Source organism: Variovorax sp. UC122_21, assembly GCF_044056785.1.
GTDB lineage: Bacteria > Pseudomonadota > Gammaproteobacteria > Burkholderiales > Burkholderiaceae_C > Variovorax.
The window spans coordinates 775,081-832,751 of record NZ_CP172003.1; the positions used below are offsets into that span (position 1 = coordinate 775,081).

The following is a 57,671-nucleotide window of genomic DNA, read 5'->3' on the forward strand; positions in this document are numbered from 1 at the left end:
GCGGCGTGCGGCCGATCGGCTTCTGGTCGACCCGCACCAGCCGCCGGATCCGGGTCCAGGCCCTCGACGATGCGGCCCTGCGTCTCCTGGGCGAGCGAGGGCTCGCCCTCGCCCGGCTCGTCGTCGGCCGGAGCCTCGTGGCCCAGGTGGGCCGCCACCAGCTGCACCAGCGCCTGGCTCACGAGGCTGGACTTGCCCGACCCCGAGACGCCGGTGACCGCGGTCATCGCGCCGATCGGGAATGCGGCGTCGACCGCCTCGAGGTTGTTGCGCGTGACGCCTTCGAGCCGCAGCCAGCCCTGCGCCGAACGCGGCGGCCGGCCCGCATCGCCGGCGGCCTCGGGCGCGAACAGGTAGGCAGCCGTGCGGGAAGCCGCCACGTCGCGCAACCCGGCCGGCGGCCCGCTGTAGAGCACCTCGCCGCCCTTCTCGCCCGCGCCGGGCCCGACATCGACCAGCCAGTCGGCGCGGCGCATCAGGTCCAGGTCGGTGCTCGACCACGAACAGCGAGTTGCCCGCGCGCTTGAGCGCATCGAGCGCGTCGACCAGTGCCTCGGCGTCGGCCGGATGCAGGCCGGCCGAAGGCTCGTCGAGCACGTAGACCACGCCGAACAGCTTGGAACGGATCTGCGTCGCGAGCCGCAGCCGCTGCAGTTCGCCCGGCGACAGCGTGGGTGTTGCGCGATCGAGCGAGAGATAGCCCAGCCCCAGGCCGAGCAGCGTGTCGAGCCGCGCCAGCGCGTCCTGCGCGATGCGCTGCGCCACGATGCGCTTCTCGGCCGACGGCGCCACCTTGCCATGCGCCTCGCCGCGCGCCGCCGGCCGCAGCACCTGCGCCAGCGCGCCCAGCGTGAGGTGCGAGATCTGCCCGATGTCGAGCCCCGCGAAACGCACAGACAACGCCTCCGCCTTGAGTCGCTTGCCCTGGCAGGCCGGGCACGACGCGCCCGACATGAAGCGCGAGACGCGGTTCTTCATCAATGCGCTCTGCGTGGTGGCGAAGGTGTGGAGCACGTACTTGCGCGCGCCCATGAAGGTGCCCTGGTAGCTGGGCTCGAGCTTGCGGCGCAGCGCCGCGCGTGTCTCGGCCGGCGTGAAGCCCGCATAGACCGGTACCGTCGGCTGCTCCTCGGTGAACAGTATCCAGTCGCGCGTCTTCCTCGGCAGCGCGCGCCACGGCGTGTCGACATCGATGCCCAGCGTGACGAGGATGTCGCGCAGGTTCTGCCCCTGCCAGGCCGAAGGCCACGCGGCCACCGCGCGCTCGCGGATCGTGAGGCTGTCGTCGGGCACCATCGCGCGCTCGGTCACCTCGAACACCCGGCCCAGACCGTGGCAGACGGGACAGGCACCCTGCGGCGTGTTGGGCGAGAAGTCCTCCGCATGCAGCATGGCCTGGCGCGCCGGATAGTCGCCCGCGCGCGAATAGAGCATGCGCAGCAGGTTCGACAGCGTGGTCACGCTGCCCACCGAGGAGCGCGCACCCGGCGTGCCGCGCTGCTGCTGCAGCGCCACGGCCGGCGGCAGCCCGTCGATCGAATCGACCGCCGGCACGCCGACCTGATCGATCAGCCGCCGCGCATAGGGCGCCACCGATTCGAGGTAGCGCCGCTGCGCCTCGGCATACAGCGTGCCGAAGGCCAGCGAGGACTTGCCGGAACCCGAGATGCCGCTGAAGACCACGAGGGCATCGCGCGGGATGTCGACGTCGACGTTGCGCAGGTTGTGCTCGCGCGCGCCGCGCACGCTGACGAAGCGGTGGGAGGCCGGATCGGCCGGAGGTCTGGGTTGTTGGGGCATGGTGTTCGCAGTGGCTGGCGCCGCAGGCCGATATTGATGGCAGACATCGCAGCGGCGCCTTGCAGGACAAGGGCGCGAACTCGATTCGGCGCGGGCAAAGGCCGGCACGATAAGGCATGCCCGTACCCGCCCCCCGCAAGCCCTGGAAAGCCATCGCCTGGACCTTCGTCCTGACGCTGGCCGCCACCCTGCTCGTGCTCAACCTCACGAGCGGCGAGAAGAAGCTCGACGAACAGGTGCGCCGCGAATACGCGCTGCACGATCCCCAGTACCAGCGCGCGCTCGGCGCCCTGCTCGGCCCGCCGATCACCGACGGCAACCGCTTCGAGGCCTTCCAGAACGGCGACAAGATCTTTCCGCCGATGCTCGCGGCGATCCGCTCGGCGAAGCAAAGCATCACCTTCGAGACCTACATCTACTGGTCGGGCGACATCGGCCGCGCCTTCGCCGATGCGCTGTCGGAGCGCGCGCGCGCCGGCGTCAAGGTGCATGTGCTGCTCGACTGGGTCGGCAGCGCGAAGGTCGATGCGGACTTCATCCGCGAGATGGAGACATCGGGCGTGGAGATCCGCAAGTTCCACAAGCCGAGCTGGTACGACATCGCGCGCATGAACAACCGCACCCACCGCAAGCTGCTGGTGGTCGACGGGCGCATCGGCTTCACGGGCGGCGTCGGCATCGCACCCGAATGGACCGGCAATGCGCAGGACCCAACGCACTGGCGCGACTCGCACTACAAGGTCGAGGGCCCGGTGGTGGCGCAGATGCAGGCGGTCTTCATGGACAACTGGATCAAGGTCTCGGGCGACGTGTTCCATGGCGAGCGCTACTTCCCGCCGCTGCCGCCCGTGGGCAACGGCCGCGCGCAGATATTCAGCAGCTCGCCTTCGGGCGGCAGCGAGAGCATGCACCTGATGTACCTGCTCTCGATCGCCGCGGCCACGAAGACCATCGACCTCTCGAGCGCCTACTTCGTGCCCGACGATCTCACCGTGGGCGCGCTGGTCGCGGCCCTGCATCGCGGCGTGCGGGTGCGCATCGTCACGCCGGGGCCGATCATCGATTCGCAGACCGTGCGCCGCGCCTCGCGCGCCGCCTGGGGGCCGCTGCTCGAGGCCGGCGCCCAGATCAGCGAGTACCAGCCGACCATGTACCACTGCAAGGTCTTCCTGGTCGACGGCCTGCTGGTGTCGGTGGGTTCGACCAACTTCGACAACCGCTCGTTCCGGCTCAACGACGAGGCCAACCTCAACATCTACGACGAGGCCTTCGCCGCGGCGCAGACCGTGCAGTTCGAGGCCGACCTCGCGCAGTCGAAGCGGTTGAGCTACGAGGCCTGGAAGGAGCGGCCGCTGCTCGAGAAGGCGTGGGAGCATCTGGCGGCGGTGCTGTCGCCGCAGCTTTGAGCGGCCGGCTCCCCGTCAACCGCGCAGCGACCTGAACGCCGCGCGCAACTCCGCGCTGAACAGCGCCGGCTGCTCCCAGGCGGCGAAGTGCCCGCCCTTGTCGACCTCGTTGAAGTAGATGAGGTTGTGGTACGCCGCCTCGACCCATTGGCGCGGCGCGCGGTAGATCTCGCCCGGGAACACGGTCACCGCGGCCGGGATCGAGATGTCGACGGCGTTGAAGTTGTTGGCGTTGTTCTCCCAGTAGAGCTGCGCGCTCGAGGTGGCGGTCTTGGTGACCCAATAGAGCGTGATGTCGTCGAGCATCTCGTCGCGCGTGAGCGACTTCTCGGCGTCGCCGCCGCTGTAGGTCCACTCGGTGAACTTGTCGTAGAAGAAGGCGGCCAGGCCCGCGGGCGAGTCCTCGAGCGCATAGCCCAGGGTCTGGGGCCGAGTCACCATCAGCGCGGCATAGCCGCCGCCCTTCCTGTAGAGGAAGTTCAGCGCATCGAAGGCCGCCTTCTCCTTGTCGTCGAGGCCGGCGGGCGCGGGGTCGCCGTTGTTGAGCGCCCGCGCCACCTGCGGCGGCACGCTGGCCGGCATGTTGACGTGGATGCCGAGCAGGCCCGGCAGCTTCTGGCGCGCCATGCTGTCCGAGATGACCGAGCCCCAGTCGCCGCCCTGCGACACGTAGCGCGGGTAGCCCAGCCGCTTCATCAGCACGTCCCAGGCGCGGCCGATGCGGTCGGGGCCCCAGCCAGTGCTGCGCGGCTTGGCCGAGAAGCCGTAGCCGGGCATCGAGGGCAGCACGAGGTGGAAGGCATCCTCGGCGCGGCCGCCATGGGCGGTGGGGTTGACGAGCGGGTCGATGGTCTTGAGCAGCTCCATCACCGAGCCAGGCCAACCATGGGTCATGACCAGCGGCAGCGCATCGGGATGGCGCGATTTCACGTGGATGAAATGGATGTCGAGGCCGTCGATCTCGGTGATGAACTGCGGCAGGGCATTGAGCCGCGCCTCGGCCTTGCGCCAGTCGTAGCCGCTGCCCCAGTACTGCACCAGCGGCTGCAGTTTTTCGAGCCGCACGCCTTGCGACAGGTCCGTCACGGTCTCGCGGTCGGGCCAGCGCGTGGCCTTCACGCGGCGGCGCAGGTCGGCCAGCACGGCCTCGGGCACGTGGACGCGGAACGGGCGTACGGCCGTGTCGCCCGTGGGCGCGCGCGGCGTCGGCGGATAGGCCGCGGCCGCTTGCGCATCGGCCCCGGGACTGCCGGCCGCCCGTGCCAGCTCGGTGCCCGAGAGCAGGCTGAAGCCTGCGGCGCCGGCCACGGCGGAGGTGGCGAAGAAGCCGCGGCGGGTGGCCCGGCTCGCGGTCTTGTCGGTGGTCTTGTGCATGGGATGTTCCTCTGGATTGGATGAAGTCGCGTGGCCCCTGTCCCGGGGCTAGAGCGCATTCTTCGAGCGCCACGCCGCGGCGCCGCGGATCGCGTATGCCCGTGTATCCGCGCGAAAAACCCACACACTACGTTGCATGCGCAGCCCAATACACGACTGGCGCGCGGGCACACCGCGTCTTCGCTAGAGTGGGCGCACACGGGGCCCACGCCCCCTTTTTCTTTTCTCGACAGGAGCGACGGATGACTTTGGCAATGAGCTGGCAGGCATGGAGCGAACAGGACGGCGTGGGGCTCGCCGCGCTGGTGCGCAGCGGGCAGGTCACGCCGGCCGAGCTCGCGGCCCAGGCCAGCGCCGCCATCGCGCTCACCAACCCTGCGCTGAGCGCGGTGGTCGAGGTCTTCGACGACGTGGTGGCCGATCCGCTGGCCGACGGCATGAACCCCGCGGGCGCGTTCGCGGGCGTGCCCTACCTGATGAAGGACCTGGGCCCGACCATGAAGGGCCGGCTGCAGGAGATGGGCTCGCTGCTGATGAAGGGCCAGCGCGCCGCCGCCGACACCCACCTGACGCAGCAGATCCGCAAGGCCGGGCTCAACATCATCGGGCGCACCACCACGCCCGAATTCGGCGTCTGCAGCTCGGCCGAGAACCCGGCCGTCTACGTCACGCGCAATCCCTGGAACCTCGACTACACGACCTGCGGCTCCTCGGCCGGCACGGGCGCGGCGGTGGCTGCCGGCGTGCTGCCGCTGTCGCACGCCACCGACGGCGGCGGCTCGATCCGCATTCCCGCGGGCGTGAACGGCAACATCGGCCTCAAGCCCTCGCGCGGCGTGTTCTCGATCGCGCCGGCGCTGTCGGACCTCACGGGCCTGGTGTCGATCCAGGGCTGCCACAGCCGCACGGTGCGCGACACCGCGGCCTTCGTCGACCACTGCCGCGGCGGCGCGCCCGGCGAGTTCATGCCCTACTGGAAGGCCGACGAGCCCTACACGCAGCTGATCGAGCGCGACCCGAAGCCGCTGCGCATCGCGATGTCGCACGAGTGGGGCGACTTCCGCGCCACGCCGCACATCGCGGCCGAGCTCGAGCGCGTGGGGCGTTTCCTCGAGGGCCTGGGCCACCACGTCGAATGGGCGCTGCCCGCGGTCGACATCCGCGCCGCCTTCGCGGCCCAGACCACCTGCTACATCAGCAACTTCGCGCAGACCATCGAGGGCTTTCTCGCGCGCTTCGGCCTCGAGCAGCCGCCGGCCGACCTGATCGAGCCGATCAACATCAAGATCTGGGAGGCCGGGCGCGACATCTCCTATGCCGAGCGCTTCAGGATGCAGACGGTGTTCAACACCACCGCGCGCGGCTTCGGCGCCTTCTTCGAGGAGTGGGACATCATCCTCACCCCGATCACCGCGCTGCCCACGCCGCGCGTGGGCACCACCGAATACCTCACGCTCAGCGACAACCCCTCGGTGCTCGACTGGTTCGACAACCTCTGGCAGAACTTCGCCTACACGCCGCTGGCCAACCTGTGCGGCATTCCGGGCATCTCGCTGCCGCTGGCCTTCAACGAACATGGCCTGCCGCTGGGCATGCAGCTGCAGGCGAAGCAGGCCGACGACGGCCTGCTGCTGCAGCTCAGCGCGCAGATCGAGCGCGCGATCGGCGGCCGCTGGAACGATGGCCGCCGGCCCGGCGTGCACGTGGCCACGGCGAGCTAGAAAACCAGCTCAGTGCCGGCAGCCCGGCACGCCGCAGGCGCCGTCGTTCCACGACGAGCCGAGGATCATTCCGCAGAAGTTGAGCCGCTTGTACGTGGGGTCCTTGAGCGCGAGCACGTCGGCCTTGACGTTGCCGAAGGTGGTCTCGGGCTTGAAGCGCGTGCCCTTGGCGAAGGCGTCGATGATGCCTTCCTTGAAGTCGGCCTCGCGGGGATGCGCGCGCACCACCGCCTCGCGCTGCTCCGTCGGGAAGGCGTCGTAGGCCAGGCCCAGCACGTCCATCTCGACGCCCGCCGTGACCAGCGCCACCACCGGCTTCTTGTGCTGCGGAATGCCCGGCGTGGTGTGCAGCGCGATCGCATCCCACACCTGCTCGACCTCGGGCTCGGCGATGCCGTGGCGCACCAGGAAATCGCGCGCGGCATTGGCGCCGTCGACCTCGAAGCGCTCGGTCCTGCTGCTGTAGGGCGCCACCAGGCCCATGTCGTGGAACATCGCGCCGATGTAGAGCAGCTCGGGGTCGTAGGCCAGGCCGCGGCGCTCGCCCGTCAGCGCGCCGAACAGGAACACGCGCCGCGAGTGGTTGAACAGCAGCGCGGTCTCGGTGTCGCGCACCAGCTCGGTGGCCTCGCGCGCCATCTGGCTGTCGGGGATGCGGATGCCGGCAATGGATTCGTTCATGGGTTCTCCGGGGATGAGGGTTGGCGAAAGTGCGAACCCAGTGTCCGGCGCGCCGGCGCCCCGTGCGCATGCCCGAGGGGGCAGGGACTGCCAGATCGGGTGCGCTTCCTGCCAACGCGCGTCGGCGCCCACCGCCAGGCCCAAAACGCAAGCCCGCTTGCGTTTCTTGCAAACTGACAGAAGGGCCTCGCGAACCTAATCTCCGTCCGCCACTTCAGCCCCTGCGACGCAGGGACCAGGCGATTCAGCCACATCCACAGGACGGAGACCCCCATGAGCCCATCAACGCTCGAGACCATTCGACAGATCTTCGTGTTCGAGAGGAACACGCTCGCCGAGGGCGGCCGCGCCGCCGCCGCGCCTTCGCGCCACGTGGTCGCCGCCGCGATCTTCAAGAACCCCTGCGCCGGTCGCGGCGCCGCGACCGATGCCGAGCTGGCCGACCTGGCACAGCGCTCGGTCGAGATCGGCACGCTGCTGACCGAACGCGCGCTCTCGCACTTCGCGGGCGAGGAGAAGCCGCGCGCCTACGGCAAGGCCGCGCTGGTCGGCACGGCCGGCGAGTCGGAACACGGCGCGGCGCTGATCCATCCGCGCCTGGGCCTGGCCATGCGCACCGGCCTGGGCGCGGGCCCCGCGCTGATTCCGGGCAATGCCAAGGTGTCGACGGCCGGCGGCTCGGTCGACCTGCTGTTCGGCGGCGCCGACGACGCCTGGGACTACGACGCCATGGACGGCATCACCCTCGCGATTCCCGGCGCGCCCGGCCCCGACGAGCTGGTGCTGTTCGTCGGCTTCGGCACCGTGCGCATCAATGCGCGCGTGAAGGGCGCCAGCGCCGAGCAGGTCGCCAAGGTGGTGGCCGACATCCGGGCACGCCGCCAGGCCTGAAGCGCCTACCACCGGCCACGCCACGTGGCCGGCCAGGGAGGAGCCCCACCGGGCGGCCTCCTCCCTCCAGAACCACAAGACAGGAGACAAGCATGGACATCCCCGCAACCCTGACGGGTGCGACGCATCGCGCGGAAGGCAGGAAGGTCATCGTGGCCTCTTCCGTGGGCGCCGTCATCGAGTACTACGACTTCTTCCTCTACGGCTCGCTTGCGACCATCATCGCGAAGCAGTTCTTCTCGGCGCTCGACCCCTCGGCCGCCTTCATCTTCGCGCTGCTCGCCTTCGCGGCGGGCTTCATCGTGCGGCCGCTCGGCGCCGTGCTGTTCGGGCGCCTGGGCGACATGATCGGGCGCAAGTACACCTTCATGATCACGCTGCTGCTGATCGGCATCTCGACCTTCTCGGTCGGCTTCCTGCCGAACTACGCGACCATCGGCGTGGCCGCGCCGATCATCCTGATCGTGCTGCGGCTGTGCCAGGGCCTGGCGCTCGGCGGCGAGTACGGCGGCGCCGCCACCTACGTGGCCGAGCACTCGCCACCGCACAAGCGCGGCGCCAGCACGGCATGGATCCAGACCACCGCGACGCTCGGCTTCCTGCTGTCGCTGGTCGTCATCCTCGGCGTGCGCAGCACCATGTCGCCCGAGCAGTTCGATGCCTGGGGCTGGCGCATCCCCTTCATCATCTCGCTGGGCCTGCTCGTGCTCTCGGTCTACATCCGGGTCTCGATGAAGGAGTCGCCGGTGTTCCTCAAGCTCAAGGCCGGCAACGGCATCAGCAAGGCGCCGGTGCGCGAGGCCTTCGGCGAATGGAAGAACCTGCGCATCGTGCTGATCTGCCTGTTCGGCCTGTGCGCCGGGCAGTCGATCGTCTGGTACACCTCGCAGTTCTACGCGCTGTTCTTCCTCACGCAGATCCTCAAGGTGGATCCGATCTACGCGAACACGCTGTTCGCGACCTCGCTGGTGCTGAGCATGCCGCTGTTCATCTTCTTCGGCGCGCTGTCGGACCGCATCGGCCGCAAGTGGCTGATCATGATCGGCATCCTGGTGGCCGCGCTGTCCTACGGCCCGCTGTTCAAGGCGCTCACGCACTATGCGAACCCGGCGCTGGAGCGCGCCCAGCAAAGCGCCTCGATCGTGCTGACGGCCGACCCGCGCGAATGCTCGTTCCAGGGCAACCCGATCGCGCGCGATGTCGACTTCCGGACCTCCTGCGACATCGCCAAGCGCGTGCTGGCGCAGAGCGCGGCCAGCTACGAGGTCAAGGACGCGGCCGCCGGCGAACTGGCGACCGTGACCATCGGCGACCGCGCCATCGCCTCGGTGCAGGGACGGCTGGTCGCGAACGGCAACGCCTTCGAGCCCGCCAGCAAGGCCGAGATCGACGGCTTCCGCGCGCGGATCGGCGCCGCGCTCCAGGGTGCGGGCTATCCCACGACGGCCGACCGCGCGGGCATCGACTCGCCGATGGTGGTGCTGATCCTGCTGGTCTTCATGGGCTTCGTGGCCATCACCTACGGGCCGCTCGCGGCGCTGCTGGTGGAGATGTTCCCCGCGCGCATCCGCTACACCTCGATGTCGCTGCCCTATCACATCGGCGCCGGCTGGTTCGGCGGATTGCTGCCGACCATCTCGTTCGCGCTCGTGGCCGAGCACGGGAACATCTATGCCGGCCTCGCCTATCCGGTCGCGGGTGCGCTCATGACCTTCGTGATCGGCGCGATCTGGCTGCGCGACACCAAGGAGACCCGGGCCGCGGCCTGAACCGCAAGCTTGCACCGATGGCGCCCGGGCCCACGCTGGACTAATGTCTTCGCTCCTTCGCTCAGCCTTCAATGCCATGGCCACCAAGCACCTGCCCCTGGATCAACTCGGATGGGACCACCTGCGCGCATTGCTCGAAGTCGCGCGCGGCGGTGCGCTCGCGCCCGCCGCGCGCAAGCTCGGCGTCGACCAGTCGACCATCAGCCGCCGCCTCGCGCAGGTGGAGTACAGCTCGGGCGGCACGCTGTTCCGGCGCGACCGCAAGGGCATCGTCCTGACCCCGTTCGGGCGGGAAGTGTTCACGAGGGTGGAGAAGATGGAAACGGCCTTGCACGAAATCCAGGGACTGACCGCCGACCGCTTCGGGCAGAACGCCGGCACCGTCTCCATCGCAACGATGGAAGGCGTGGGCGCGATGCTGATCTCGCGCGCGGTCAGGAAGCTGCACGAGCGCTTCGCGGCGATCGAGATCCAGCTCGCCACCACCTCGAACTACGTGGACATCGCGCGCCGCGAGTCCGACATCTTCGTGAGCTTCTTCGAGCCGCCGCCGAAGTCGCTGCACACGCAGAAGGTGGCCGACGTGCATTTCCATCTCTATGCCAGCGCCTCCTATCTGGCGGGCCGCGAGATCGCGCGGCCCGAGGACCTGGCGCAGGACTTCTTCATCGGCTACATCGACGACCCCATCTACCTGCCCTCGGCGCGCTGGCTCGAGGAGTTCGTCGATGCGCCGCGCATCGGCTTCCGCGCGACCAGCATGTTCTCGCAGCTGTTCGCGGCGCAGGAGGGCCTGGGCGTGGTGCTGCTGCCTTCCTATGCCGAGGCCGAGTCCTTCGGGCTGATCCGGTTGCTGCCCGATCGCTCCGCGCGCGTGCCGCTGTTCATCAGCGTGCAGTACGACCTGCAGTACCTGCCCCACATCCGGGCGGTCTTCGACCTGCTCGCGCAACTCATGGCCGAGAAGCTCGCGGCACAGCAGCCGGCGGCTTCGGCCTGACACCTATCGCTTTCTTTCATCCACCCTTTGCTCATTCACTCTCATGAACAAGAAAATCCTCGGCATCGTCTCTTATCCCATCACCGCCTTCGACGAGCGCAGCGGCGCCGTCGACATCGAGGCCAGCCGCCGCGTGGTCGAGCGGCTGGTGCTCTCGGGCTCCCATGCCATCGCACCGCTCGGCAGCACCGGCGAAAGCGCCTACCTGTCCGACGAGGAGTGGGATGCCGTGGCCGAGGCGTCGATCGCGCAGGTGGCGAAGCGCCTGCCGGTGATCGTCGGCATCTCGGACCTCACGACCCGCAACGCGGTGCGCAAGGCCAGGTTCGCCGAAGCAGCGGGCGCCGACGCGGTCATGGTGCTGCCCGTGTCCTACTGGAAGCTCGGCGAGGCCGAGATCTTTCGCCACTACCAGAGCATCGCCGACGCGATCGGCCTGCCGGTCATGCTCTACAACAACCCCGCGACCAGCGGCGTCGACATGCAGCCCGAGCTGATCGTGCGGATCGTGCGGGACATCGCGAACGTCACGATGGTCAAGGAGAGCACGGGCGACATCCAGCGCATGCACCGCATCCGGCAACTGTCGAACGGCGAGATCCCGTTCTTCAACGGCAGCAATCCACTGGCGCTCGAAGCCTTCGCGGCCGGTGCCGTGGGCTGGTGCACGGCGGCGCCCAACATCATTCCGAGCTGGCCCGTCGCGCTCCACGACGCCTGCCTGTCGGGCGACATGGAGGCGGCACGCACGATCTTCTACGGGCAGCTCGAGGTGCTGCAGTTCATCCTCAAGGGCGGGCTGCCGACGACCGTGAAGGCGGGGCTGCGGCTGCGGGGATTCGAGGCGGGGGTGCCGCGGCTGCCGCTGCAAGGGCTCGACGAGGCTTCGGTTGCGCAGCTGCAGCGTTTGCTCAGGGAACTGGATTCGCGAACGATCGCCTGACAAGGTGTGAAGAAACCGTAGCGAGCGGCCGGTCGCCGTCACGCGTAGGCGACCCCACCCCCTGAACGTGAACCCCACGTAGAAGAGCTGCACCCCGCTGAACCCCGCCTCGCGCAGGATCGCCTCGTCCTGCGCCGGCGACAAAATCGCCAGTTCCTTCTGCACCTTCTCGCTCGTGGCCGCCGCCTGCTTCGGATCGGACCCCGATGACACGAGGAAAGCCGCGTAGCGTTTCATCCACGTCTCGCGCTGGCCCTCGCCGTCCTCCACGCTGAGGTGCGCGACCACGAAGGGCGCGCCCGGCTTCAGGCGGCGATGGATCTCGCGCGCCGTCGGCAGGCGCTGGTCGGGCGGCACGAAATGGAAGGTCAGCAGGCAGGTCGCGCCATCGAAGAGGCCTTCGGGCGCGTCCTGCACATAGCCTTCGTGCAGGGCCACGCGCGACTTCAAAGGGCCGAGCCGCTGGGCCGCGAGATCGAGCATCGGCGCGCTCGGGTCGACGCCGTCGATGCGCCAACCGGGGTTGGCGAGCGCGAGGTCCTCGAGCTCGAGGCCGCCACCGGCGCCGACGACCAGCACGCGGCCTTCCGCAGGCACGCGCTCGGCCAGCAGGATGCGCGTCATCGGCAGCAGGCCGCTGTGGCCGGGCACGTTGCGCTTCGGGCCCTCCGCGTATTTGGCCACCGCGTCGGAGCTGTTGAATGCACTGTGAGAGTTCATCCAACGATGATGGCATGGCGCCCTGGCGCGCGCTTCAGCAGGGGTTCAGCGACGCGAAGACGGCCTCGTAGCGGCCATCGCGCTCGGCCCAGCGGCGCGCATGGTCGCGCTCGAGCATCAGCTCGCCGTTCGGATGGTCGCCGCGCTCCAGCTGTCGCATCACCTCCGCCACGTAAGCGCCCACGGGCATGGCGCGCGGGTCCGAGGCCTGCGCGCTGCCCGTGAGTTCGGTCTGCACATAGGGCGGCGCGAGTTCGAGCACCTCGACCGGGACCGCGCGAAGCTGGTGGCGCAGCGACTGCAGCCACGAGTGCAGGAAGGCCTTGCTCGCGCAGTAGACCGGGAAGTCCGCGCGCGGCACGAAGGCCAGCGCCGAGCCGGTCGCGATGAAGCTCGCGTCGGGCCGGCCCTTGAGCAGCGGCAGGAACGCCGCCGCGGTGCGCAGCACGCCGAGGATGTTGGTCTGCACCATCGCTTCGGCATCGGTGGCGGTCCAGGCGTCGGTGCGCATGTCTTCCGCGCGCGAGATGCCGGCATTGGCGATCAGCACGTTGAGCTCGGGAAAGCGTTCGCGCACCTCCTGCGCGACGCGTGACAGCGAAGCGGGATCGTCGAGGTCGAGCCGCAGGCCGAACAGGCCGGGACGGCCGGCCGTGACCTCGTCGAGCAGGGCCTGGCGCCTGCCGGTGACGATGACGCGGTTGCCGCGCCGGTGCAGGGCCTCGGCGAGCGCGCGGCCGATGCCGCTGGTGCCGCCCGTCACGAGGATGGTGTTGCCGGTGGTTTTCATGATGGCTGTCTTTCGATGGGTTGGGGTCATGGAGAAAGCCATGGCAACCCTCGCAACGCTCTTCGCGAACGGGCGCGAAAAGACCCTGTGCCGGCCGCGCGATGCAATGCAGCGCAGGAAGGCGAACAGGACGAACGAAAGGAAGAGGGAGGGCATACCGTGGCGTCTTTGCATCGAGATCTCCCTGCTGGGAACCACTCGACAAAGGACGCGTTGGATGACGGTAACGCCTACGGCAGCGCGCCGCTAAGGCGACTGCGGGCCGGATTGTCGACGCGCCGGCGCGCCGCCGTCAACCCCCGGGCGACGACGCGAGCCGCGTGGTGCCGAAGTTCGCGCGGTACTGCTGCGGCGTGACGCCCAGGCGGCGCAGGAACACCGCGCGCATGCGGTGCGCGTCGTGGAAGCCGCAGGCGAAGGCCACGGTCTTCATCGGTGCCTGGCCGCTCTCGAGCATCACGCGCGCCGCGTCGAGCCTCGCGCTCTCGACGAATTCGGCCGGCGTGAGCTTCGCGTCGCGCGCGAAGGTGCGCGCGAAGCTGCGCTCGCTCATGTGCGCGACCCGCGCCAGCACCGCCACCGTGAGTTCGTCGCCGAGGTGCGCCATCACGTACTGCTGCACCTGCGCGACCGGCGAGGCCGGCTCGAGCTGCGGCGTGAGGAAGGGACTGAACTGCGACTGCCCGCCCGCGCGCTGCGTGAACACCACGAGCCGCCGGGCCACGTGCAGCGCCACCTCGCTGCCGTGGTGCTGCGCGAGCAGATGCAGCGACAGGTCGATGCCCGCCGTGACGCCGGCCGAGGTGTAGAGCTTGCCGTCCTGGTTGAAGAGCCGGTTCGATTCGACGCGCGCGCTCGGGCACAGGCTGGCCAGCGCCGCCGCGTCGTTCCAGTGCGTGGTGACGGTGCGGCCATTGAGCAGGCCGGCACGCGCGAGGATGAAGGCGCCGCTGCAGATCGAACCGAAGCTCGCGGCCCGCGCGCTCGCGGCCTCGAGCCAGCGGTACAGCGCCGGATCGAAATGCTGCCGCACCAGCGCCGGGCCGCCGGCCACCAGCAGCAGGTCGAAGGCATCGTCGACCTCGGCATAGTGGCGGTGCGCCTGCAGCGAGAGGCCGTTCGAGCAGGGCATGGTGCCGTGCTCCACGCCGATGGTCTCGAGCCGGTAGTGGTCCTCGCTCGGCAGGAAGCGGTTGGCTTCCGAGAACACGTCCATCGGGCCGCTGACGTCGAGCGACTGGACGCCGGAGAAAACGAGCAGGGCGACGGTGCGGTGCATGGCAGCGGAGGAATCGGACGGGATCGGTCCGGGATTCTGGCGCACCCCGGGATCCGCGGGTTGAAAAACGCCGGGCCTCGTTCGTCTTGAAGAACTTCGAGTCGAGGAACATCTTCCCTGGGGAAATTCCTCCTTGCCGCACGAGGAAACCCCATGGATCGGACCGATCGACAACGACTGCCCCACCGGGCGCGCATGCTCTGGCTGCACGCCATCCTGCTGTGGGCCGCGACCCTGCCCGCCTGGCCGCAGATTCCGCCAACGCCGCCCGCGACGTTGATCCCCTTCGCCGACGCGCACGTGCACCTCAACGACCTCGCGATGCAGCTCGCGCTGATGGACCGCTGGGGCGCGACGCATGCCGTGGTGTCCTGGGGCGCGCGCAGCAGCAACGAATCGGTGGCCGAGGCCGCGCGGCGCCATCCCGACCGGCTGATCCCCTTCGCCTCGATCTCGCCCGAGCGCAGCATCTATCGCCCGGCCTGGAACGTCGACGATCCGGTACTGCTCGCGCAGCTCGACGCGCTGCTGGCCACCGGGCTCTACAAGGGCATCGGCGAGATCTCGGTTGCGCATTTCCCGGCTTCGGGCTTTGCGGAAACCGACTACAGCCCGACCGGCGCGATCATGACCGGCATCATGGTGCTCGCGCGCAAGTACAGGCTGCCGGTGATGGTGCACGTGGAGATCACGCGCATGGCCGAGCTGCAGCAGATGCTCGAGCGCTTCCCCGACGTGCCGGTGATCTGGGCCCATGGCGGCTACACGCCGCTGTTTCTCGCGCGGCGGTTGCTCGAGCGACATCCGAACCTGCACTACGAACTCAGCGCGCGCACCTGGCCGCGCCATCCGCGCTCGCCCGACTACACCGTGCTGCGCGACGGCCAGAACGTCTGGCCCGAATGGCTCGCGCTGATCGAGGCGCAACCGCACCGCTTCCTGATCGGCACCGACGCAAGCCACCGCTCGGCCGACACCGACACGATGAAGTTCGCGAGCGTCCAGAACTTCCTGGTCCAGCTCAGTCCCGATGCACGCACGCTGGTGGCGCGCGGCAACCTGCTACGGCTGGTGGGCATGGGCCCCTGAAGCGAACGGCCGCGGAATTCGCGGCCATCGCAGGACGCACGGCCATCCATTCGAGTGGCGCGACCATCGCGCCACGCTCGCCGATTTCGAACAATGGATGTCCCATGCACACGCACGACATCCGCATCGACACCGACTCCCCGGTCGCCAACGACCTCATGTTCTGGAGCCTCATCGGTCACGAGGGCTTTTCGCGCGCCGCGGCCTACGAGCTCACGGTCCTGTCGAAGAACGGGCATGTGCAACCCAAGGACGTCCTCGGCCGCGCCTTCGACATCGGCATCGACTTCATCGACGCCCATGAACTCCCCCATACCCGCCACTGCCACGGGCATGCCGTGCGCTTCCTGCGCGAAGGCCGCACCGGGCGCTACCACCGCTATCGCATCACGCTGCGCTCCTGGTTCTGGCTGCTGACCAAGCGGCGCAACTCGCGCATCTTCCAGGACAAGCCGGTGCTCGATGTGCTCAACGCGGTGTTCGAGGACAGCCCGGCGCGGCGCATCCGCAAGACCACTGCCGACGGCGTGATCGGCGCGCACGAACCGCACCGCTACTGCGTGCAGTTCCAGGAGAGCGACCACGATTTTCTCTCGCGGCTGCTCGAGGCCGAGGGCATCTATTACTGGTTCGACGCGCACGACGAGCCGGGTCGGCTGCAGCTCGCCGACACCAGCTTCGTCGCGCACGAGCGCCTGCCGGCCACGCCGGTGCTGCACTACACCGGCGTCGCGGGCGAGGCGCGCTTCAACGAGATCACGCGCTGGATCTCCACGCAGCGGCTGGACACCGGCAAGCATGCGGCGCGCGACAGCGACTTCAAGGCGATCCGCAAGAACATCGGTGCCACCATCGACACCGCCGACGAGCACGAGCTCGCGGACTTCGAGGACTTCGAATACCCGGGCGACTACTTCGACGTGGAGAAGGCCGAGGCCACGGCCAGGATCCGCGGCGAGGAACTGATCGCGCGCCGCGACCGCCACTGGGCCGTGACGTCCTGGCCCGACGTGGGCGTGGGCCGCAGCTTCGTGCTCGAGGGCGATGCGCCCGAACTGGCGCGCGGCGAACACCTGATCGGCGCCTGCAGCTTCGTCGTCACCCATCCGGGCTACGAAGGCGCCGACGACGAGCGCACGCGCAAATGGCATGCCGAGCGGCTGTGCGGCCTGATCGCGGACGACCCGGTCAACGACGGCATGGACGGGGTGCTCGACGAACTGATCCGCACCGAACGCACGCTGCACGATGCCCAGCGCGGCGTCTGCGTGTTCTTCCTCACCGTGCTGCCGATGCAGCTGCCGTTCCGCCCGCCGCGCCTCACGCCGCGCGTGACCATGCCCGGCCCGCAGACCGCGATCGTGGTCGGCCCCGAAGGCGACGAGCTGCACGTGGACGAGCATGGCCGCGTGAAGGTGCACTTCCACTGGGACCGCTACGACGAGCGCAACGAGAAGTCGACCTGCTGGGTGCGCGTGTCGCAGCCCTGGGCCGGCAAGGGCTGGGGCGGCTACTTCGCGCCGCGCATCGGTCAGGAGGTGATCGTCGACTTCCTCAACGGCGACCCCGACCGGCCCGTGATCGTGGGGCGGGTCTACAACGACGACCAGCCCATTCCCTACAAGTCGCCCACGCAGAGCGGCTTCCGCACGCGCTCCACGCCCGGCGGCGATGCGAGCAACTACAACGAGATCCAGTTCGAGGATCGCAAGGGGGAGGAGCTGTTGTCGGTGCATGCGGAGCGGGACATGCGGCGCAGCGTGGAGCGCGACGACACGACCGGCATCGGCCGCGATCAGTGGCTGCGCGTGGATCGCGACCAGCACACGCACGTGCACCGCGACCAGACCTTGCTGGTGGACCATGAGCGCAAGCTGCACATTCGCAAAAATGAATCGCATCAGGTCGACCTGACGCAGCGCACGAAGATCGGTGAAGAGCAGCATACGCACGTGGTGTCGAACCAGGTGACGCAAGTCGATGGCGAGCAATCGACGACGGTCAAGGGAAATCTCTTCACCCACACGCAGGCTTCGCGACAAGACCTGACCGATGGCGACGAGAAGCGACAGGTCAAGGGCAACCAGACGATCGTGGTCGACGGCAACCTCGGCTACAAGGCCACCAACATGACCTTCGAGGCGAAGCACATCGACTTCAAGGTGACGGGATCGAACTCGATGGTGCTGGAGTCGCCGAAAGGGCCCTACACGATCATGGCCAACAAGTTCACGCTGATGAGCAACACGGACGCCTCGATCATCGCAGTGGGCAAGATCAACCAGACTTCGATCGAGAGCAACACCACCGTGTACGGCTCGAACAGCAGTGGCTACATCGGGAGTGCGAGCGATACCACGATCGGATTGGCGCGCAGCACGACCATGGGCGCGGTCATGGAAGCGACGGCAGGCATCGTATTGAGCAATACCGCCGGCGCCGTCATCGAAGGATTTCTCGGCGTGAAGATGTCTTCGACGGTCGGGGCGAACTTCGAAAAAAATGCCATCAAGATGTTCCTTCCCGTCGGCAGCGCCGACGCCGGACCGAAGGACGTCGTTCTGGGCCAGGTCGGTACTGCCGCCGCGGTGGTGGGAGTCATGAGCAGCGGCATCTGGGGAGGCCTCATATCCGGTGGTTCCGGCGTTGGGGAACTCGAGCGGCAGATGTTCGACGCACGCGTGGAACTCCGGGAGGCAGCGATCGAAGCCGCGAAGGCAGGTCACCCCGGGCTGGCGGCGCGGCTTCGGCGAATGGCGAAACCCTGGGCCAGCGTCGATCCGCTCACGGAAGGCGACGCGCCCACCAGCACGCTGTCGACGCGAGGCGACGCGTTCACCGATGACTACGAGCGTTTCAGGGTCACGCCTCGCGCGACCGGCGAAGAACCCAGGCGGAAAGACATCAATTTCGACGAGGGCTTGTCGCTCGAAGACATGGACATGCTCGACGCCCAGGAGGCGCGTGAAGCCGATCAGCGCGCTGCAGAGGCGGCGGATCCATTGCAGAGTTTTCCCGAGGACCCGACGACCTCTCAACCGCCCGACGATTGTTCCAGCGGACCCGACGATCAATCCTCATCGCGGTAGATCACAACCGATTCGTACCGGCTCATCGGACCATGCACATCATCAAGCCCCAATCCCTGGGCCTGTCCTTCCGCCCCATGGAGTTCCGCCACCGCTTCGGCCTCAGCGTCTCCGGCTACCTCCATGTCCCCTTCGCCCAGGCCGAGCGCGGTACGCTCTGGGCCGAGCAATCGATGTGGGACTTCCTGGCCAAGGAGATGGCGTCGCCCGTCATCGACGAAGGCATCGCGAAGCTGCATCCCGAATTCCTGGTCCATGGCCATGCCTACGCGCCCGCGGTGGACACGCGCGCCGTCGCGGTGCGCGCACGCATCGGCCAGCGGGAGAAGACCGTGCTGGTCTTCGGCGAGCGTCGATGGGAAGGGCGCGACCCCACGGCGCCGTTGCCGTTCTCGAAGATTCCGCTCGACTGGGCCCATGCCTATGGCGGCCCCGATCACCCGGCGAATCCGCGGGGCAAGGGCCGCGCGGTGCTCGAAGGCATTCGCGCCCTGCCGCACCTCGAACTGCCGCACGATCGCCTGCTCGAGATCGACCAGGCCATCGCGCCGGCGGCCTTCGGTCCGCTCGATCTGACGCATCCGCAGCGCACGGCCTGGCGCGGCACCTACGACGAGGACTGGCTCACACGGCATGCGCCCGGGTTCGCGCCCGATACCGATTGGCGCTTCTTCAATCTCGCGAGCCAGGATCAATGGTTCGATGCACCGCTGAAGGGCGACGAGGACTTCGCCTTCGATCACATGCATCCCGACCGGCCCTACGTCGCGGGTCGCCTGCCGGGCCTGCGCGTGCGTGTGTTCGCGGGCCGCGCGCCGGACCAGGGAAGCGGCGAGCCCGCGACGCTCGACGAGATCCCGATGCAGCTCACCACCGTCTGGTGCTTTCCGCATGCCGAACGGCTGGTGCTGGTCTTTCACGGGCTGGCGCAGACCACGCGCGACGATGCCTGCGACATCACGCGCCTGCTCGGCGCGGTCGAGCGCATCGACGAGCCGCGCGATCCGCAGCACTACCTCGACACGCTGAACAAGCGCGCCACCGGCAGGCATGCCGCGCTCCATGCGCTCGACGACAGCGCGCTGCTGCCGCCGGGCATCGACACCGCCGACCCTGCCACCGAAGCCGCGCAGGCCGCGCTGCGCCCCGACGGGCTTCAGGAGGACGCGCAGTACCGCCGCGCCGCGATCGACGTCGAGATGGCACGGGACCAGGTGCGCACCCAGGGCAAGGATCCCGATGCGCTGGGACTTCGGCTGCCGCCGCGCCAGCAGCCGCCCAAACCCGAGGAGATGCCCGCCTTCATCGAACGCACGATCAAGGACATGGAGGCCCAGGAGTGGGCCGCCCTGGAGGACACGGTCACGTTGCTCGAGAACGCCAGGGAATTCGCGCAGAAACACCGGGTCGACCTGAAGCAGGCGCAGCACCGCGGGCCGCCGCGGTTCAGCGCGCGTGACGAACTCGCGCGCCTCGAATCGGCCCATGCCGGCGCCGGCAAGGCCTTCGACCGCAATGCCTTCGTGCCCCGGCTGCAGCAGGCGGAAGCCGTTGCGCGTTCGAACTACCTGCAATCGGCGCATCACCAGCCGCCAATGGATCCGCTGCCGGCGGAGCAGGCGGCCGAACGCCGGCGCGAGCTGCAATGGATGCTGGCGCACGGCTTCCGGCGCTGGCTGGGCTTCGACCTGACCGGCGTCGACCTGTCGAACCTCGACCTGCGCGGCGTCGACATGACGGGTTCCTGGCTCGAGAGCGCGAACCTCACGAACGCCAACCTGACGGGCGCGGTGCTGCGCCTGTGCGTCCTCTCGCACGCCTGCCTCGAAGGTGCGGTGGCCATCGAGGCGCAGCTCCAGGGCAGCAACCTCGGCGGCGCGCGGCTCGCGAACGCGGTGTTCGACCGCGCCGACCTCACGGGCGCGCAGCTCGGCGGCACGGCGCTTGCCGCCACGCAGTTGCGCGAGGCCGTCATCGACAACCTGCAATCGATGGACACCAGCTGGGGACCGGCCGACTGGAGCGGCGCGCGCGGTGCCGGCCTGCTGTTCCACAAGCTCGACCTGCGGGGCCTGGTGCTCGATGGCGCGCGGCTGGCCGGCTGCCAGTTTCTCGAATGCCGCCTCGAGGGCCTGAGCGCGCGCGATGCGGTCTTCACGGGCAGCACCTTCGTCGGATGCCGCCTCGACGACGCCCGCCTCGCGGGTGCGAACCTGTCCGGTGCCACCTTCGTGCAGTCCTGCGTGCTGCGCGGCGCGGACCTGTCGGACGCCCGGCTCGACGGCGCCAATCTGGCGGACTGCGATCTGGGCGCGGCCCGGCTCACGAGCGCCGTGCTCGACGGCGCCCACCTCGCGGGCGCCTGCTTCGAGCACTGCGATGCCGAACTCCTCAGCGCGCGCGGCGCGATGCTCTCGCGTTCGCGCTGGGCCGGTGCCAGGCTCTCGGGCGCGAACCTGCGCGAGGCGATCCTGCAGCATGCCGACCTGCGCGGCTGCGACCTGCGCAACGCCAACCTGTTCGGGGCCGACCTGTCGCGCATTCAGCTCGACGCCGACGCCCGCTTCGACGGGGCCTTGTTGACGCGCGCACGAACCTATCCGCGACTGACGCCCGAGCAGCAGGCGGCGGCCGCGCGTCAGGCGCACGCACGCGCACAGGCCCTGGAGCAGCCCGCATGAACGCCACGCTGCTGGGCATCGCGATCCTGTTCGGCGAGACCCTGGAGGGCAAGGACTTCCGCAAGGGCGCCTATGCGGGCGCCCGCGTGGCGGGCGGTGTCTTCTCGCGCAGCCAGCTGAACGAGGCGGACCTGCGTGGCGCCGATGCGCGCGAATGCGTGTTCGATCGCTGCGACCTGCGCGGCGTGCTGTTCGGCGGCGCCAACCTGCGCCGCACGGTCTTCAACCAGTGCGAGATCGACCATGCGGACTTTCGCGACGCCAACCTGCAGGGCGCCGTGTTCTCCGAATGCCGCGCGACGCATGCCCAGCTCTCGGGTGCCGCGCTCGCGATGGCCACCTTCACGCGCTGCACGCTCGACCATGCGGGCATGGCGGGCGCGGGACTGCAGTCGAGCAGCTTCAGCAGCTGCAGCCTGGTCGACGTGAACGCCGACGACACGCACTGGGAGCATGCGGCGATGATCGAATGCGATGCGTCGCGGCTGACCTGGGAGCGCGCGACGCTGCGGCGGGTCACCTTCCACAGGACCGGCCTGGAGCGCAAGTCGTTCCGCGGGCTCGCGCTCGAGGCCTGCCAGTTCAACGAGGCGCGCCTCTCGGGTGCCGACTTCCGCGAGGTCGCGCTCGCGCAGTGCAACTTCATGCACGCTCGACTCGACGACGCCGACTTCACGCGCGTCCGCGCGCCCCAGGCGATCTTCTGCGGCGCGTCCGGCAGCGGCGTCCTTTTCGCCGGGGCCCATCTGTCGCAGGCCCTGTTCACCGGCGCCACGCTGCCGGGCGCGCGCTTCGATGCCGCCAACCTGCACCAGTGCCATTTCGCCGACGCGCGACTGCAGCGCGCGTCGCTGCGCGATGCCGACCTGAGCCATGCAGACTTCAGCGGCGCCGACCTCTGCGGCGTGGATGCACGCGGCGCGACGCTCTTGCGCGCGATGCTGCATGGCGCCCGCACAGACGATGCGCAACTGTCCGACCGGGCGCGCGCCATCGAGATCGACGAAGACCGCGCGCGGGCCGATGCCTGGCGGCCGGTCGCGGCCTGAACGCACCCTCCCCACCGCCAAGAAGAAGACGAAAGCACGGACACCATGTCGAACCTGCCGGCGCTCGAGCGCCTCGCCCCTTCCACCCGCGCCGAGGCCTTCGTGGCGATCGTCACCGCCGCGCTGCCCGACGGCTGGACCGTGGCCGATGCCGGTGCGAGCCATCGGGCGCGACGCGCCGCCAGCTGCCTGCTGCGCCCCGAGGTCGGCGACAGCGTCGCCTGCATGCGCGTGGCGATCGGCGAATGGTGGATCACCGCGGTGCTCGACCGCGCGGAGGGCACGCCGCAGACCTGGCATTGCGACGGGCCGGCGCGGCTCGAAGTCGGCGGCGGACTCGCGATCGCGGGCGCGGATGTGCGCATCGACAGCCCGCGCCTCGCGGTCCGCTCGCGCAGCGTCGAGTTCACGGCCGACGAGACGCTGTTCGTCGGCGAGCGCATGAGCCTCATGAGCCGACAGGTGCGGTTCGTCGGCGCCATGCTCCACAGCGTGTTCGACCGGGTCAGCCATTTCAGCCGCAGCTACCTGCGGCGCACCGAGGGACTGGACCGCGTCCATGCGGAACACCTCGAGCAGGAGGCCGACACCTTGCTGCGCATCAGCTCGGAACACACGCTGATCGACGGCGAGAAGCTGGTCAAGGCGCGCGGCGGCCAGATCCACTTCGGGTGAGGCCGCGATGTTCTCGAACTGCCAGCTCATGGGCACCGACATGGCCTTTCCCGACGTCTGCATGACGCCGGCCGCGCCGTCGCCGATCCCGGTGCCCTACCCCAACATCGCGATGGGACCGATGGCCATACCGAACTGCCCGACCGTGCTGATCATGGGCGGCCCGGTCCACAACATGGCCACCACCATCCCCATGACCAACGGCGACAACGCGGGCGTGCTGCTCGGCGTGGCCTCGGGCACGGTGATGGGGCCGAGCCGCCATACGACCGGGTCCACCACCGTTCTCTACCACGGCATGCCCGCCACCCGCCTCACCAGCACTACCATGCAGAACAGCACCAACGCCATGGGCGCGCGCATCGCTCCGAGCCAGACGCTGGTGCTGATCCTCGCACCCTAAGGCCTATCGCCAATGGCCAACGCGGCAAGGGGCGCCTTAGGACCTCCGGCGGAGTGTCAAAGCGGCGTGCGATCACTAGCATGCGCTGTTTTCCGATCTCTCCCCGGCATGTCGAAGACCTTCAAGCGCGGGCACCGCCACGCGAACCCGCACGAGACCGCGCCCGACACCGAACGGCTCATCGCACGCCTGTGGTTCGAGCCGATGCTGAGCTTCCAGTACCGCTGCGCGAAGAACGACGCGGTCGAGGTCCGCAGCCGCTCGCATGCGCCGCTGTACGTGTTCTGCGACGACGGCTGGCGCGTGCGGACGGCCGACGGGGTTCATCTCGCGAACAAGGGCGACATCCTGTTCCTGCCGCGCGGCGGCGCGCACCTCGTGTTTCGCGACGAACAGGTCGTGCCGCGCGGCATCGAGGACCTGGTTCGCGCGGGCTTTCGCAACCGCCACGGTGTCTATGCGGTGGGCTCCGAGCACGACGCGCTCGTTGCGGGCAGCTTCTTCGAGACCAGTGCCCTGATGGAACACCCGCTGATGGCGCTGCTGCCCGAGGTGGTGCGTTGCAAGGCCGGCGAAGGCGCCGGGGATGCGCGCGTGGTCGACTGGGTGCGCTGGATCTCCGACCTCGACGCCGGCAATGCGATGGCGATGGGGCCTTCGATCAACGGCATCCTGCGCATGCTGCTGTCGCGCCACTTCGCCGATCCGGCCCATGCGGTGGGACTGGAGGCTGCGCCCGGACGCCGCGATCGCCAGCTCTCGACGGCCGTGCTTGCGATGCACGAACATCCGGCGCGCAACTGGACCGTCGATGCGCTGGCGGCGCTGTGCCACCTGAGCCGCAGCGCCTTCGCTTCGCGCTTCAGCCAGCAGTTCGGACTGCCGCCGCTGCGCTATCTCTTCCGCACGCGCATGCGCATCGCCGCGCGGCTGCTGAAGGAACAGCGGCTCACGCTCGACCAGGTGGCGCAGCAGGTGGGCTACTCGAACGGGCTTGCGCTCTCGCGCTCGTTCAAGCGCGCCACCGGCATGCGGCCGCGCGGCCAGGCGCAGTCCTGACGAGGGCTTCGCGGTCTCAGGGCGCGGGTGCCGACCCGCTCTTGCCCACGCGCAGCCGGTAGACCTTGCCCACGCCCACCGTCGCCACGTACAGCATGTTCGCCTCGGCGCCGCGTCCGAAGCCCACGTTCACCGGGCTCTCGCGATTCGGCAGCACCAGCCGCGCCACGAGCTGGCCCGCGGGCGTGAGCACGTAGAGGCCCGGCCCGCCGGGCGAGGACGGCAGCGCGAGGTAGACGTTGCCCTCGGTGTCGGTGGCCATGCCGTCGACGCAGCCGGCCTTCTCGAGATCGAGCAGCACGCGCGGCGCACCGGGCTGGCCCGCGGCATCGAGCGTATAGGCCAGCAGGCCGCCCGAGCCGGTGCGGTCGAGCGGGGCCGGGCCCTGCTCGCCGAGCGCGTTGGTACCGGGGTCGCACAGGCCCGCGTAGAGCGTGCGCCCGTCGGGCGAGAGCTCGACGCCGTTGACCTTGGCGTTGTCGCCGAGGATGCGGGCGATGGGCCACAGGCCCTTGGCGCCACTGCCCGCGGCCGGCGGATCGAGCCGGTAGACGGCATGGATGCGCTGCTCGATGGTCTCGGGGCCGAACAGCCGCAGGTCGGAGAAATAGATGCGGCCCGCGCTGTCGATGGCCACGTCGTTGGGCGCATTGAGCTGCCGGTTGTCGTGGAAGTAGGCGACCACGCGGTAGTCGCCGCTGCGCAGGTCGGTCACCGACACGCGGCGACCGCCGAAGTCGGCGCCCTCGGCCACCACCAGGCGGTCCTGCGCATCGATGGCCAGGCCCGCCGCCATGTTGCTGGGCTCACGGAACACGCGCGGCCGCCCGCCCGGTGGAATCACCCAGATGCGGCCGCCCTGCACGCCCCTGGCGTCGCTGCAGCCGACCGAGCGTGTGATCTCGGTGAAATAGACGCTGCCGTCCGATGCGGTGGCGATGCCCTCCATCACGCCGCAGCCGCCCGCATGCACGGTCTCGAACGCGGTCGATGGAAAGAACTCCTGCTGGCGCGCGAGCGCCGCGTCCTGCAGGCCGCTCAGGCGCACGGGTGGCTGGGACTGGGCGTGCGCCACGGTGGATTGCAACAGCGCCAGCGCGATGCACAGGGGCGCCAGCAGGCGCGAACGCAAGGTCTTGTCTCTCATGGTCGGCTTCTCCTTCGTGAATCCGGGTGCGCCATTCAGGCGTGGCGCCGCAGGAACGGCAGCACGTGTGCCAGCACCTCGTCGGGCGCCTCCTCGGCCATCAGGTGGCCGCAGTCGACGGTACCGCCCTCCACGGTATGGGCCCAGGTCTTCCAGACGTCGGCCGGGTCGGGCCGCGCGGTGTTCGACGCGCTCCACAGCACCTGCACCGGGCAGGCCAGGCGACGGCCGGCCGCGAGGTCCTCGCGGTCGTGTTGCAGGTCGATCGACGCGGCGGCGCGGTAGTCCTCGAGCATCGCGTGGCGCACCGATTCCTTCGCGAAGGCGCGGTGGTACTCGGCCAGCGCCTCGGGCGTGACGGCGTCGACCTTCTGCACCATGTTGCGCAGGGTCCAGTCGAGGTAGTGGGCGGGATCGGCGCGCAGCATGCGCTCGGGCAGGTCGAAGGGCTGCGCGAACAGGTACCAGTGGAAGGCCTTGAGCCCGAAGGCCATGCCGGCGCGCTTCCACATCTCCTCGGTGGGAATCACGGTGAGCGAGACGAAGCAGCGCACGGCTTCGGGCGTGTCGAGCGCGAGCCGGTAGCCCACGCGCGCGCCGCGGTCGTGGGCCATGACGGCGAAGCGCTCGAAGCCCAGCGCGCGCATCAGCGCAAGGTTGTCGGCGGCCAGCGTGCGCTTGCAGTGGTTGAGGTGCAGCGGATCGCCGGCGGGCCCGGTGCTGTCGCCATAGCCGCGCAGGTCGGGCGCGACCACGGTGAAATGCCGCGCGAGCACGGGCGCGACGCGGTGCCAGGCCACATGCGTCTGCGGGTAGCCATGCAAGAGCAGTAGCGGTGGTCCGCTGCCGCCGACTTCGACGTGGATTTGCGCATCGCCGAGTTCGATGGAGCGCGCCTCGAAACCGGGGAAGAAAGGCGCGCTCATCGCAGCACCTCGGCGAAGAAGTCGGCCATGGCCTCGAGCTGCTCGTCCATCATGTGGCGGCCATGCACGATGCGCGCACCCATGGATTCGGCGAGCGCGAGCAGCGCGGTGGTGGGCGGCTCCATGATCACGTCGGCCACCGTCTGGCCCGCGCGGATCGCCGAGGGCGCGATCGGCAAGGGGTCGTCCGCGCGCATGCCGGCGGGCGTGGCGTTGACGAGCAGGTCGCGCGGGCTCTCGCCATCCCATGCGCCGGCGTTGCAGCCCGATGCACGCAACCGCGCGACGAGATCGGCGCGCTTCACATCGTCGGCATCGCGGATGTCGATGGATGCCGCACCCGCGGCGGCGAGCGCGAAGGCGATCGCATTGCCCGCGCCACCGGCGCCCGCGAGACCGACGCTGCGGCCCCGCACCTCGAAGCCGTTGCGCACCAGCCCCGCGAGAAAACCGGCGCCATCGAGCAGCTCGCCCTGCCAGCCCTGGCCATGGCGGCGCAGCACGTTCACGGCGCGGGCTTCGCGCGCCGCGCGCATCAGTTCGATCGGTAATGACGCCACCTGCTGCTTGTGCGGCACGGTGACGACGATGCCCGCGAGGTTGCGTACGGCATGCAGGCTGTGAAGCAGCGGCGCCACGTCGTCGGTGCGCACATGCAGCGGCACCAGCACGGCGTTGAGGCCGCGCCGCTGCAGGCGTTGCGTCAGCGGCAGCGGCGCCTTCACCTGCGCGATCGGGTCGCCGATGATGCCGAGCACGGCGGTGCTGCCGTCGAGCTTGAGGCCGTTCCAGTCGAGGGGGGTGTCAGGCATGGGCGAAGCCGTTTCGTTGCAGGAATGACGTGGTGGCGCGATGGGCGGCCGCGGCGCGCGCATGCGGATCCATCGTGGCCATGCGGATGGCGCTGGGCGCTTCGACCGACAGCAACGCGTCGCCGGCCAGGGAGGCGAGCAGCGCGGCCAGCGGCAGCGCGCCCTCGCCCGGAAACAGCCGGTGGGCGCGGCCTTCCTCGGCGGGCGAGAGGCCCGGGTGGCGCTGCGCGGGCGCGTCGTTGATCTGCATGAAGCCGCGGTCGATGCGCTCGCCCTGCATCTGCGCAGGCTCGCAGCCGGCGCGGCAGAAATGCAAGGCGTCGACCACGATGCGCGCATCGGACCCCGGCACCGCGGCCACCAGCCGCTGCGCATCGGCCAGGCTGCGCGCGGCGGTGTAGACCATGAACTCGACGCCGAGCGACAGCCCGTGCGGCCGCGCCCGTTCGGCCAGCGCGGCGATGCCGTCGGCGGCGCGCGCGAGGTCGGCATCGTCGACATTGACCATGAGGCAGCGCGCGCCCAATGCCTGCGCCGACTCGAGGACGCCGGCCAGTACCGTGGCATCGAAGTCCGGCTTGATGCGCGCGATCTCGATGTCGTGCACCGCCATGCCCAGGTCGCTCAGTCGCGCCAGCGTCTCGCGCAGCATCGCGCCGCCCACGGCCATCGGAAACGGTGCCTCGCCGAGGCGCGCGGGCAGCAAACGGATGCCGACGCCCGAGAAGCCCGCCGCATGCGCGGCCTCGACCAGCCGCGGCGGCGCCGCATCGAGCATGCCGAGATGGGCCAGTGCGAGCCGGAAGCTCATGCGGTCGCCTGCGCTTCCGATGCCACCGGCGCGGTCTGGCGCAGCGGCACGCCCTGTGCGATCAGCAACGACTGCAGCCGGCCCACGTCGACCTCGCGCGGCAGCACGCCCGCGTCGGCGGCGAGTGCGGCCGCGGTGCCTGCCGCCTGGCCCGTGAGCCAGCATTGCGGGATCTCGCGCATGAAGCCGTGCGAGTTGGTGTCGCACGAGATGTGCTTGCCCGCGGCGAGCACGCCGTCGAGCCGCTCGGGCACCAGCGCGCCATAGGGCACCGAGATGTTCGGAAACTTCGGCGAAGGACTGGGGCTGATGCCGATCTCGTCGGCCTCGACCGCGCCCGCGTCCCAGTCCGCGCGCCGCACGCTCTTGACGCCCGCGAGCCGCCGGCCATGCCGGGTGCCGATCTGCGGCGCCATCAGCATAGTCCAGGCCTGCTCGAAACCCGGCGCGTGCGCGCGGTAGAAGGCCAGGTGCTCGGCCATGCTGCGGCGCGACTCCCATTCGACCTGCGTCATCTCGTCGACGTCGAGCGCGCTGAAGCCCGACTTGCGCGGACCGAGGAAGGTGGCGACGTCGTCGCGCCAGGAGACGATGGGCTTCTCGAAGCTGCCCAGCGTCTCGCGCCCTCGAGCCAGCAGCGCCGAATAGGCCTGCGGCTGGTGCGCGCGGAAGTCGAGCCAGCGCCGCATGTCGACGCCCGCGAACAGCCACGAGGTGTTGATGCAGTGATGGATGTCGTGCGCGTCGATGTCGGACGAGAAGGCCGCGCCCGCGGCGGCATAGAGATCGCCCTCGCCCGTGGTGTCGACCACCACGCGCGCGAGGATGGCGCGCCGGCCCTGCTTGCTCTCGAACACGGCGCCGGTCACGCGCCCGGCCTCGGCGATCGGCGCGACCATCCAGCCATGCAGGATCAGGTCGACGCCGGCCTCGCGCACCATCTGGTGGTAGACGCCCTTGAGCATCTCGGGGTCGATGGTCGGCGAATGGGTCACCACGCCATGGAAGGCCGCGGTGCGCAGCGACCAGTGCTCGGCCTTGGCGACGTCGCGCGAACCCCAGTCCTCGCGCGGCGGGCCCGCGACCGCGTCGCGGCCCAGGCGGTCCATGAACTCGGCCGCCAGGCCCTGGATCACGTGCCGGCCCGACCAGTCGCTCATGCGGTCGATCCAGATCACGAGGCCGCCGGTCGACAGGCCGCCCAGGTGGTTGTAGCGCTCGAGCAGCACCGTGCGCGCACCGCTGCGCGCCGCGGCCACGGCCGCCGCCACGCCCGACGGACCGCCGCCGAGCACCAGCACGTCGCAGCGCTCGTGCACCGGCACCTGGCGCGCCGGCTCGGTGATGTGGCCATGCGACTGGCGCGTGCGGCGCTCGCCCTGGCGTGCGTGCACGTCGGAGCGGAAAAAATGGCGTTCTTCGGGGGTCAGGGTTCCCATCGCGAGGCTTTCATTCAGGAGGAAGAAGCGGCCGAGGCCGCGAGATCGGTCAGCAGTTCGGTCAGCGCGGCGGGCGCGGTGACCATGGCGTCGTGCCCGGTGGCCAGCGTGCGCAGCCGCCAGCCCGCATCGGCGCGCACGCGCGCCTTGGTGGGTTCGAGCGTGGCGATCGGGTCGCCCGTGCACTCGATGTAGGTCTTGGGCAGGCCGTTGCCCAGCGGAGCGTTCAGCAGCAGCGGCTGCAGGTAGGTGCCCACGGGCTGCGGCGTGAGGTGGCGCGTGACCCAGGCGGCATCGGCCGGGTCCTTCACGCCGAAGGCCGAGGGCGGCAGCGCGGCGGCCGCGCCCACGCCGCCGCCCGTCTCGCGGATGGCCTTCAGGCGTTGCTCGACCACGGCCGGCGGGAAGTCCGAGAACAGGCTCTTGCCGGGCTCGAGCAGCAAGGCATCGAGGTAGACGAGCTGGCGCAGCCGCTGCGGCACGCGGTCGGCCACGCCCGAGATCACGATGCCCGCGTAGCTGTGGCCCACCAGCACCACGCGCTCGAGTTCCTCGAACTGCAGCAGGTTGACGACGTCTTCCACATGCGTGTCGAGGTTGACCTGCGGCGAGATCAGGTGGCGTCGCTCGCCGAGGCCGGTGAGCGTGGGCGTGAACACCGCGTGGCCGCGTTCGCGCAGCCGCGCCGCCACGCGCGCCCAGCACCAGCCGCCATGCCAGGCGCCGTGCACGAGCACGAAGGTCGAGGGTTGTGCAGTGCGCGTCGGCTGCGCGATGGCGACGGATGCAAGGCTGGCACCGGCGATGCCGGCCGCGCCCGAGAGGAGGTGTCGGCGTTTCATGCGCGGCCCCTCATTCGCCGCGCACGCCGGTGCGCTGGATCACGCCGCCCCACATCGCCGTGTCCTGGGCGATGGTGCGCGTGAGCGCCTCGGGCGCGGTGCCCAGCGCCTGCCAGCCCTGGTCGAACAGCCGCTGCCGCACCTCGGGCGCCTTGAGGATGCGCGCGATCTCTTCCGACAGCCGCTGCGCCACCGGCGCCGGCAGGCTCGCGGGGCCGAAGATCGCGTTCCACGAGGCCACGTCGAAGGACTGGCCGGCCGCCAGCGCCGACTGCAGCGGCGGCAGGTCCGCGACGGCCGGGAACGGCGCCGCGGTGCTGACGCCATAGAGCCGCAGCCGCCCGTTGCGCGCCTGCGGCACGGCGATCGACGGGATCATGAACGACAGGTCGATCTGCTGGCCCATCAGCGCGGTCGCCACCTGCGGAAAGCCCGGAAACGGCACGTGCACCGCCTGGATGCCGCTCAGCGTCTTGAGCAGTTCCATCGCGAGGTGCGAGCCCGAGCCCGGCCCGACCGAGCCGTAGCTGAGCCGGTCGCCGCGCGAGCGCGCATGCGCCAGCAGGCCGCGCAGATCGGTGGCGGGCATGTCGGTGCTGCCGGCCAGCACGAAGGGGCTGCTGCCCACCAGCGAGATCGGCCGCAGGTCGCGCGCCACGTCGTAGGGCACGGCGGGGTTCAGCAGCTTCGCGGTGGTCAACGGGCCGTTGCCGGTCAGGCCGATGGTGTGGCCGTCGGTGGCCCGGGCCACCGCGGTCACGCCGATGGTGCCGGCGGCGCCGACCTTGTTCTCGACGATCACCGCCTGGCCCAGCGCCTGCGCCAGCGGATCGGCGACGGTGCGCGCCAGCGCGTCGGGCGAGGAGCCCGGCGGAAAGCCGACGACCAGCCGCACGGGCTTCTGCGGCCAGGGCGCCGCGGCCCGCGCCGGCCGCACCCAGGCGGGCACGACCGAGGCCGCGAGCGCGCCCTGCAGCAGGCGCCGCCGCGGCGGCGAGAAGAACGAGGGGTGATGCATGGATGCGGTCTCCTGTTCGGGCTCATGGGTCCCGTGAGGCTTCATTCTTGACCTGCGATCCAGCTCGGAACGTGATGTTTGATGATCGCTTCCATCACGTTCCGTGATTGAATCGGGGACCATGCCCCGCCCGAACACCCCCGCCCCGCGCAGCCACACAGCCGACATCGACCTGCTGCGCGTGTTCGACACGCTGGTGCGCATCGGCAGCTTCACCACCGCGGCCAAGGCGCTGTCGCGCACGCAGTCGGCGGTCAGCATGCAGATGCGCCGGCTCGAGGAGCAGCTCGGCGTGCAGCTGGTGGAGCGCGGCAGCCGCAAGCTGGTGCCCACGGCCGAGGGGCTGCAGCTGTTGCCGCTGGCGCGCCAGATGCTGCGGCTCAACGACCAGCTGTTTCGCGACGTCGATGCGCAAGAGGTCTCGGGCAGCGTGCGCCTGGGCTCGATCGAGCACTACGCCACGCGCGTGCTGCCGGCGCTGATCGCCGAGTTCTGCCGGCTGCACCCGCGCATCCACGTCGAGCTGCAGCACGGTGTGTCGTCGCTGATGCATGCGGAGCTGGGCGCGCGCTACGACCTGGTCATCGGCATCGGCCCGGTCGGTTCGGGCGAGGGGCTGCCGCTGTCGAAGTCGCGCATCGTCTGGGCCGCCGCGCCGGGCTCGTCGACGCATCTGCAGCGGCCGCTGCCGCTGGCGCTCAATCCCGAGGGCGCGATGCTGCGCGACTGGGCCACCCATGCGCTCGACCGTGCCGGCATCGCCTGGCGCATCGCCTACACCAGCACCACCGTCACCGGGCTCGAAGCGGCGGTGCGTGCCGGCATCGCGGTGGGCGTGTTCCGCGAGGCCACGATCTCCAAGCGGCTGCGCATCCTCGGGGCCAAGGAAGGCCTGCCCGCCTTGCCCGAGTCCGAGGCCTGGCTGGCCACCGCGCCGCTGCCGGGGCGCAAGGCGACCGAACTGCTCGAGGCCTTCCTGATCCATCGGCTGCGCAAGTCGCGGCGTTGAACGAGGCCCGGGCGGACAGCCCCGGTCCTTCCGCCCTGTCAGCGGCTGCCCCTCGGCACGGGCTGAACCCCGCTGACTTCCCGCTGGCACCGCGCCCCTCTATATTTGCCGGCATTTCCGCCCGGCGAGGCGACGGCGACGGCGACGGCGAGGCTGCGGCTCGCCCACGAAAGGCACAGGCAATGATGGACGGTTCCGGCAACACGCAGCGAACGGACGACGAAGGAGAACGCACGCACCTGGCCTTCCTGGAAGGCGGCGGCGAACTGGGCCGCCTGGTGCGCGACTTCCCCTGGGAGCGCACCTCGCTCGGCCCGATCGCCACCTGGCCGCAGAGCCTGCGGACCGCGACCAGCCTGCTGCTGCGCTCGCCCGTGCCGATCGTGATGCTGTGGGGCGAGCTTGGCTTCATGATCTACAACGACGCCTACTCGGTGTTCGCGGGCGGACGCCATCCGCAGTTGCTGGGCTCCGAGGTGCGCCAGGGCTGGCCCGAGGTGGCCGACTTCAACGACCACGTGATGAAGGTCGGCCTGGCCGGCGGCACCCTGGCCTTCAAGGACCAGGAGCTGGTGCTGCACCGCCACGGCAAACCCGAGCCGGTATGGATGAACCTCGACTACTCCCCGGTGCTCGACGAGAGCGGCCGCCCGGCCGGCGTGCTGGCGATCGTCATCGAGACCACCGAGCGCGTGCATGCCGAGGCCGCGCTGCGCGAGAGCGAGGCGCGCGCCAACGGCGTGCTCGAGGGCATGGCCGAGGGCTTCGTGCTGGTCGATGCCGAGTACCGCGTGCTGGCCATCAACGCCGAGGGCATGCGGCTGGAGACGCGCTCGCGCGAGGAGATCCTCGGCCGCACCCTGTGGGAGGCCTGGCCGGGCACGATCGACAGCGCCTTCGGCCGGCTCTACCGCCAGGCGATGAGCGAGCGCCGGCGCGTCGAGATCGAGCACTTCTACACCTGGCCCAGCGGGCGCAGCGCCTGGATCGAGATGCGCGCCTATCCCTCGGCCGACGGACTCGCGATCTTCTACCGCGACATCTCGGAGCGAAAGGCCGTGGAGGAGCGCGAGCGCTTCCTGCTCAAGCTCAGCGACACGGTGCGCGACCTGGCCGACCCGGTGGCCGTGACCCGCGCCGCCGCCGAACTGCTGGGCCGCCATCTCGCAGTGGGGCGCGCGGGCTATGGCGTGGTCGATGCCACGCAGAAGCACGTGATCGTGGCGCGCGACTGGAGTGCCGGCGACCTGCCCAGCCTCGCGGGCGAGTCGCGCGTGCTCGACGGCTTCGGCCCCGAGGTGGTCGCCGAGCTCAAGGCCGGCCGCACGCTCGTCATCGCGGATTTCCGCGCCGATGCGCGCGCGGGCGGCGCGTATGCCGACACCTGGGAGAGCATCGGCACGCGCGCGTTGGTCGTGGTGCCGCTGCTGCGCGCGGGCGCGCTGCGGGCCGTGTTCTACCTGCACGAAGCCGCGCCCAGGCCGTGGACGCCGCACGAGATCGAGCTGGCCGAGCTGACCGCCGAGCGCACCTGGGACGCGGCCGAGCGCGCGCGCGTCGAGGCGCGGCTGCGCGACAGCCGCGACCGGCTCGCGATGGAGACGCAGACGCTGGAGATCATCAACGGCACCGGCGCGCAGATCGCCGCCGAGCTCGACCTGCAGAAGCTGGTGCAGCACGTGGTCGACGCGGGCGTGGAGCTCACGGGCGCGAGCTTCGGCGCCTTCTTCTACAACGTGCTCGACGATGCCGGCGAGCGCTACATGCTCTATTCGCTCTCGGGCGCCGACCGCGCCGCCTTCGAGAACTTCGGCATGCCGCGCGCCACGCCCGTGTTCGCGCCCACCTTCCGCGGCGAGGGCGTGATCCGCTCGGACGACATCCTGCAGGACCCGCGCTACGCGCAGAACCCGCCCAACAAGGGCATGCCCAAGGGGCATCTGCCGGTGCGCAGCTACCTCGCCGTGCCCGTGGTCTCGCGCTCGGGCGAGGTCATCGGCGGGCTGTTCTTCGGCCATGTGCAGACCGGCATGTTCAGCGAGCGCTCGGAACGCGTGATGGTCGGCCTGGCCGCGCAGGCCGCGATCGCGATCGACAACGCGCGGCTGTTCGATGCCGTGCAGCATGCCAACACCCAGCTCGAGGAGCGCGTGAAGGCGCGCACCGCCGAGCTCGAGCTGGCGCACGAGCGGCTGCACCAGTCGCAGAAGATGGAGGCCGTGGGCCAGCTCACCGGCGGCATCGCGCACGACTTCAACAACATGCTGGCCGTGGTCATGGGCTCGCTCGAGCTGCTCAAGCGCCGCATGGGCGACAGCGACCCGCGCGCCCAGCGCTACACCGAATCGGCCATGGACGGCGCGCGCCGCGCCGCCGTGCTGACCCAGCGGCTGCTCGCCTTCTCGCGCCAGCAGCCGCTGCGGCCCGAGGCCATCGACGCCAACAAGCTGGTGGCCGGCATGTCCGACCTGCTGCGCCGCGCGCTCGGCGCCGAGGTGCAGCTCGAGACCGTGCTGGCCGGCGGCCTGTGGCGCGCGCACGCCGACCCGAACCAGCTCGAGAACGTCATCCTCAACCTCGCGGTGAACGCGCGCGACGCCATGCCCGAGGGCGGCCGCCTCACCATCGAGACCCAGAACGCCCACCTCGACGGCCATTACGCCAGCACCCACCTGGGCGTGCCCTCGGGGCAGTACGTGATGATCGCCGTGACCGACACCGGCATGGGCATGAGCGAGGAGGTCATCGCCAAGGCCTTCGATCCTTTCTTCACCACCAAGGGCGTCGGCAAGGGCACCGGCCTCGGCCTGAGCCAGGTCTACGGCTTCGTCAAGCAGACCGGCGGCCACGTGAAGATCTATTCGGAGGTCGGCCACGGCACCACCGTCAAGGTCTACCTGCCGCGCTTCGCCGGCACCGGTGCGGAAGATCCCGATGCCGAGCGCGCCGACGAGGTGCCGCTCGGCGAGATGCAGGAGGTGGTGCTGGTGGTGGAGGACGAGCCGGCCGTGCGCCAGTTCAGCGTCGACGCGCTGACCGAGCTCGGCTACCGCGTGCTGGAGGCCGACGGCGCCGCCGCCGCCCTGCGCCAGCTCGAGGCCCATCCCGAGATCGCGCTGCTGTTCACCGACGTCGTCATGCCCGAGGTCAACGGCGCCAGGCTCGCCGAGGAAGTGCGCCGCCGCTGGCCCGCGGTGAAGATCCTGTTCACCACCGGCTACACGCGCAATGCGGTGGTGCACAACGGGGTGCTCGATGCGGGGGTGGAACTGATCGGGAAGCCCTATACGCTGGAGGCGCTGGCGGTGAAGGTGCGGGAGGTATTGGAAAGTTGAGGCCACGGGCGGCGTTCAGCGCGCCGCCGTGGCCAAGAAGATCGCGCGCGCGGCTCAGCCTTCTGGCGGCGTTCCGGGCACCGACGCAGCCAGCAGGAACTCCGTCACCTCCTCCGAGAACGCCTTGCGCTGCCCATCGATCAGCACGGTATCGGCACTCGCCGGATCGGGCAGCGCGGTCGGCATGCCGTGCGCGACCAGCGCCCCGGCGCAGCCGAGCCAGTCGCCGCCTTCGACGGGCTCGTTGTACGAGGCCCATGACAGCGAGCCGATCGCGTTGTCGCCATAGCCATGCTTCTCGGTCCAACTCGCGCCGTGCTCGAGCAGGAAGCGCGCGAGCGCGGCGTCGCCGCGGAACACGGCCTGGTTGAGGGCCGAGGCATCCCAGTCGCCGCCGCGCGCGGCGATCGGCCAGCCGCAGCGCACCATGGTGCGCACCGCGTCGCCGCAGCCTTCCTGCGCCGCGAGTTCGGACAGCAGGCGAAGCTGCGATGCGGACAGCGTGTCGACGAGGCCGGGGTTCGCGGCCTGCAGCGCGCGGGCCGCCGGCTCGTCGGCACGCGCGCATGCCGCGATGAAGGCTTCCTGCGGCGAGCCTTGCTCAGTGCTGCCCGCGCCTTGGAGCAGGCGCGCGACCTCGACCAGCCCGAAGCGCAGCGCCAGCGTGCGCGCGTCGATGCCTTCGCGCGTGCGCACCGACGCATCGGCCCCCGCGGCCAGCAGGGCTTCGATGTGGGCCGGCGAACGGCGGCGGCGAATCGCCCACAGCAGCGGCGTGCCCCACTCGCTGGTCGGCTCGCTGCCGGCACCCTCGTTGGCATCGCCGCCATGGGCGAGCAGCAGCTTCAGCGCCTCGACATCATCGAGGTCGAGCACGCGGTAGAGCGCGTTGGTGCCGGTCACGCGCGCACCCGCCGCGAGCAGCAGCGCGGTGCAGGCACGGTTTTCGAGCGAGTGGTAGAGCGACTCGTTGTCGTCCGGATCGGCGCCGGCATCGAGCAGCAGCCGCGTGGTCTCGGTATCGCGCTGCTGGCCGGCCGCGCCGTACAGCGCGCTCAGCCGCTCGTCCTCGTTCGGTGTGGCCAGCGACGCGGGCGGCCAGCGGTTGCCGATGGACTGGTTGGCCTGCGCACCGGCCTCGAGCAGCAGACGCACGCATGCGCGCATGCGCTCGCGGTACGCCGGCAGTTGCAGGAAGGCCGAGTGCGTGACGGCCACCAGCGGCGGCAGCTTCAGCGGCCCGCCCGCGCGATGCACCCACGCGGGATCGCGCGCGATCGCCGCGCGCAGCGTGGACTCGTCTCCGATGGCGCAGGCAAGCCAGGGATCGTCGCCCAGCAGTTGCGGCGTTTCGGCGAGCAATCGCTCGGCCACCGCGGGCCGCGCGCGATTCGTGCCGCCGGCCACGTCGCCTGCATAGACCAGGCCGAGCCAATGCCGCAACGCCTTCGCGGGATCGGCCACGGCCGCCTGCCGCGCGAGCACGAAGCCCTGCAGGTCGGTCCATGAGACGAAGCCGTACTCGCGCGCGATGCACGACTGCGCGTCGTGCAATCGCAAGCCCATGGCGACGATGGCCGCGTCGCTCTTGGCGGCAGCGGCCGGCAGGTGCGCGCGAAACTGCGCGATGGCCGCCGCGTCGCCCTGGCGGTAGGACGACAGCAGCGTCTTGGCTTGCTTCTTGAGATGGCCCACGTCGGGCCGAGGGGGGATGCGCTTCACAGGAACCTCCGTGCATCGACGCCGACGACCCGCAAATTCGGCTGCACAAAGGACGGCTGGTTGCTCAGCGTGCGAAGGCAAGTGGGTTCAACCCTTCCCGCGGGCCCGGGCGCGGCTTGCAACCGCGGGCCGGATGTTAGCGCATCGCTCGGGCTTCGATGTGCAACCACGGCCAGCGCGCGCGGTACGAGGCCGCCTTGCGCTCGAACAGGTCGCGGTGCGGCGTCAGCGGATTCATCGTGAGCACGCCCTCATACAGCAATTCCAGCCCATGCGGCGCATGGAGCTCGCCGGGCCGCACACCGACGCAGGTGGCGGGCACGAGGAAGCGGTCGATGCCGGCGCGCGCGCCGTGCCGAGTCGGCGACGCCGGGCTCGGTCTTGCGGGCCGATGAGCATGCGATCGTGTCGGCGCGCTCGGCACGTGCCGAATCGCCTGCTGCTGCCTAGCCGCTTCTCAGCGCACGGCAAAGATAGTCCGCCAACTGATGCTTTAGATCTTCGGTGCGCGAGGCATCCGCTTGCCCATCCGACAAGGCGGACATGCGGTTCTTCGGGCCGACATCCGTCATGGCAAGCATCACGGTGCCAGTCAGCAAGGTGTAGCGCCACAGCCAGTCAACCCTGCTGATCCGTTTGTCCGTCAGGCAGAGCGCTTCGATGAACTCCATGGCGAAGGGGTTCAGATACTGCTCGAAAACCCGGTGAGTCATCTCGCTCGGATCCAACCTGTGCTGGAGGATGAATCGTGCCAGCAAGGCGCCGTGGACCCCAGGCTCGAAATAGGGCCTGATGAAGCAGTCGACAAGATCTTCCAGCCGCAGCGCGGTCCTGTTCTCACGCGAAGCGTCCATGACCCTCGAGAGGTCGGCAAGCCTGAGCACCGTGACTCGTTGAGCAAGGCGCATGAAGATTTCTTCGGCCAGGGCCTCCTTGGACCGGAAGTAGTAGTTGACCGAAGCGACATTCACGCCCGCCTCCGTCGTGATGTCGCGCGTCGAGGTCTTGTCGACCCCCTGCCGTGCGAAAAGAAGTTCCGCGGTGACAAGGATGCGCTCGCGCACATCGCTCGCACCTTGTCCTGCTGCTGGTGTCGATCGAGACTTCATTCGCGATATTTTAAACCGCTGTTTGAAACATCGGATTTGGGTTTGTACCAGTACCCGCGGCGCGAGGTCTTGTTAAATTAAACGCTTGTTTCATACAACTGATTGGAGTGCCCGAATGCAGATCGATTGGGATATCGAGATCGCCACCAGCGATGGGTCGGTCGTCCGTGCCGACATCTTTCGTCCGGACGGCGAAGGCCCCTTCCCGGTGTTGATGTCATGCGGTCCCTATGCCAAGGGCCTGCACTTCGGCGAAGGCTTTCCGATGCAGTGGAAGGGCCTGACATCCGACTATCCCGAGGTCTTGCGTGGAAGCACAGGCCGCTATGCCAACTGGGAGACTGTCGACCCCGAACGGTGGGTGCCCTTCGGCTATGTCTGCATCCGCGTCGATTCGCGTGGAGCCGGTCGTTCGCCCGGGTTCATCGACTGCTGGTCGCCCCGCGAGATCGATGACTTCAGCGATTGCATCGAATGGGCCGGCACGCAACCCTGGAGCAACGGGAAGGTCGGCTTGGCGGGTGTCTCGTACTACGCCAGCACCCAGTGGCAAGTGGCCGCCAGGCGCCCCCGGCATCTGGCCGCCATCTGCCCGTTCGAGGGCTACACGGACATCTACCGCGACGCGTGCCGGCACGGGGGAATACTGAACACCTTCCTGATGAACTGGTATCCGAATCAGATCGCCAACGTCCAGAACGGCCTGGGCTCGCGCGCACGCGTCAATCCGAACACCGGGGTCTCGATCGCCGGGCCCGACGAACTGAGCGACGAAGCATTGCGCGCCAACCGCAGGGACATCCCGGGCAAATTGCTGTCGGCGGAACTCCTGGACGACAGCTACTACAAGGAACGCACGCCGGACCTGGCGGCGATCGAGGTGCCGGTGCTCTCTTGCGGGAACTGGGGCGGCCACGGTGTCCACCTGCGCGGCAACATCCAGGGCTGGCTGGGTGCGGGATCCAGGCAGAAGTGGATGGAGTTCCACGGCCGTGAGCATTGGACCGAGTTCTACACGGACTACGGCGTCGCCCTCCAGAAGCAGTTCTTCGATCATTTCCTGAAGGGCGAGGACAACGGCTGGGACAAGAAGGCGCCGATCAGCATGCTGGTGCGGCACGTCGATGGCTTCGTCGAAAGGGCGGAGCAGGAGTGGCCACTGGCCCGTACGCTGTGGACACGAAGGTATCTGGACGCCAGCGAATTCCGCCTGACGAGCGAGCCCTCCGGCGTGGATGCGCAAGCGCGATTCGACGGCTTGGACGGCAAGGCAAGTTTCAGCACCGCTCCCTTCGAGCAAGAGACGGAAGTGACGGGTCCGATCGCGGCCACGCTCCATGTATCGACGACGGCAAAGGACGCCGATCTGTTCTTGACGGTCCGCGCCTACGACACGGCCGGCAAGGAGCATCTGATCGTCGCGGCTTCCGAGTTCAACGCGCCGATGGCGCAAGGCTGGTTGCGTGCCTCCCACCGCAAGCTCGATCCCGTGAAGTCGCGACCGTGGCAGCCCGTGCTCGTCCACGACGAACTCCAGTTTCTCGAACCCGGGGTGATCTATGAACTGCAGGTCGAAATCTGGCCGATGTCCTTCGTGTTCCCCAAGGGCTGGCGATTGGTCCTGACGGTTGGCAGCACCGACTTCCAGCATGACCTCCCGGGACCCTGGCCCGAAATCTACGGCAAGCCATTGCGAGGCTCTTCCGTTCTGCTGCACGACCACCCCGAAGACCGGACGCCGGAGCGCTTCGGAGGAGAGATCACGATCCACACCGGTGGCGCGCATCCATCGTTCCTGCTGCTACCTGTCGTGCCGGCCAAGCCGTAAAGGAATCCCCATGGCCATCCAACGCCGCGCGATCATCGCCCGCGCAGCCGCCGCATGCGCGGTTGCAACCCTTCGACCCTGGCAGGCTGCGTCTGCGCAGCAGGCGTGGCCATCGCGCACCATCCGGTTCGTCAACATGGGGCCGCCCGGCACCGCGCCCGATACCTACAACCGGATCTACGCGGAGAGGCTGTCCAGGGCATTGAACGTCCCGGTGATCATCGAGAACCGGCCGGGCGTGGCGGGAAACATCGCATCGGATTACGTGGCCAAGGCTCCCGCGGACGGCTACACGCTGCTGTACACCGTGTCGAGCTCTTTCACGGTCAATCCCTGGCTCTACTCCAAGCTGAAGTTCGACCCCGAGAAAGAGCTGCGACCCGTTTCGCCGCTGCTGTCGCAGGGCGCCTTCCTGGTCGCCAACAACGACATGCCCTTCAAGACGGTGAAGGAGCTTGTCGACTACGCCACCGCGCACCCCGACAAGCTGGCCTACGGCACCAACGGCGTCGGAAGCTTCCTCCACCTGATCATGGAGCTGTTCAACCAGAGCGCCAAGGTGCAGATGCTGCACGTGCCGTACAAAGGCCCTCCACTGATAGACGTCGTGTCGGGACAGATTCCGCTGTGCGTCGAGCCCGCTGCTTCGGCCATTCCCATGATCAACGCGGGGAAGGTGCGCGCGATTGCCTACAGCGGCAGTCATCGCCACGCTCAGCTTCCCCATGTGCCGACGATCTCCGAAACATACCCGGCCGTTGCCGTTGTCGGCTGGCATGGCATTTGGGCGCCGACAGGGGTGCCGAGCGATGTGGTCCAGAAACTCAATGCGGCGCTCACGCGCATCACCCAGACACCCGATGTGCAGAAGCAGATCGCCGAGACGGGCAGCGAGCCCATGAGTGCAAGCATCGATGCCATGTCGACCCTGCTGAGCCAGGAGAAGCGGACCTGGGGCGACTTGGTCAAGGCCCGAAAAATCACCATCGATTGACATGCCGCGCAGCTTTGTTGACCTGTCCATCTATCTGGAAAACGACGTCCTGAGCGACCCTCCCGCGTTCGCGCCGCACATCGACTACGTGACGCACGAGGACTCTCCGGAGCAGATTGCCGCCTTCTTCCCCGGGCTTCGCAAAGGCGATCTGCCGGATGGCGAAGGCTGGGCGGCGGAAACCGTGCGGCTGTCGACGCACAACGGCACGCATCTCGATGCGCCGTATCACTTCCACAGCACGATGAACAAGGCGCTGGGCAACGCACAGCGCTCGACCACCATCGACGAAGTTCCGCTCGCGTGGTGCTTCCAGCCCGGCGTCAAGCTGGACTTTCGGCACCTGCCCGATGGCCACGTCGTCACCGCGAGGGAAGTCGAAGAAGAACTCGGGCGCATCGATCACACGCTCCAGCCACTGGAGATCGTGGTGGTCAACACGCGCGCCGGCAGCAGGTATGGCCAGCCGGACTACGTCTCGTCCGGCTGTGGCATGGGCTATGAAGCAACGATGTACTTGCTGGAGCGCGGCGTGCGGCTGACCGGCACGGACGCCTGGAGCTGGGACGCACCCTTCGTGCACACGGCAAAGAGATACGAGGCCACGCGCGATGCATCGCTGATCTGGGAAGGTCACAAAGCGGGACGAGACATCGGCTATTGCCATCTCGAAAAACTGCACAACCTCGAGGTGCTGCCCGCGAACGGATTCTTCATCAGCTGCTTTCCACACAAGATACGCGGCGCTTCTGCCGGATGGACGCGAGCCGTCGCCATCTTCGACGATGCCTTGCAGCCCGACAACCGATCGCTTCCACATGCTTAACTTCACCCATGACCCGGCCGCTCGAAGCTGGGTCGACTCGGCACAGGCGCCCGGCTGTGACTTCACGCTGCAGAATCTGCCGTTCGGCATCTTCGTGCGCGAAGGGAGCGACAAAGCCCCCCGCGGCGGGATTGCCATCGGTGACCAGGTTCTGGACCTTGCTCACTTGGCCGTCAGCGGTCTGCTGATGGAGCCGGCAAGGGCAGCCTGCTGCGTCGCCGCAGACTCGACACTCAACGCCTTCATGGCAATGGGTCGCGAGCGTTGGCAACCGTTGAGACATGCTCTGTTCAAGCTGCTGTCGTCGGAAATGGATGCAACGACGCAGCAAAAGGTGCGCGCATGCATGCTGCCGATGAGCGACGCCACCATGAAGATGCCGGTAGAGGTGCGCAACTACACGGACTTCTACACTTCCCTGCACCACGCGATCAATGTGGGTCGCGTGATGCGCCCCGGGAATCCGCTGACTCCCAATTTTCAGTGGCTGCCGATTGCCTATCACGGCCGAGCATCGAGCGTGGTGCTCAGCGGCACGGGATTCCGCCGGCCCAACGGCCAATCGAGACCGACCGACAACCGCGCTCCTGCGTTCGGTCCCTGTCGACGACTCGATTTCGAGCTTGAAATGGGTTTCTTCGTCGGACAGGAAACCACGCTCGGCGAGCCCCTGTCGCTCTCGCAAGCGCGCGATCGCATCTTCGGCATGTGCTTGCTGAACGACTGGTCGGCGCGCGACCACCAGTTCTGGGAAATGGATCCGCTCGGACCATTCCTGGGCAAGAACTTCTGCACCAGCATTTCGCCCTGGATCGTTTCCATGGAGGCGCTGGAGCCGTATCGCGTCGCCTTTGATCGCCCTGCAACCGAGCCGCAGCCTTTGCCCTATCTCGACGATGCCACAGAGCGCGCCAGCGGAAGCTTCGACGTGCATCTCGAGGTGTCGGTGCAGTCGCGGCTGCATCGCGCACAGCATCTTGCTGGCGACCGCATCACGGCCACGAGCTTTCGCCACCAGTATTGGACCATCGCGCAAATGCTCGTTCAGCACACCATTGGCGGCTGCAACCTGCGCAGCGGCGACCTCATGGGCACCGGCACGATCTCCGGTCCCGCGCCAGACGAAGCTGGCGCGCTGGTCGAACTGAGCAGGGGTGGCACGCGGCCGGTGTTGCTTCCCGGGACCGGAGAAACGCGGCATTTCCTCGAAGATGGCGACAGCGTCACGATCAAGGGCTGGTGCGAAAAACCAGGCGCCGCACGCATCGGCTTCGGCGAATGTCGTGGCGAAGTGTTGCCGGCACTCGAACTTGCAAGCGCGTGAGAGCAGCCCATGAAATCCATCTTCGACACCGACCTCCCGCGAACCCCCGCCAATCACACGCCACTGACCCCGATCGCATTTCTCGAACGTTCGGCGCAGGTATATCCGCACCATCCAGCCGTCGTCCACGGCGCGATGCGGCAAACATGGGCCCAGACCTACGAACGATGCAGGCGCCTTGCCAGCGCACTGCGAGCACGGGGGATCGGGCGCAACGACACGGTGGCGGTCATGCTGCCGAACACGCCCGCGATGGTCGAGGCGCACTTCTTCGTGCCGATGGCCGGTGCCGTGCTCAACACGCTGAACACACGACTCGACGCGGCGACCATTGCCTTCATGCTCGATCACGGCGAAGCGAAGGTCGTCATCGTCGATCCGGAATTCGCCGCGGTGATCGACGACGCTGTCCGACTTCGCAAGAGCCGGGAACCGCTGCTCGTGATCGACGCGGAGGATTCGCTTTTCGCTGGCGCCGGACAACGCATCGGCGATCTGAGCTACGAAGACTTGTTGTCCGAAGGCGACCCCTCTTACGCCTGGCAGCCGCCGGAAGACGAATGGGACGCCATCGCGCTCAACTACACGAGCGGAACCACGGGCAATCCCAAAGGCGTGGTGTATCACCACCGTGGCGCCGCCGTGAACGCGATCTCCAACATTCTCGAATGGGACATGCCCAAGCACCCGGTCTATCTGTGGACGCTGCCCATGTTCCATTGCAACGGATGGTGCTTTCCCTGGACGCTGGCAGCGCGCGCGGGCGTGAACGTTTGCATGCGCCGAGTCGATGCCCGAGCCATCGTCGAGTCCATCGCGCGCCACGGCGTCACTCACTACTGCGGCGCTCCGGTGGTTCACAACCTGTTGATGAACGCCCCCCAGGAACTCAAGAACGATCTGCCGCGCGGCGTCAAGGCCATGGTGGCTGGTGCGTCGCCCCCGGCTTCGATGATCGAGGGCATGGAGCGCCTCGGTTTCGATCTGACTCATGTCTACGGGTTGACCGAGGTGTACGGTCCCGCGACCGTATGCGCGAAGCACGAAAGCTGGGACGAGACGGACATTGCCGAACGCGCTCGGCTGAACGGTAGACAAGGCGTCCGCTATCACTTGCAGCAGGCTGCAACGGTCATCGACCCTCTCACCATGAGCCCCGTTCCGACGGATGGCCACACCATCGGTGAAGTCATGTTTCGCGGCAACATCGCAATGAAAGGCTACCTCAAGAACGCAGCGGCCACGCAGGAAGCATTTGCCGGCGGTTGGTTCCACACCGGAGACCTCGCCGTTCAGTATCCCGATGGATACATCCGGATCAAGGACAGGAGCAAGGACGTCATCATTTCCGGGGGAGAAAACATCTCGTCCATCGAGGTGGAAGACGTTCTCTATCAGCATGCCGACGTGTTGGCGGCAGCAGTCGTTGCGATGCCCGACAGGAAGTGGGGGGAGACGCCATGCGCCTTCGTCGAGCTCAAGGCCGGTGCTCGGACGACGCCCTCCGACATCGTGGAGCACTGCCGCAGGCATCTGGCAGCTTTCAAGGTGCCGCGCACCGTGATCTTCGGCGAACTGCCCAAGACGTCCACGGGCAAGATTCAAAAATTCGATCTCCGCACCCGGGCGGGATCGGTCAGCGCGATCACGGCTTCGGAGACGGAAGATTGAACCTCAGTGACTCGGGCGCCCCGGAATCCGCTTGCGCCTCGGAAAGTCTCCCGAGAAATTCAGCATGACGACACCTCTTCCATTGCACGCGCTAGAACCGTCGCTGTTCGGGCGCGCCCGATCCCTGCTCGACGAGGACTGGCTCGCGAAGGACGCCGATCTGGCGCCCGTGCTTCCCGTGGTGCTGGCGCGTGGTGTCGGGCATGACTGGCACAAGGCCGGCACCTTCCGCCATCACCTGGTGGGCGTTGCACGTTCGCTCGCGCAATGGCAGCAGCCGCGCGACGTGCGCCTGCTGGGGCTCCTGCACAGCGTATACGGCAATGCGTTCGTGGACCTGGTCAAGTTCGACGCCGGCCACGAGCGCGGTCGGCTGCGCGATCTGGTCGGTGACACGGCCGAGCAGCTGGTCTACCTGTTCTGCACCGTCAACCGCGCGCAGTTCACCCAGCGCTTGCTGGCCGGCGAGGTCGAGGCGGACGGCAGCGTCTCGGTCGAGCGCATCGGCCAGGCGCAAGGCACCGTGCGCCTCGGCGCGTACGAAGTGGCGGCCTTCCTCGTCGTCAGCATGGCCGACTTCATGGAGCAATGGTTCAGCTGGCAGGACGACATCTTCTCGGGCTTTCCGCAGGTGGCGCACCGGCCGCAGTCCGTGCACTGGATGGCATCGCTGTGGCCCGGCCCCATGCGGCCGAGCGCGCGCATGGTTCATCGGATCTCCCGGCTGGGCGAGGCACTGCGACATCCCGCGCTGAGCGCCCTGTTGCCGCTGCCGCCAATGTTCGCCGGTTGCACGCGAGCGTTGACCGCCGCCGACGAAGCCGCGGCCACATCGCTGTACTGGTCAGTGATCCAGCAGGACCAGCCGCTGGTGCAAGCCGACGCCGCCATCGCCGTGCTGGAGCAGGCGGTGCGCCACAACCCATGGGTGGGCGAACCGCAGATGGTGCTGGCCCAGCTGTATCTGTCGGCCGGCAGGCGCGATGAGGCGCGCGCGGCCGCCGAAAGCGCGCTGCAACTCTTCAGCCAGTGGGGCAATGCCTGGGACAAGCGCGTGCAATGGGAAGCCTGGGTGGCGTGGACGCGCATCCTGCTGCAGTCGGCGAACGAGGGCACCTTGCCGGAGCGCCTGGACAAACTGAACAATCTGGCGCTGCGGGGTTAGTGGGCATGGCGAGGCCGGTGCGCGGGATCCGTCCACCCGCGCAGCTGCATCGCTGGGTCGATGCCTCGGCCACTACGGCGCTCGTGTTGCAACACAAGCCCACCGATCTGTCGCGCGGTCCGTCGACCGAGCTCGCCGCAGCACGCCCGCCAAGCCCGCGCTACATTCCGCAGTCATGCACAGAAAAATCAACGTGCTCTTCGTCTCCCGACGAAACACGCTGCGCAGCATCATGGCGCAGGCCTGTCTCACCCACATCGCCGAGAAACGCTTCCACGCACGCTCCTGCGGCCAGCCCCTGCGCATCGGCGCGGCGGTGGATCCGGCGGCCGTGTCAGCGCTGCGCACCGCGGGTATTCCCTTACCCGAGATCAAGCCGCGCGGCTGGAACGAGTTCGTGCCCGCGCGCGGCTTCGAGGCCGAGTTCGTGATCGCGCTCGACGCCGACATCGAACGCCTGCAGCCGGCCTGGCCCGGTCAGCCCCACACCGCGCTGTGGGCCTATCCCGACACGGCCGTCATCGACGATCCCGAAGAAGCGGCGCACAAGGCGCTGCAGATCCTCTATTCGCTGCGGCGGCGCCTCGAGCTGCTGGCCAGCCTGCCGCTGTACGGCTCCGACCGCGAGTCGGTGCGCGCCGACATCCGCGACCTCGGCTACATGGCTTGAGCCGGGCCGGCTACAGCCTGAACGACTTCGCCATCTCCACCACCGCCTGCCTGTCGAAGGCGTTGACCTCGTCGATCAGCTCGTTGGTGAACAGCCGATTCGGGTCGCCGAGTTCGTCGGCCAGCTTCGGGTTCCTGCCGCCGTCCACGGCCATCTCGATGTTGGACTTCCACTCGGCCAGCGACGAGGCGCCGATGCGCTGATCGGGATCGTCGGGGCGGCGCATCCAGCTGTTGCGGCGGTCCTTGAGGATGAAGGCCAGCTCCTTGCGCGCCTCGTCCTCGCTGCGGCCCTTGGGCCGGCTCTCTGGGTACACGGCCCAGTGCAGGTCGATGCCGGCCTCGAGGTTGTGGTGCGCGAACAGGGTGGACTTGGCCATGCCGCGGAACAGGCCCACGAGGGCCTTGCGCTCCTTCTTCAGCAGTTCGCGCGGCACGCACAGCCAGCCCGAGCCGAATTGCGCGAACTTCGGCGTGAGCGGCACGTGGCGCAGCTTGGTGCCGACCAACTCGACGCGCGCGGCCGCGGTGTCGAAGGCCACCATCGCGTCGACGCGGTCGTTGTCGATCGCCGCGCCGGCCGGCGCGCCGTCGCCGATGGCGATGTACTCGCACCGGTCGTCCTTCAGGCCCAGCTCGGCCAGCATGGTGCGGGTGACGACGATGCCGGTGTCGCCCTGGCTGCGCACGCCGATGCGCTTGCCCGCGAGGTCGGCCACCGAGCGGATCGGGGCTGCCGGGCTTGACGACGACGACGTTGGCATTGCGCGGCAGCCATTTGTAGACGCTCACGAGGTCGAGCCCCGGGTCCTTGGCCATCGCGGGCAGCAGGATGCCGGGCACGGCGGGCCCGTAGTCGACGTGGTCGGCGCGCAGGCTCTGCAGCGCCTGCGTCATGCTCGACATGTTGACGTACTCGACGTCCACGCCCTCGGGCTTGTAGAAGTTCAGCCGCGGATGCTGGCCCGCGGTCACGAAGCACTGCTGCGGATCGTTGACACCGGCGGTGTTCGCCACCTTCATCACGCGCAGCTTCTGCGCCAGCGCCGGCAGGCTGCCCGTCAATCCCAGGGCGCCGAGGCCCAGGCCGAAATCGCGTCGTGTCCACATGGTTCGCTCCTCACCGGCGTCGCGCCGGACGTTTCGAGATGGAAATAGAAAAGGGGAAGGAAGGGATCAGACGTTGACCGTGCGCTGTGAGGCGTCGGCCGGCATCCAGTGCAGCACGCGCTGCTGCACGCGGCGCAAGGCACCGGTCAGCGCGATGCCGATCACCGAGAGCACCACGCAGACGGCGAAGCTGCCGCCGCTGTCGGCCTGGGCTTCCATCTGCAGGATCAGCACGCCGAGCCCGGCCTGGGCGCCGACGAACTCGCCCACCACGGCGCCGACCACGCTGAAGGCCGCGGCCATGTTGAGGCCCGCGAAGATGTAGGGCAGCGCGCTGGGGAACTTGGCCTTGCGGAAGATCTGCCACGGCGTGGCCGACAGCGAACGCAGCAGGTCGATGCGGTCCGGGTCCACGGCCTTGAAGCCCGCGATGCTGGTCACCAGCACCGGAAAGAAGGTCAAGAGGCAGATGATCATCACCTTCGAACTGATGCCGAAGCCCAGCCAGACCACGATGATCGGCGCCACCGCCACCTTGGGCACGCTCTGCAGCGCGGCCACGTAGGGCTCGAGCAGGCGCTCGAGCCGCGGCATCTGCGAGACCACGATGCCGATCGCGAGCCCGATGCCGCCGCCGACGAAGAAACCCAGCAGGATCTCGGCCAGCGTGATGCCGCCGTGGTACCAGAAGCCGTCCTTCGCGAACGGCCCGGTGGCGAGGCCGCGCCACAGCGCGATCGCGATGTCGCTGACCGGCGGCACCAGGTGCCTGGGCACCTTGAACAGGCGCACGGCCCCTTCCCACGAACCGAGCAGCGTGATCGACTGCACGCGCGGCGAGGCCAGCGGGTTGATGCGGCGCACTCGCGGCGGCTTCGCCGGTAGCGGTGCGGCCTCGGAACTCAACAGGGCGGTGGTCATGGCGTCGGCCTTTCTCTCAATCGAAGGAAGCGGCATGCGAGAAGCGCTCGCGGATCGAGGCGGCCGCGGCCGCGAAGGCCGGATGCGACATCGCCTCCATGCCGCGCGGGCGCGGCAGGTCGATGGGCAGCACGCGCTCGAGCATGCCGGGGCGCGGCGACATCACGAACACACGGTCGCCGAGAAACACGGCCTCGGGAATGGAGTGCGTGATCAGCACCACGGTCTTGCCGCTCTCCATCCAGATGCGCTGCAGCTCGAGGTTCATGCGCTCGCGCGTCATCGCGTCGAGCGCGCCGAAGGGCTCGTCCATCAGCAGGATCTTGGGGTCGTGCAGCAGCGCCCGTGCGATGGAGGCGCGCTGCTGCATGCCGCCGCTGAGCTGGCGCGGCAGCTTGCTGCTCGAAGCCCTCGAGCCGCACCATGGCGAGCAGCTGCATCGCGCGCTCGCGCGCCTTCGCCTTGTCGAGGCCCAGCACCTCGGCCGGCAGCATCACGTTCTCGAGGATGCTGCGCCAGGGCAGCAGGATCGAACTCTGGAACACCACGCCCACGTCGCGCCGCGTGCCGCGGTTCGGCTGGCCGTCGAGCAGCACGGTGCCGACCTCGTAGTCGAGCAGGCCGGCCAGGATGCGCAGCAACGTGCTCTTGCCGCAGCCGCTCGGGCCGACGATGGTGACGAAGGAACCCTGGCGGATGCCGAAGTCGATCTGCTTCAAGGCGAGCACGCCCTCGCTGCCGCCGCCGAAGGTCTTCGACAGGCCCTCGACGCGGATGTAGTCCTCCTTGCCGGCGGGTGCTCCTGGTAAGACAGGCGCTGCGGGGACGGTCTCGGGCTCCAGGACGGCGTTCATGCGTGGACTCCTTCGGGGTTCAGGAAACGGACCATGTGGCGCGCTAGCACCTCGGGCGCCTGCATCGCGGTCACATGGCCGATGGCCGGCAGCAGCACGGCATCGGCGCCGCGGATGCGGCCGGCCATCGCGAGCGTCACGGTCGGCGGCACCACGCGGTCGAGTTCGCCGGCAAGCACCAGCGTCGGCGCGACGATGTCGGCCACGCCCTGCGGCAAGGTGGTGGCAACGGTTGCCATGCGCCGCGCCGAGCGTGCGGTCTCGGGCCGCGCGGCGGCGAACACGCGGCGCAGCTCGGGACGCTGCGCGAGAAAGGCCTCGGGAAAGAACCAGGTCGCGAGCTCCTCGGCCGTGCCCGGCAGGCCGCGCCGCAGCTCGGCCAGGCGGCGCGCATCGGGACACAGCTCTTCATAGGGGCGCGGCAGCGGCCAGGTGCTGCCGAGCACGAGCCGGTCGACCGCGCGCGGATGCAGCAGCGCCAGCGCCTGCGCCACGCGGCCGCCGAAGGAGGAGCCGAACACGTGCGCGCGCTTGAGGCCCAGCGCCTTCACGAGCTGCTGCGCGTCGTTCGCGAGGTCGGTCAGCGTGGCCGCGCGCTCGGGCGCTTCGGTCTCGCCGCAGTCGCGCTGGTCGTAGGCGATCACGGTGAACTGCTTCGCGAGATGCGGCACCAGCGCGCCGAACATCTGGCGCGAGGCTTCCGCGCCATGCATCAGCAGCAGCGCCGGACCCTGGCCCGCGCGGTCGAAGGCGATGCGGACCTCGCCGGCCTGCACGAACTCGGTCATGCCGCGTCCTCCCACGGTTCGTCCTCGCGGTCCAGCCAGAAGGTCATCTCGACCTTCAGTCCGCGCGGGTCGTGCAGAAAGAGCTGGTGGATATCCCAACCTGGAATCGGCGCCTCGGCGAAGGGCACGCCGAGCGCGCGCAGGTGGGCGCGCATCTCGCGCAGGCCATGGGCACGGAACGAGATGTGGTCGACGTGGCCCGTGGGCGGCTGCGGCGGCGCATCGGCCGTCGCGAGGTGGGCAAACAGGTGCACGATGGGCTGGCCCTCGGCATAGAGCCAGGCGCCGGGCGCGGGAATCTCGGGCCGCGCGCCGGCTTCCAGGCGCAGCACGCGCGTATAGAAGTCCAGCAGCGGCGGCAGCTCCGCGGGCGTGCAGCGGCTCGTGAAGTGGTGCAGCGCGGTGAGGGGCATGGCGTCAGTCCAGCAGCTTCGACAGCACGGCCGACAGCTCGGCGGCCGGGTCCGAGGGCGTCCACGGCATGCGGAAGGCGACGTGGCCGTCGGGCCGCACCAGCACCGCGCCGTGCTGACCGAGCAGCAGGCCGTCCTTCTCGTGCGCGTCCTCGAGCTGGCGCGCCTGCACCACGCGGCCGTTGCGGCCCGACACCTGGCGCGCCGCTTCCATCCAGGCATCGGCGCGCGGGCCGGCCACGAGCACGAACTCGCGGTCGAACCAGTCGAGCGTGGTGTGGCGTCGCGCGAGGTCCAGCCACAGGTGCGGAAAGCGCATGCCGGGCTTGTCGGCCGGCTCGTACCAGCGCGCGCGCATCACGTGGCGGCCGGTGCCGTCGGGGATCACGGCGCCGTCCTCGTAGCAGAAGCCCAGCGACTGGCCGATGCTGTGGATGTGGTTGTCGCTGTCGCGGATCCAGAACTCGATGCGCTCGCGGTTGCCCGAGCGCAGCGCCTCGTCGCAGTGGTTGAAGCGCATCGCGTTGTGCAGGCTGAAGTCGGCGTTCGATTCGGCGATCGGCCGGCGCTCGCTCTCATAGCTGTCGAGCAACCGTGCGCTGGCACGCCCGCTGAGCACGAAGGCCAGCTTCCAGGCCAGGTTGTGCGCGTCCTGGATGCCGGAGTTCATACCGTAGCCGCCATTGGGCGGAAAGCGGTGCGCCGAATCGCCGACCAGCAGCACGCGGCCACGCCGGAAGTTCGTGGCCACCTGGCGGCTCATGCGCCACACCGAGCGGTTGATGACCTTCACCTCGAGGTTGGGCACGCCCGAGACGGTGCGCGCGAGCTGCACCACCTCGGCGTCGCTGCGCGCGCCGGTGCGCTCGTCGGTCTCGCGGCCCACCGGCAGCAGGTTGAGCCAGCGGTCCTTTCCGTTGGTGTTGAGCACGGTGGTGATCGGGTAAGGCGACGCCTTGGCATAGACGCGCCAGCCGGCGCAGGTGGCCGAGTCGCGCACCTGCGAGAGATCGGCCTGCCAGAACTCGTTGGCCATCACGGCCAGCGTGGCCGGCCCGCGCATCTCGATGTCGGCCTGGCGCCGCACCGAACTCGCGGCGCCGTCGGCCGCGATCAGGTATTGCGCCTGCCAGGTCAGCGTCTCGCCGGTGTCGAGCCGGCGGCCGGTCACGGCGATGCCGTCGGCGCTCTCGGCGTAGTGCAGGAACTCGTGGCCGAACAGGAAGCGGCCGACCTCGCTCTTCCTGGCATGGGCCAGCAGCTCCTGCTCCACCGTGTCCTGCGACTGGATGATCTTCCAGCACGGCGAATGGCCCAGGTTCGGCTCGGGGGTGGTGCGACCCCATTCGTGGCCGGTCATCGATTCGCAGAAGGCGAAGAAGTCGGCGCCGTCGGGCAGCGCATGGCGCTTCATCAGGCCATCGATGCCCCACTGCCGAAAGATCTCCATCGTGCGCGTGTAGGTGCCGCGCGCCTTGGGATGGTCGGTGGTGGTCGGGCTGCGCTCGAGCAGCACGAAGTCGACGCCGAAGCGCTGCAGCAGGATCGCCATCGACAGGCCCACGGGGCCGCCACCGACGATCACGACGAGGTTCTTGGATTGCATGGTCAAGCCTTCACTTCAGGAGAGAGAGCGGGGAAGTCGATCGGCACCGCGTCGGCGGCGAAGCGGTAGGCGAGGCCGGGCGCGACCGGCACCCAGCGCGCGGCGGCCAGCGCCAGCAGGCGGATGCCGAGCAGCTCATCGGGCTGCCAGCGCTCGCGGACGCCGAACACGTTGAAGGTGGCGAAGCACAGCGCGCCCCGCAGCAGCGGCACGTTGACCACGCTGCACAGGCCCGCGGGCCGCATCTGTTCGAAGTCGTCGAAGTGGCGCGCCAGCACCTGCGCGCCCTCGCCCACGAACACGCGGCCCTCGCGGAACAGCCGATCGGTCCAGCGCGTGTGCGTCTTGCGCTTGGCGCCATTGACCGGGTAGCGGTGCGCCTCCGACGAATAGAAACGGCGCAGCCGGATCTCGCCGGGCGGGTCGTCTTCGGTCGTCACGTTCTGCTGGATGCTGAAGATGCTGCCGGGCACGAGCTCGCGCCGGCAGCGATCGATCCGCCGCAGCGCCTCGTCGGCATCGCGCGCTTCGTCGAGCGCGTCGAGGAGATCGGCCAAGGTGGCCATGAGCGTCGTGGCGGTGGCTGCGGGCATGGAGAAAAGTCTAGGCCTCGCAATTCACCAAAGTGGACTAAATTCTGATCGGGCGATAACCTGACGGTTATGGCCTCACCAACCGCCCGCGACCCCGCCGCCGACCTGCAGCACGCGCTGCTCTCGCGCCTCAAGCTGCGCCAGCTCTCGCTGCTGCAGGCCATCGACCGGCATCGCACGCTGGGGCGCGTGGCGGCCGAGATGCGGCTGAGCCAGCCCGCGATCACCAAGGCGCTGCGCGAGACCGAGGACATCTTCGGCAACCGGCTGTTCGAACGCAGCAGCCGCGGCCTGGTGCCCACCGCGGCCGGCGAGGCGGTGCTGCATTACGAGCGGCGCTGGCTCGCCGAGCTCGAGGCCACCACGCGCGTGCTGACCTCGCTCGAGGCGGGCCGCGGCGGCCGGCTGCGCCTTGGCCTCACGCAGCAGGTGCCGCAGCAGCTGCTGTCGGCCGCGCTCGCGCACCTGCTCGACCGCACACCGCGCATGGCGGTGATGACGCGCGAGGGCACCACCGACGAACTGGTGGCCGGCCTGCTCGCGCGCGAGCTCGACTGCGCGATCGGCCGTTCGTACGACGGCGACGCCACCGGCCTGGTGCAGGAGGCGATCCACCAGCAGGAGCCCTGCCTGGTGGTGTCGGCCAAGAGCGCGAAGCGGCTCTCGCGCGGGCCGCTCGACTGGGCCCGGCTCGCGCAGCTCGACTGGATCCTGCCGCCGCCGAACACGCCGATGCGCCGCACCTACAACGCGATCTTCGTCGGCGCCGGCGTGCAGCCGCCGGTGCCGATGCTCGAGACCACCGCCATCCGCAGCATGGAGACGGTGCTGCGCACCGAGCCCAACGCCATCGCCATCCTCGCGCGCGACGTGGTGGCCGAGATGGAACAGGCCGGCCACTGGGCCGCGCTGCCCTATCGCCTGAGCTGGAACCTGCCGCCGGTGAGCTTCTTCACGCTGAAGGAACTGGAGGGGCAGCCGATGGTGCAGTCGCTGCGCGCGGTGGTGGTGGAGACGGCGCGCAGGATGCAGCGCAAGGCGGGCTGACACGGCCGCTCCCTATAATTTCCGCTCCCTCTCCCGCGCCACGGATCAGCCGCCGCCACATCTCAGCCAAGACGGGAGTTCCCTGTTTCCACACCGGCTGAGGTGTACCGTGCTCGAGCGCTACCACAGAGAATTGCTGCGCTATTTCACCCGCAAGGCCGGTGATGGCGACACCGCCGCCGACCTCGTGCAGGAAGCCTACGCGCGCGTGCTCGGCCACCAGGACGCGGGCGGCCTGGTGCTCGAACCGCGCGCGCTGCTCTACCAGACCGGCCGCAACCTGCTCGCCACCCAGGCCGCGCGCCGCGCCGCCGAGCTGCGCATGCTCGACACGCTGGCGCTGGTCGCGCCCGACAGCGCGCCCTCGGTGGAACGCCACGTGGCAGCCCGGCAGCAACTGCAGCGGCTGGTCGCGCTGCTCGAGGCCATGCCGCGCAAGCGCCGCCATGCCTTCCTGCTCGTGCGCATCCACGGCCTCAGCTATGCGCAGACCGCGGCGCACATGGAGATCAGCGAGAAGGCGGTCGAGCACCACATGACGCGCGCCCTGCTCGACTGCGCGGGCTACGGCGGTGGAGCCGACTGACCATGGCCGCGCGCGCACAACCCCTGCTCGGCGCCGACGAACGGCGTGCGCCGCGCGCGCTGGTCGAGCATGCGCTGACGCTGATCGGCCGCATCCACCGCGGCAGCCCCGAGGCCGCCGACGCCGCGCAGGCCGAGCTGAGCCGCTGGCGCGCGCTGTCGCCCGCCAACGCCGATGCCGCGGCGACCGCGCACCGGATCTGGAACGCAGTCGACGACGGCGCGCTGCGCGGCCAGTTGCCGATGCCGCCGAGCGCCGCGCAGGAACGGCGCGCGCGGCGCCGCACCATCGGCCTGCTGGGCGTGGCCGGCCTGGCGGCGCTGGCCGGTGCCGGCGGGCGCTGGTACTGGCAGCGGCCGGTCTACGAGGCGATGCCGAGCACCGGCCAGGCGCAGACCCTGGCCCATGCGCTGCCGGACGGCAGCACGCTCGACCTCGCAGCCAGCACGGCGCTGCATGTCCTGCTCTACCGCGACCGCCGCACGGTGCACCTGGCGCGCGGCGAGGCGCGCTTCGCGGTCGCGCGCGATGCCGAGCGCCCCTTCACCGTGAGCACCGACTGGGGCCGCGTGCGCGTGCTCGGCACGGTGTTCACGGTGTCGGTGCGCGAGGGCCGCATGCGCCTCGCTGTGGCCGAGGGCCGGGTCGCGGTCTGGGCCGCAGGGCAGGACGAGGCGGCCGCCCCCAGCACCGTGCTGCAGGCCGGCGAGGCCATCGAGGCCGATGCGCGCGGGCTGGGCCCGCGCAGCAGCGTCGACGTCGGCGAGGTGGCCGACTGGCGGCAGGGCTGGCTGGTGTTCCGCAACACGCGCCTGCCCGAGGCCGTGGCGCGCTGGAACGACTACCTGCGCCAGCCGCTGCAGCTGGCCGACGACCCCGCGCTGCGCGAGCTGCGCGTGACCGGCAGCTACCGGCTGCGCGATCCGCAGGCCTTCGTGGGCGCGCTGCCGGTGATGCTGCCGGTGCGCACGCAGCGCCTGGCCGACGGCACCACGCGGATCGTGGGCCACGCCGCCGGCACGGCGCGACGGCCCTGATAAAAGTTTTGATTATTTTTGGGGGGTTCGCGGCGTCTCGCTGGTCTTCTGTAGCAAACCAGCTCCAGGACCTTCGGACATGAACCAGCAGCCCCCGCGGCGCCCCCGCATCGATTCCCTCCAGGCCGCCGCCCTCGCCTGCGCCATCGCCTCCGCCCTGCTCGCGATGAGCGGCTCCGCGCACGCACAGGGCGTGCCGGCAGCGGCGTCCGCCACCTTGCAGCTCGCGCTGCCGGCCCAGCCGCTGGCCCAGAGCCTGGGCGTGCTGTCGCGCCAGTACGGCATCGCCATCGGCGGCGAGAGCTCGCTGCTCGAGGGCCGCACCGCGCCCGCGGTGCGCGGCGCCGTCACGCTGCAGCAGGCGCTCGAGCGCGTGCTAGCGGGCAGCGGCCTGGGCTACGTGCGCAACGGCGACGCGGCCTTCACCGTGGTGCGCGTCTCGGCCGGCGACACCGGCGCGCTGCCGCCGATCGTGGTCACGGCCGGCACCGAGGAGACCGCCACCGGCCATGTTCCCGGCTACATCGCGCGGCGCGCCACCGCCGGCAGCAAGACCGACACGCCGATCATCGAGACGCCGCAGTCGATCTCGGTCGTCACCGCCGACTTCATCGAGGCCACGGGCGCCACCCGGCTCAAGGAATCGCTGGCCTACACGCCGGGCATCAACGTTTCGCCCTGGGGCGCCGACTCGCGCTTCGACTGGACCATCCTGCGCGGCTTCGACGCGCAGGCGCCCGGCTACTACCTCGACGGCCTGCAGCTGCGCAACAACAACGGCTGGGCGATCTGGCAGACCGAGAGCTACGGCACCGAGCGCGTGGAAGTGCTGCGCGGCCCGAGCTCGGTGCTCTACGGGCAGAACGGCCCGGGCGGCATGATCAACGTCGTCAGCAAGCGCCCCACCGCGCAGCCGCTGCGCGAGCTGCAACTGCAGTTCGGCGACAACGCGCGACGCCAGATCGCGGGCGATTTCTCGGGGCCGCTCGATGCCGAGGGCAAGCTGCTCTACCGCCTCACGGGCCTGCTGCGCGATGCCAGCCTGCCGGCCAGCGGCCTGCCGAACGACCGCAGCTTCATCGCGCCCTCGCTGACCTGGAAGCCCTCGGGCGACACCTCGCTGACCCTGCTGTCGCACTACCTGCGCATCCGCGACGGCAGTTCCTACGGCAGCTTCCCCGAGGTCGGCACCTTGCTGCCCAACCCCAACGGCCAGTTCTCGCGCAAGACCTACGTCGGCGACCCGAACTTCGACCGCTTCAATCAGGACCAGTGGATGGTCGGCTACCTGTTCGAGCATCGCCTGAACGACACGCTGAGCTTTCGCCAGAACGCGCGCTACGGCTCGATCAAGGTCGACTACGGGCAGGTCTACAACCAGCCCAGCTTCGTCACCGTCGATGCCGACAACCCGGCCAGCCCCGCCAACTACCGCGTGCTGAGCCGCTTCCCGTTCGCGAGCAAGGAGGCCGCGCGCATCGCCTCGATCGACAACCAGCTGCAGGCGAAGCTGCGCTGGGGCGACTGGCAGCACACGCTGCTGGTCGGCCTCGACTACCAGCGCTCGCGCAACGACCAGCGCACCTCCAACAGCGGCACGGTGAGCGACATCGACGGCTACCTGCCGGTGAGCACCGGCCTCACCACCAC

Annotated in this window: 46 protein-coding genes and 4 pseudogenes (2 of these 50 only partly in view); 26 read left to right on the forward strand and 24 right to left on the reverse strand. The window is 69.2% G+C overall.

Features of this window, described 5'->3' with window-relative positions:
- Positions 1-1,800: pseudogene (locus ACHMXE_RS03995) on the reverse strand (excinuclease ABC subunit A) (its annotated part extends 731 nt beyond the left edge of the window); the annotation flags it as partial.
- A 116-nt stretch (positions 1,801-1,916) separates the two neighbouring features.
- Between ACHMXE_RS03995 and ACHMXE_RS04000 the strand changes: the two are divergent.
- Complete coding sequence (locus tag ACHMXE_RS04000) at positions 1,917-3,206, forward strand: phosphatidylserine/phosphatidylglycerophosphate/cardiolipin synthase family protein (protein ID WP_395346950.1); 1,290 nt, start codon at positions 1,917-1,919, stop codon at positions 3,204-3,206.
- A 15-nt stretch (positions 3,207-3,221) separates the two neighbouring features.
- On the opposite strand, the gene ACHMXE_RS04005 is transcribed toward ACHMXE_RS04000, so the two are convergent.
- Positions 3,222-4,580: an epoxide hydrolase family protein gene (locus tag ACHMXE_RS04005; RefSeq protein ID WP_395346951.1), complete on the reverse strand. Its 1,359-nt coding sequence runs from the start codon at positions 4,578-4,580 to the stop codon at positions 3,222-3,224.
- A 242-nt stretch (positions 4,581-4,822) separates the two neighbouring features.
- On the opposite strand from ACHMXE_RS04005, the gene ACHMXE_RS04010 reads away from it, so the two are divergent.
- Positions 4,823-6,301, forward strand: coding sequence for an amidase (locus ACHMXE_RS04010; RefSeq protein ID WP_395346952.1), 1,479 nt, complete (start codon positions 4,823-4,825; stop codon positions 6,299-6,301).
- 9 nt (positions 6,302-6,310) lie between these two features.
- On the opposite strand, the gene ACHMXE_RS04015 is transcribed toward ACHMXE_RS04010, so the two are convergent.
- A complete protein-coding gene (locus tag ACHMXE_RS04015) occupies positions 6,311-6,982 on the reverse strand; it encodes an HD domain-containing protein (RefSeq protein ID WP_203206655.1) in 672 nt (223 codons plus the stop codon).
- A 273-nt stretch (positions 6,983-7,255) separates the two neighbouring features.
- Here ACHMXE_RS04015 and ACHMXE_RS04020 point away from each other — a divergent pair, with 273 nt between their 5' ends.
- From ACHMXE_RS04020 to ACHMXE_RS04035, 4 genes are all read left to right on the forward strand, one after another.
- Positions 7,256-7,873, forward strand: a complete 618-nt coding sequence (locus ACHMXE_RS04020) for an amino acid synthesis family protein (protein ID WP_093346426.1) — start codon at positions 7,256-7,258, stop codon at positions 7,871-7,873.
- A gap of 92 nt (positions 7,874-7,965) precedes the next feature.
- Entirely contained in the window at positions 7,966-9,642 is a 1,677-nt protein-coding gene (locus ACHMXE_RS04025; RefSeq protein ID WP_395346953.1) for an MFS transporter, read from the forward strand.
- 76 nt (positions 9,643-9,718) lie between these two features.
- Entirely contained in the window at positions 9,719-10,642 is a 924-nt protein-coding gene (locus tag ACHMXE_RS04030) for a LysR family transcriptional regulator (RefSeq protein ID WP_296740905.1), read from the forward strand.
- Positions 10,643-10,685: 43 nt separating this feature from the next.
- Entirely contained in the window at positions 10,686-11,585 is a 900-nt protein-coding gene (locus ACHMXE_RS04035; protein ID WP_395346954.1) for a dihydrodipicolinate synthase family protein, read from the forward strand.
- 345 nt (positions 11,586-11,930) lie between these two features.
- Here the strand turns inward: ACHMXE_RS04035 and ACHMXE_RS04040 are convergent.
- From ACHMXE_RS04040 to ACHMXE_RS04050, 3 genes and pseudogenes are all read right to left on the reverse strand, one after another.
- Positions 11,931-12,305 (reverse strand): annotated as a pseudogene (locus ACHMXE_RS04040) (class I SAM-dependent methyltransferase); the annotation flags it as partial.
- 34 nt (positions 12,306-12,339) lie between these two features.
- The gene (locus ACHMXE_RS04045) at positions 12,340-13,095 is read right to left on the reverse strand and encodes an SDR family oxidoreductase (protein WP_395346955.1); all 756 of its coding nucleotides are present in this window, start codon (positions 13,093-13,095) and stop codon (positions 12,340-12,342) included.
- Between the two features lie 292 nt (positions 13,096-13,387).
- Positions 13,388-14,374: a GlxA family transcriptional regulator gene (locus ACHMXE_RS04050; RefSeq protein WP_395346956.1), complete on the reverse strand. Its 987-nt coding sequence runs from the start codon at positions 14,372-14,374 to the stop codon at positions 13,388-13,390.
- Positions 14,375-14,527: 153 nt separating this feature from the next.
- Here ACHMXE_RS04050 and ACHMXE_RS04055 point away from each other — a divergent pair, with 153 nt between their 5' ends.
- The 7 genes from ACHMXE_RS04055 (at position 14,528) to ACHMXE_RS04085 (ending at position 24,419) form a co-directional block, all read left to right on the forward strand.
- Positions 14,528-15,463 carry an amidohydrolase family protein gene (locus tag ACHMXE_RS04055; protein WP_395346957.1) on the forward strand — a complete coding sequence of 312 codons (936 nt, stop codon included), beginning with the start codon at positions 14,528-14,530 and terminating at the stop codon, positions 15,461-15,463.
- Positions 15,464-15,567: 104 nt separating this feature from the next.
- Positions 15,568-18,552 (forward strand): type VI secretion system Vgr family protein, encoded by a 2,985-nt coding sequence (locus ACHMXE_RS04060; protein WP_395346959.1) that lies wholly within the window; start codon positions 15,568-15,570, stop codon positions 18,550-18,552.
- Between the two features lie 32 nt (positions 18,553-18,584).
- A complete protein-coding gene (locus ACHMXE_RS04065) occupies positions 18,585-21,233 on the forward strand; it encodes a DUF2169 domain-containing protein (protein WP_395346960.1) in 2,649 nt (882 codons plus the stop codon).
- Positions 21,230-22,282: a pentapeptide repeat-containing protein gene (locus ACHMXE_RS04070; RefSeq protein WP_395346962.1), complete on the forward strand. Its 1,053-nt coding sequence runs from the start codon at positions 21,230-21,232 to the stop codon at positions 22,280-22,282. Before ACHMXE_RS04065 ends, ACHMXE_RS04070 begins: the two co-directional genes overlap by 4 nt.
- A gap of 45 nt (positions 22,283-22,327) precedes the next feature.
- Positions 22,328-22,957 carry a DUF3540 domain-containing protein gene (locus ACHMXE_RS04075; protein WP_395346963.1) on the forward strand — a complete coding sequence of 210 codons (630 nt, stop codon included), beginning with the start codon at positions 22,328-22,330 and terminating at the stop codon, positions 22,955-22,957.
- A 7-nt stretch (positions 22,958-22,964) separates the two neighbouring features.
- Positions 22,965-23,360, forward strand: a complete 396-nt coding sequence (locus ACHMXE_RS04080; protein ID WP_093346393.1) for a DUF4150 domain-containing protein — start codon at positions 22,965-22,967, stop codon at positions 23,358-23,360.
- Positions 23,361-23,468: 108 nt separating this feature from the next.
- A complete protein-coding gene (locus tag ACHMXE_RS04085; protein WP_395346964.1) occupies positions 23,469-24,419 on the forward strand; it encodes an AraC family transcriptional regulator in 951 nt (316 codons plus the stop codon).
- 16 nt (positions 24,420-24,435) lie between these two features.
- Here ACHMXE_RS04085 and ACHMXE_RS04090 read toward each other — a convergent pair whose 3' ends face one another.
- From ACHMXE_RS04090 to ACHMXE_RS04120, 7 genes are read right to left on the reverse strand one after another with little or no spacing between them, the layout of a single operon-like run.
- Entirely contained in the window at positions 24,436-25,566 is a 1,131-nt protein-coding gene (locus ACHMXE_RS04090; protein WP_395346965.1) for an SMP-30/gluconolactonase/LRE family protein, read from the reverse strand.
- 35 nt (positions 25,567-25,601) lie between these two features.
- Positions 25,602-26,492, reverse strand: a complete 891-nt coding sequence (locus ACHMXE_RS04095) for an alpha/beta fold hydrolase (protein ID WP_395346966.1) — start codon at positions 26,490-26,492, stop codon at positions 25,602-25,604.
- Positions 26,489-27,304 (reverse strand): shikimate dehydrogenase family protein, encoded by an 816-nt coding sequence (locus ACHMXE_RS04100; RefSeq protein WP_395346968.1) that lies wholly within the window; start codon positions 27,302-27,304, stop codon positions 26,489-26,491. The genes ACHMXE_RS04095 and ACHMXE_RS04100 overlap by 4 nt, the downstream gene beginning before the upstream one ends.
- Positions 27,297-28,115, reverse strand: coding sequence for a sugar phosphate isomerase/epimerase family protein (locus tag ACHMXE_RS04105; protein ID WP_395346969.1), 819 nt, complete (start codon positions 28,113-28,115; stop codon positions 27,297-27,299). Before ACHMXE_RS04105 ends, ACHMXE_RS04100 begins: the two co-directional genes overlap by 8 nt.
- Positions 28,112-29,554 (reverse strand): FAD-dependent oxidoreductase, encoded by a 1,443-nt coding sequence (locus ACHMXE_RS04110; protein ID WP_395346970.1) that lies wholly within the window; start codon positions 29,552-29,554, stop codon positions 28,112-28,114. Before ACHMXE_RS04110 ends, ACHMXE_RS04105 begins: the two co-directional genes overlap by 4 nt.
- 14 nt (positions 29,555-29,568) lie before the next feature.
- Positions 29,569-30,396 (reverse strand): alpha/beta fold hydrolase, encoded by an 828-nt coding sequence (locus tag ACHMXE_RS04115; RefSeq protein ID WP_395346971.1) that lies wholly within the window; start codon positions 30,394-30,396, stop codon positions 29,569-29,571.
- A gap of 10 nt (positions 30,397-30,406) precedes the next feature.
- Positions 30,407-31,414 (reverse strand): Bug family tripartite tricarboxylate transporter substrate binding protein, encoded by a 1,008-nt coding sequence (locus ACHMXE_RS04120; protein ID WP_395346972.1) that lies wholly within the window; start codon positions 31,412-31,414, stop codon positions 30,407-30,409.
- Between the two features lie 121 nt (positions 31,415-31,535).
- On the opposite strand from ACHMXE_RS04120, the gene ACHMXE_RS04125 reads away from it, so the two are divergent.
- Both ACHMXE_RS04125 and ACHMXE_RS04130 read left to right on the forward strand, forming a co-directional pair.
- Positions 31,536-32,423 (forward strand): LysR substrate-binding domain-containing protein, encoded by an 888-nt coding sequence (locus ACHMXE_RS04125; RefSeq protein ID WP_395346973.1) that lies wholly within the window; start codon positions 31,536-31,538, stop codon positions 32,421-32,423.
- A 182-nt stretch (positions 32,424-32,605) separates the two neighbouring features.
- Complete coding sequence (locus ACHMXE_RS04130) at positions 32,606-35,758, forward strand: PAS domain-containing protein (RefSeq protein WP_395346974.1); 3,153 nt, start codon at positions 32,606-32,608, stop codon at positions 35,756-35,758.
- A gap of 54 nt (positions 35,759-35,812) precedes the next feature.
- Here the strand turns inward: ACHMXE_RS04130 and ACHMXE_RS04135 are convergent, their stop codons facing one another.
- From ACHMXE_RS04135 to ACHMXE_RS04145, 3 genes are all read right to left on the reverse strand, one after another.
- Entirely contained in the window at positions 35,813-37,480 is a 1,668-nt protein-coding gene (locus tag ACHMXE_RS04135; RefSeq protein WP_395346975.1) for an ankyrin repeat domain-containing protein, read from the reverse strand.
- A gap of 136 nt (positions 37,481-37,616) precedes the next feature.
- Complete coding sequence (locus tag ACHMXE_RS04140; RefSeq protein WP_395346976.1) at positions 37,617-37,802, reverse strand: nucleotidyltransferase family protein; 186 nt, start codon at positions 37,800-37,802, stop codon at positions 37,617-37,619.
- 124 nt (positions 37,803-37,926) lie between these two features.
- Positions 37,927-38,544: a TetR/AcrR family transcriptional regulator gene (locus ACHMXE_RS04145; protein WP_395346978.1), complete on the reverse strand. Its 618-nt coding sequence runs from the start codon at positions 38,542-38,544 to the stop codon at positions 37,927-37,929.
- A gap of 160 nt (positions 38,545-38,704) precedes the next feature.
- On the opposite strand from ACHMXE_RS04145, the gene ACHMXE_RS04150 reads away from it, so the two are divergent.
- The 7 genes from ACHMXE_RS04150 to ACHMXE_RS04180 all read left to right on the forward strand — a co-directional run bounded on the left by ACHMXE_RS04150 (position 38,705) and on the right by ACHMXE_RS04180 (position 47,067).
- Positions 38,705-40,417, forward strand: a complete 1,713-nt coding sequence (locus ACHMXE_RS04150; protein WP_395346979.1) for a CocE/NonD family hydrolase — start codon at positions 38,705-38,707, stop codon at positions 40,415-40,417.
- A gap of 10 nt (positions 40,418-40,427) precedes the next feature.
- Positions 40,428-41,411 (forward strand): Bug family tripartite tricarboxylate transporter substrate binding protein, encoded by a 984-nt coding sequence (locus ACHMXE_RS04155; protein ID WP_395346980.1) that lies wholly within the window; start codon positions 40,428-40,430, stop codon positions 41,409-41,411.
- Between the two features lies 1 nt (position 41,412).
- Positions 41,413-42,237, forward strand: a complete 825-nt coding sequence (locus tag ACHMXE_RS04160) for a cyclase family protein (protein WP_203206631.1) — start codon at positions 41,413-41,415, stop codon at positions 42,235-42,237.
- On the forward strand, positions 42,230-43,561 hold the full coding sequence (gene fahA / locus ACHMXE_RS04165) for a fumarylacetoacetase (RefSeq protein WP_395346981.1): 1,332 nt from the start codon (positions 42,230-42,232) through the stop codon (positions 43,559-43,561). The genes ACHMXE_RS04160 and fahA overlap by 8 nt, the downstream gene beginning before the upstream one ends.
- Positions 43,562-43,570: 9 nt before the next feature.
- Positions 43,571-45,232 (forward strand): acyl-CoA synthetase, encoded by a 1,662-nt coding sequence (locus ACHMXE_RS04170; protein WP_203206629.1) that lies wholly within the window; start codon positions 43,571-43,573, stop codon positions 45,230-45,232.
- 64 nt (positions 45,233-45,296) lie between these two features.
- Positions 45,297-46,397 (forward strand): tetratricopeptide repeat protein, encoded by a 1,101-nt coding sequence (locus tag ACHMXE_RS04175; RefSeq protein ID WP_203206628.1) that lies wholly within the window; start codon positions 45,297-45,299, stop codon positions 46,395-46,397.
- A 193-nt stretch (positions 46,398-46,590) separates the two neighbouring features.
- On the forward strand, positions 46,591-47,067 hold the full coding sequence (locus ACHMXE_RS04180) for a low molecular weight phosphatase family protein (RefSeq protein ID WP_395346982.1): 477 nt from the start codon (positions 46,591-46,593) through the stop codon (positions 47,065-47,067).
- Positions 47,068-47,077: 10 nt separating this feature from the next.
- On the opposite strand, the gene ACHMXE_RS04185 is transcribed toward ACHMXE_RS04180, so the two are convergent.
- From ACHMXE_RS04185 to ACHMXE_RS04220, 8 genes and pseudogenes are all read right to left on the reverse strand, one after another.
- Positions 47,078-47,785: an ABC transporter substrate-binding protein gene (locus tag ACHMXE_RS04185; protein WP_395346984.1), complete on the reverse strand. Its 708-nt coding sequence runs from the start codon at positions 47,783-47,785 to the stop codon at positions 47,078-47,080.
- 73 nt (positions 47,786-47,858) lie between these two features.
- Positions 47,859-48,176: pseudogene (locus tag ACHMXE_RS04190) on the reverse strand (hypothetical protein); the annotation flags it as partial.
- 66 nt (positions 48,177-48,242) lie between these two features.
- Entirely contained in the window at positions 48,243-49,097 is an 855-nt protein-coding gene (locus ACHMXE_RS04195; protein WP_395346987.1) for an ABC transporter permease, read from the reverse strand.
- Positions 49,098-49,113: 16 nt separating this feature from the next.
- Positions 49,114-49,951 (reverse strand): annotated as a pseudogene (locus ACHMXE_RS04200) (ABC transporter ATP-binding protein).
- The gene (locus ACHMXE_RS04205) at positions 49,948-50,739 is read right to left on the reverse strand and encodes an alpha/beta fold hydrolase (protein WP_395346988.1); all 792 of its coding nucleotides are present in this window, start codon (positions 50,737-50,739) and stop codon (positions 49,948-49,950) included. The pseudogene ACHMXE_RS04200 and the gene ACHMXE_RS04205 overlap by 4 nt, the downstream one beginning before the upstream one ends.
- Complete coding sequence (locus ACHMXE_RS04210; protein WP_395346990.1) at positions 50,736-51,152, reverse strand: VOC family protein; 417 nt, start codon at positions 51,150-51,152, stop codon at positions 50,736-50,738. Before ACHMXE_RS04210 ends, ACHMXE_RS04205 begins: the two co-directional genes overlap by 4 nt.
- A 4-nt stretch (positions 51,153-51,156) precedes the next feature.
- Positions 51,157-52,758: an FAD-dependent monooxygenase gene (locus ACHMXE_RS04215; protein ID WP_395346992.1), complete on the reverse strand. Its 1,602-nt coding sequence runs from the start codon at positions 52,756-52,758 to the stop codon at positions 51,157-51,159.
- 2 nt (positions 52,759-52,760) lie between these two features.
- On the reverse strand, positions 52,761-53,351 hold the full coding sequence (locus ACHMXE_RS04220; protein ID WP_395346994.1) for a GAF domain-containing protein: 591 nt from the start codon (positions 53,349-53,351) through the stop codon (positions 52,761-52,763).
- Positions 53,352-53,420: 69 nt separating this feature from the next.
- Here ACHMXE_RS04220 and ACHMXE_RS04225 point away from each other — a divergent pair, with 69 nt between their 5' ends.
- The 4 genes from ACHMXE_RS04225 to ACHMXE_RS04240 all read left to right on the forward strand — a co-directional run.
- Positions 53,421-54,398: a LysR family transcriptional regulator gene (locus tag ACHMXE_RS04225; RefSeq protein WP_395346996.1), complete on the forward strand. Its 978-nt coding sequence runs from the start codon at positions 53,421-53,423 to the stop codon at positions 54,396-54,398.
- Positions 54,399-54,531: 133 nt separating this feature from the next.
- On the forward strand, positions 54,532-54,984 hold the full coding sequence (locus ACHMXE_RS04230) for an RNA polymerase sigma factor (RefSeq protein ID WP_395346997.1): 453 nt from the start codon (positions 54,532-54,534) through the stop codon (positions 54,982-54,984).
- A 2-nt stretch (positions 54,985-54,986) separates the two neighbouring features.
- On the forward strand, positions 54,987-56,021 hold the full coding sequence (locus tag ACHMXE_RS04235; protein WP_395346999.1) for a FecR family protein: 1,035 nt from the start codon (positions 54,987-54,989) through the stop codon (positions 56,019-56,021).
- A gap of 79 nt (positions 56,022-56,100) precedes the next feature.
- Positions 56,101-57,671, forward strand: the 5' portion of a protein-coding gene (locus ACHMXE_RS04240; protein ID WP_395347000.1) for a TonB-dependent siderophore receptor. Its footprint extends 871 nt past the window's final position; 1,571 of the gene's 2,442 nt are visible here — the first part of the coding sequence; it begins with the start codon at positions 56,101-56,103; its stop codon lies off the right edge, out of view.

Bases quoted from the DNA above. Each gene is read 5' to 3' on its own strand.
- ACHMXE_RS04055 (WP_395346957.1), top strand. From the start codon at position 14,528: ATGGATCGGACCGATCGACAACGACTGCCCCACCGGGCGCGCATGCTC.
- ACHMXE_RS04060 (WP_395346959.1), top strand. From the start codon at position 15,568: ATGCACACGCACGACATCCGCATCGACACCGACTCCCCGGTCGCCAAC.
- ACHMXE_RS04095 (WP_395346966.1), bottom strand. From the start codon at position 26,492: ATGAGCGCGCCTTTCTTCCCCGGTTTCGAGGCGCGCTCCATCGAACTC.
- ACHMXE_RS04175 (WP_203206628.1), top strand. From the start codon at position 45,297: ATGACGACACCTCTTCCATTGCACGCGCTAGAACCGTCGCTGTTCGGG.
- ACHMXE_RS04045 (WP_395346955.1), bottom strand. From the start codon at position 13,095: ATGAAAACCACCGGCAACACCATCCTCGTGACGGGCGGCACCAGCGGC.
- ACHMXE_RS04210 (WP_395346990.1), bottom strand. From the start codon at position 51,152: ATGCCCCTCACCGCGCTGCACCACTTCACGAGCCGCTGCACGCCCGCG.
- ACHMXE_RS04150 (WP_395346979.1), top strand. From the start codon at position 38,705: ATGCAGATCGATTGGGATATCGAGATCGCCACCAGCGATGGGTCGGTC.
- ACHMXE_RS04000 (WP_395346950.1), top strand. From the start codon at position 1,917: ATGCCCGTACCCGCCCCCCGCAAGCCCTGGAAAGCCATCGCCTGGACC.
- ACHMXE_RS04035 (WP_395346954.1), top strand. From the start codon at position 10,686: ATGAACAAGAAAATCCTCGGCATCGTCTCTTATCCCATCACCGCCTTC.
- ACHMXE_RS04085 (WP_395346964.1), top strand. From the start codon at position 23,469: ATGTCGAAGACCTTCAAGCGCGGGCACCGCCACGCGAACCCGCACGAG.
- ACHMXE_RS04115 (WP_395346971.1), bottom strand. From the start codon at position 30,396: ATGAAACGCCGACACCTCCTCTCGGGCGCGGCCGGCATCGCCGGTGCC.
- ACHMXE_RS04110 (WP_395346970.1), bottom strand. From the start codon at position 29,554: ATGGGAACCCTGACCCCCGAAGAACGCCATTTTTTCCGCTCCGACGTG.
- ACHMXE_RS04050 (WP_395346956.1), bottom strand. From the start codon at position 14,374: ATGCACCGCACCGTCGCCCTGCTCGTTTTCTCCGGCGTCCAGTCGCTC.
- ACHMXE_RS04235 (WP_395346999.1), top strand. From the start codon at position 54,987: ATGGCCGCGCGCGCACAACCCCTGCTCGGCGCCGACGAACGGCGTGCG.
- ACHMXE_RS04120 (WP_395346972.1), bottom strand. From the start codon at position 31,414: ATGCATCACCCCTCGTTCTTCTCGCCGCCGCGGCGGCGCCTGCTGCAG.
- ACHMXE_RS04020 (WP_093346426.1), top strand. From the start codon at position 7,256: ATGAGCCCATCAACGCTCGAGACCATTCGACAGATCTTCGTGTTCGAG.
- fahA (WP_395346981.1), top strand. From the start codon at position 42,230: ATGCTTAACTTCACCCATGACCCGGCCGCTCGAAGCTGGGTCGACTCG.
- ACHMXE_RS04155 (WP_395346980.1), top strand. From the start codon at position 40,428: ATGGCCATCCAACGCCGCGCGATCATCGCCCGCGCAGCCGCCGCATGC.
- ACHMXE_RS04160 (WP_203206631.1), top strand. From the start codon at position 41,413: ATGCCGCGCAGCTTTGTTGACCTGTCCATCTATCTGGAAAACGACGTC.
- ACHMXE_RS04075 (WP_395346963.1), top strand. From the start codon at position 22,328: ATGTCGAACCTGCCGGCGCTCGAGCGCCTCGCCCCTTCCACCCGCGCC.
- ACHMXE_RS04225 (WP_395346996.1), top strand. From the start codon at position 53,421: ATGGCCTCACCAACCGCCCGCGACCCCGCCGCCGACCTGCAGCACGCG.
- ACHMXE_RS04170 (WP_203206629.1), top strand. From the start codon at position 43,571: ATGAAATCCATCTTCGACACCGACCTCCCGCGAACCCCCGCCAATCAC.
- ACHMXE_RS04010 (WP_395346952.1), top strand. From the start codon at position 4,823: ATGACTTTGGCAATGAGCTGGCAGGCATGGAGCGAACAGGACGGCGTG.
- ACHMXE_RS04030 (WP_296740905.1), top strand. From the start codon at position 9,719: ATGGCCACCAAGCACCTGCCCCTGGATCAACTCGGATGGGACCACCTG.
- ACHMXE_RS04080 (WP_093346393.1), top strand. From the start codon at position 22,965: ATGTTCTCGAACTGCCAGCTCATGGGCACCGACATGGCCTTTCCCGAC.
- ACHMXE_RS04215 (WP_395346992.1), bottom strand. From the start codon at position 52,758: ATGCAATCCAAGAACCTCGTCGTGATCGTCGGTGGCGGCCCCGTGGGC.
- ACHMXE_RS04025 (WP_395346953.1), top strand. From the start codon at position 7,966: ATGGACATCCCCGCAACCCTGACGGGTGCGACGCATCGCGCGGAAGGC.
- ACHMXE_RS04005 (WP_395346951.1), bottom strand. From the start codon at position 4,580: ATGCACAAGACCACCGACAAGACCGCGAGCCGGGCCACCCGCCGCGGC.
- ACHMXE_RS04100 (WP_395346968.1), bottom strand. From the start codon at position 27,304: ATGCCTGACACCCCCCTCGACTGGAACGGCCTCAAGCTCGACGGCAGC.
- ACHMXE_RS04130 (WP_395346974.1), top strand. From the start codon at position 32,606: ATGATGGACGGTTCCGGCAACACGCAGCGAACGGACGACGAAGGAGAA.
- ACHMXE_RS04220 (WP_395346994.1), bottom strand. From the start codon at position 53,351: ATGCCCGCAGCCACCGCCACGACGCTCATGGCCACCTTGGCCGATCTC.
- ACHMXE_RS04015 (WP_203206655.1), bottom strand. From the start codon at position 6,982: ATGAACGAATCCATTGCCGGCATCCGCATCCCCGACAGCCAGATGGCG.
- ACHMXE_RS04125 (WP_395346973.1), top strand. From the start codon at position 31,536: ATGCCCCGCCCGAACACCCCCGCCCCGCGCAGCCACACAGCCGACATC.
- ACHMXE_RS04205 (WP_395346988.1), bottom strand. From the start codon at position 50,739: ATGACCGAGTTCGTGCAGGCCGGCGAGGTCCGCATCGCCTTCGACCGC.
- ACHMXE_RS04105 (WP_395346969.1), bottom strand. From the start codon at position 28,115: ATGAGCTTCCGGCTCGCACTGGCCCATCTCGGCATGCTCGATGCGGCG.
- ACHMXE_RS04070 (WP_395346962.1), top strand. From the start codon at position 21,230: ATGAACGCCACGCTGCTGGGCATCGCGATCCTGTTCGGCGAGACCCTG.
- ACHMXE_RS04195 (WP_395346987.1), bottom strand. From the start codon at position 49,097: ATGACCACCGCCCTGTTGAGTTCCGAGGCCGCACCGCTACCGGCGAAG.
- ACHMXE_RS04090 (WP_395346965.1), bottom strand. From the start codon at position 25,566: ATGAGAGACAAGACCTTGCGTTCGCGCCTGCTGGCGCCCCTGTGCATC.
- ACHMXE_RS04065 (WP_395346960.1), top strand. From the start codon at position 18,585: ATGCACATCATCAAGCCCCAATCCCTGGGCCTGTCCTTCCGCCCCATG.